Annotated in this window: 50 protein-coding genes (2 of these 50 only partly in view); 30 read left to right on the top strand and 20 right to left on the bottom strand. The window is 71.2% G+C overall.

Annotation, left to right across the window (positions count from 1 at the left end; translation table 11 throughout):
- Positions 1-1,209, bottom strand: partial view of a phosphoethanolamine transferase family protein gene (locus tag WAT24_RS10575; protein WP_336807830.1) — the 5' portion only. Its footprint begins 600 nt before the window's first position; the window shows 1,209 of its 1,809 coding nt (coding positions 1-1,209); its start codon is at positions 1,207-1,209; its stop codon lies beyond the left edge, outside the window.
- A 335-nt stretch (positions 1,210-1,544) separates the two neighbouring features.
- On the opposite strand from WAT24_RS10575, the gene WAT24_RS10570 reads away from it, so the two are divergent.
- From WAT24_RS10570 to WAT24_RS10550, 5 genes are all read left to right on the top strand, one after another.
- Positions 1,545-2,519 (top strand): GlxA family transcriptional regulator, encoded by a 975-nt coding sequence (locus WAT24_RS10570; protein WP_336807829.1) that lies wholly within the window; start codon positions 1,545-1,547, stop codon positions 2,517-2,519.
- 222 nt (positions 2,520-2,741) lie between these two features.
- Positions 2,742-3,383 carry an HD domain-containing protein gene (locus WAT24_RS10565; RefSeq protein ID WP_336807828.1) on the top strand — a complete coding sequence of 214 codons (642 nt, stop codon included), beginning with the start codon at positions 2,742-2,744 and terminating at the stop codon, positions 3,381-3,383.
- A 27-nt stretch (positions 3,384-3,410) separates the two neighbouring features.
- Positions 3,411-4,130: an SDR family oxidoreductase gene (locus WAT24_RS10560; protein WP_336807827.1), complete on the top strand. Its 720-nt coding sequence runs from the start codon at positions 3,411-3,413 to the stop codon at positions 4,128-4,130.
- A 199-nt stretch (positions 4,131-4,329) separates the two neighbouring features.
- Positions 4,330-5,265, top strand: a complete 936-nt coding sequence (locus WAT24_RS10555; RefSeq protein WP_336807826.1) for a GlxA family transcriptional regulator — start codon at positions 4,330-4,332, stop codon at positions 5,263-5,265.
- 392 nt (positions 5,266-5,657) lie between these two features.
- Positions 5,658-6,530, top strand: a complete 873-nt coding sequence (locus tag WAT24_RS10550; protein ID WP_336807825.1) for a VOC family protein — start codon at positions 5,658-5,660, stop codon at positions 6,528-6,530.
- Between the two features lie 86 nt (positions 6,531-6,616).
- Here the strand turns inward: WAT24_RS10550 and WAT24_RS10545 are convergent, their stop codons facing one another.
- Positions 6,617-7,372: a M90 family metallopeptidase gene (locus tag WAT24_RS10545; RefSeq protein ID WP_336807824.1), complete on the bottom strand. Its 756-nt coding sequence runs from the start codon at positions 7,370-7,372 to the stop codon at positions 6,617-6,619.
- 267 nt (positions 7,373-7,639) lie between these two features.
- Between WAT24_RS10545 and WAT24_RS10540 the strand changes: the two genes are divergently transcribed.
- The 3 genes from WAT24_RS10540 (at position 7,640) to WAT24_RS10530 (ending at position 10,238) form a co-directional block, all read left to right on the top strand.
- A complete protein-coding gene (locus WAT24_RS10540; protein WP_336807823.1) occupies positions 7,640-8,293 on the top strand; it encodes a glutathione S-transferase family protein in 654 nt (217 codons plus the stop codon).
- A 72-nt stretch (positions 8,294-8,365) separates the two neighbouring features.
- Positions 8,366-8,923, top strand: coding sequence for a DUF3228 family protein (locus tag WAT24_RS10535; protein WP_336807822.1), 558 nt, complete (start codon positions 8,366-8,368; stop codon positions 8,921-8,923).
- Positions 8,924-9,116: 193 nt separating this feature from the next.
- Entirely contained in the window at positions 9,117-10,238 is a 1,122-nt protein-coding gene (locus tag WAT24_RS10530; RefSeq protein ID WP_336807821.1) for an ABC transporter substrate-binding protein, read from the top strand.
- A gap of 45 nt (positions 10,239-10,283) precedes the next feature.
- On the opposite strand, the gene WAT24_RS10525 is transcribed toward WAT24_RS10530, so the two are convergent.
- Entirely contained in the window at positions 10,284-11,042 is a 759-nt protein-coding gene (locus WAT24_RS10525; protein ID WP_336807820.1) for an alpha/beta hydrolase, read from the bottom strand.
- Between the two features lie 200 nt (positions 11,043-11,242).
- Here WAT24_RS10525 and WAT24_RS10520 point away from each other — a divergent pair, with 200 nt between their 5' ends.
- Complete coding sequence (locus WAT24_RS10520; protein ID WP_336807819.1) at positions 11,243-11,797, top strand: YdeI/OmpD-associated family protein; 555 nt, start codon at positions 11,243-11,245, stop codon at positions 11,795-11,797.
- An 81-nt stretch (positions 11,798-11,878) separates the two neighbouring features.
- On the opposite strand, the gene WAT24_RS10515 is transcribed toward WAT24_RS10520, so the two are convergent.
- Positions 11,879-12,406: a lipocalin-like domain-containing protein gene (locus WAT24_RS10515; protein WP_336807818.1), complete on the bottom strand. Its 528-nt coding sequence runs from the start codon at positions 12,404-12,406 to the stop codon at positions 11,879-11,881.
- A gap of 104 nt (positions 12,407-12,510) precedes the next feature.
- Here WAT24_RS10515 and WAT24_RS10510 point away from each other — a divergent pair, with 104 nt between their 5' ends.
- A complete protein-coding gene (locus WAT24_RS10510; protein WP_336807817.1) occupies positions 12,511-13,389 on the top strand; it encodes a LysR substrate-binding domain-containing protein in 879 nt (292 codons plus the stop codon).
- Between the two features lie 72 nt (positions 13,390-13,461).
- Here the strand turns inward: WAT24_RS10510 and WAT24_RS10505 are convergent, their stop codons facing one another.
- Positions 13,462-14,304 carry a hypothetical protein gene (locus WAT24_RS10505; RefSeq protein ID WP_336807816.1) on the bottom strand — a complete coding sequence of 281 codons (843 nt, stop codon included), beginning with the start codon at positions 14,302-14,304 and terminating at the stop codon, positions 13,462-13,464.
- Positions 14,305-14,403: 99 nt separating this feature from the next.
- On the opposite strand from WAT24_RS10505, the gene WAT24_RS10500 reads away from it, so the two are divergent.
- The 6 genes from WAT24_RS10500 to WAT24_RS10475 all read left to right on the top strand — a co-directional run bounded on the left by WAT24_RS10500 (position 14,404) and on the right by WAT24_RS10475 (position 23,614).
- A complete protein-coding gene (locus tag WAT24_RS10500; protein ID WP_336807815.1) occupies positions 14,404-15,291 on the top strand; it encodes a LysR family transcriptional regulator in 888 nt (295 codons plus the stop codon).
- A gap of 356 nt (positions 15,292-15,647) precedes the next feature.
- On the top strand, positions 15,648-18,404 hold the full coding sequence (locus WAT24_RS10495; protein WP_336807814.1) for a Calx-beta domain-containing protein: 2,757 nt from the start codon (positions 15,648-15,650) through the stop codon (positions 18,402-18,404).
- Positions 18,405-18,563: 159 nt separating this feature from the next.
- Entirely contained in the window at positions 18,564-20,513 is a 1,950-nt protein-coding gene (locus WAT24_RS10490) for a M61 family metallopeptidase (protein ID WP_336807813.1), read from the top strand.
- Between the two features lie 236 nt (positions 20,514-20,749).
- The gene (locus WAT24_RS10485) at positions 20,750-21,199 is read left to right on the top strand and encodes a helix-turn-helix transcriptional regulator (protein ID WP_336807812.1); all 450 of its coding nucleotides are present in this window, start codon (positions 20,750-20,752) and stop codon (positions 21,197-21,199) included.
- A gap of 28 nt (positions 21,200-21,227) precedes the next feature.
- On the top strand, positions 21,228-21,638 hold the full coding sequence (locus WAT24_RS10480) for a VOC family protein (RefSeq protein WP_336807811.1): 411 nt from the start codon (positions 21,228-21,230) through the stop codon (positions 21,636-21,638).
- Between the two features lie 362 nt (positions 21,639-22,000).
- On the top strand, positions 22,001-23,614 hold the full coding sequence (locus tag WAT24_RS10475; RefSeq protein ID WP_336807810.1) for a S53 family peptidase: 1,614 nt from the start codon (positions 22,001-22,003) through the stop codon (positions 23,612-23,614).
- A gap of 65 nt (positions 23,615-23,679) precedes the next feature.
- Here WAT24_RS10475 and WAT24_RS10470 read toward each other — a convergent pair whose 3' ends face one another.
- Positions 23,680-24,231 carry a hypothetical protein gene (locus WAT24_RS10470; protein ID WP_336807809.1) on the bottom strand — a complete coding sequence of 184 codons (552 nt, stop codon included), beginning with the start codon at positions 24,229-24,231 and terminating at the stop codon, positions 23,680-23,682.
- Positions 24,232-24,467: 236 nt separating this feature from the next.
- Between WAT24_RS10470 and WAT24_RS10465 the strand changes: the two genes are divergently transcribed.
- Positions 24,468-26,813: a winged helix-turn-helix domain-containing protein gene (locus WAT24_RS10465; RefSeq protein ID WP_336807808.1), complete on the top strand. Its 2,346-nt coding sequence runs from the start codon at positions 24,468-24,470 to the stop codon at positions 26,811-26,813.
- A 66-nt stretch (positions 26,814-26,879) separates the two neighbouring features.
- Here WAT24_RS10465 and WAT24_RS10460 read toward each other — a convergent pair whose 3' ends face one another.
- The 3 genes from WAT24_RS10460 to WAT24_RS10450 form a co-directional block, all read right to left on the bottom strand.
- Complete coding sequence (locus WAT24_RS10460) at positions 26,880-28,532, bottom strand: S8 family peptidase (protein ID WP_336807807.1); 1,653 nt, start codon at positions 28,530-28,532, stop codon at positions 26,880-26,882.
- Between the two features lie 629 nt (positions 28,533-29,161).
- A complete protein-coding gene (locus WAT24_RS10455) occupies positions 29,162-29,728 on the bottom strand; it encodes a hypothetical protein (RefSeq protein ID WP_336807806.1) in 567 nt (188 codons plus the stop codon).
- 11 nt (positions 29,729-29,739) lie between these two features.
- Entirely contained in the window at positions 29,740-30,180 is a 441-nt protein-coding gene (locus WAT24_RS10450; protein ID WP_336807805.1) for a BON domain-containing protein, read from the bottom strand.
- Between the two features lie 449 nt (positions 30,181-30,629).
- Here WAT24_RS10450 and WAT24_RS10445 point away from each other — a divergent pair, with 449 nt between their 5' ends.
- The 3 genes from WAT24_RS10445 (at position 30,630) to WAT24_RS10435 (ending at position 32,881) form a co-directional block, all read left to right on the top strand.
- On the top strand, positions 30,630-30,983 hold the full coding sequence (locus tag WAT24_RS10445; protein WP_336807804.1) for a hypothetical protein: 354 nt from the start codon (positions 30,630-30,632) through the stop codon (positions 30,981-30,983).
- A gap of 160 nt (positions 30,984-31,143) precedes the next feature.
- On the top strand, positions 31,144-31,500 hold the full coding sequence (locus WAT24_RS10440; RefSeq protein WP_336807803.1) for a PadR family transcriptional regulator: 357 nt from the start codon (positions 31,144-31,146) through the stop codon (positions 31,498-31,500).
- A 13-nt stretch (positions 31,501-31,513) separates the two neighbouring features.
- Positions 31,514-32,881, top strand: coding sequence for a permease prefix domain 1-containing protein (locus WAT24_RS10435; RefSeq protein WP_336807802.1), 1,368 nt, complete (start codon positions 31,514-31,516; stop codon positions 32,879-32,881).
- A 392-nt stretch (positions 32,882-33,273) separates the two neighbouring features.
- On the opposite strand, the gene WAT24_RS10430 is transcribed toward WAT24_RS10435, so the two are convergent.
- The 3 genes from WAT24_RS10430 to WAT24_RS10420 all read right to left on the bottom strand — a co-directional run bounded on the left by WAT24_RS10430 (position 33,274) and on the right by WAT24_RS10420 (position 36,278).
- On the bottom strand, positions 33,274-35,049 hold the full coding sequence (locus WAT24_RS10430; protein ID WP_336807801.1) for a tetratricopeptide repeat-containing diguanylate cyclase: 1,776 nt from the start codon (positions 35,047-35,049) through the stop codon (positions 33,274-33,276).
- Between the two features lie 9 nt (positions 35,050-35,058).
- Entirely contained in the window at positions 35,059-35,346 is a 288-nt protein-coding gene (locus WAT24_RS10425; RefSeq protein ID WP_336807800.1) for a hypothetical protein, read from the bottom strand.
- A gap of 83 nt (positions 35,347-35,429) precedes the next feature.
- Positions 35,430-36,278, bottom strand: a complete 849-nt coding sequence (locus tag WAT24_RS10420) for an SAM-dependent methyltransferase (protein ID WP_336807799.1) — start codon at positions 36,276-36,278, stop codon at positions 35,430-35,432.
- 243 nt (positions 36,279-36,521) lie between these two features.
- Between WAT24_RS10420 and WAT24_RS10415 the strand changes: the two genes are divergently transcribed.
- Positions 36,522-38,378, top strand: a complete 1,857-nt coding sequence (locus WAT24_RS10415) for a hypothetical protein (protein WP_336807798.1) — start codon at positions 36,522-36,524, stop codon at positions 38,376-38,378.
- A gap of 56 nt (positions 38,379-38,434) precedes the next feature.
- Here WAT24_RS10415 and WAT24_RS10410 read toward each other — a convergent pair whose 3' ends face one another.
- On the bottom strand, positions 38,435-39,094 hold the full coding sequence (locus WAT24_RS10410; protein WP_336807796.1) for a response regulator transcription factor: 660 nt from the start codon (positions 39,092-39,094) through the stop codon (positions 38,435-38,437).
- A gap of 169 nt (positions 39,095-39,263) precedes the next feature.
- On the opposite strand from WAT24_RS10410, the gene WAT24_RS10405 reads away from it, so the two are divergent.
- The gene (locus tag WAT24_RS10405; RefSeq protein ID WP_336807795.1) at positions 39,264-40,067 is read left to right on the top strand and encodes a hypothetical protein; all 804 of its coding nucleotides are present in this window, start codon (positions 39,264-39,266) and stop codon (positions 40,065-40,067) included.
- Positions 40,068-40,402: 335 nt separating this feature from the next.
- The gene (locus WAT24_RS10400) at positions 40,403-40,678 is read left to right on the top strand and encodes a hypothetical protein (protein ID WP_336807794.1); all 276 of its coding nucleotides are present in this window, start codon (positions 40,403-40,405) and stop codon (positions 40,676-40,678) included.
- A 28-nt stretch (positions 40,679-40,706) separates the two neighbouring features.
- On the opposite strand, the gene WAT24_RS10395 is transcribed toward WAT24_RS10400, so the two are convergent.
- Positions 40,707-41,549: a class I SAM-dependent methyltransferase gene (locus tag WAT24_RS10395; RefSeq protein WP_336807793.1), complete on the bottom strand. Its 843-nt coding sequence runs from the start codon at positions 41,547-41,549 to the stop codon at positions 40,707-40,709.
- A gap of 238 nt (positions 41,550-41,787) precedes the next feature.
- Here WAT24_RS10395 and WAT24_RS10390 point away from each other — a divergent pair, with 238 nt between their 5' ends.
- Entirely contained in the window at positions 41,788-43,563 is a 1,776-nt protein-coding gene (locus tag WAT24_RS10390; protein ID WP_336807792.1) for a hypothetical protein, read from the top strand.
- A gap of 134 nt (positions 43,564-43,697) precedes the next feature.
- Here WAT24_RS10390 and WAT24_RS10385 read toward each other — a convergent pair whose 3' ends face one another.
- Positions 43,698-44,834: a hypothetical protein gene (locus tag WAT24_RS10385; protein ID WP_336807790.1), complete on the bottom strand. Its 1,137-nt coding sequence runs from the start codon at positions 44,832-44,834 to the stop codon at positions 43,698-43,700.
- Between the two features lie 189 nt (positions 44,835-45,023).
- On the opposite strand from WAT24_RS10385, the gene WAT24_RS10380 reads away from it, so the two are divergent.
- From WAT24_RS10380 to WAT24_RS10365, 4 genes are all read left to right on the top strand, one after another.
- Complete coding sequence (locus WAT24_RS10380) at positions 45,024-45,473, top strand: hypothetical protein (RefSeq protein WP_336807789.1); 450 nt, start codon at positions 45,024-45,026, stop codon at positions 45,471-45,473.
- Positions 45,474-45,639: 166 nt separating this feature from the next.
- Entirely contained in the window at positions 45,640-48,033 is a 2,394-nt protein-coding gene (gene bglX, locus WAT24_RS10375) for a beta-glucosidase BglX (protein WP_336807788.1), read from the top strand.
- Positions 48,034-48,204: 171 nt separating this feature from the next.
- The gene (locus WAT24_RS10370; RefSeq protein WP_336807787.1) at positions 48,205-49,680 is read left to right on the top strand and encodes an alpha/beta fold hydrolase; all 1,476 of its coding nucleotides are present in this window, start codon (positions 48,205-48,207) and stop codon (positions 49,678-49,680) included.
- A 64-nt stretch (positions 49,681-49,744) separates the two neighbouring features.
- Positions 49,745-50,962, top strand: a complete 1,218-nt coding sequence (locus WAT24_RS10365) for a CapA family protein (RefSeq protein WP_336807786.1) — start codon at positions 49,745-49,747, stop codon at positions 50,960-50,962.
- Between the two features lie 60 nt (positions 50,963-51,022).
- On the opposite strand, the gene WAT24_RS10360 is transcribed toward WAT24_RS10365, so the two are convergent.
- From WAT24_RS10360 to WAT24_RS10350, 3 genes are all read right to left on the bottom strand, one after another.
- The gene (locus WAT24_RS10360; RefSeq protein ID WP_336807785.1) at positions 51,023-51,493 is read right to left on the bottom strand and encodes a hypothetical protein; all 471 of its coding nucleotides are present in this window, start codon (positions 51,491-51,493) and stop codon (positions 51,023-51,025) included.
- 114 nt (positions 51,494-51,607) lie between these two features.
- Positions 51,608-52,123, bottom strand: coding sequence for a hypothetical protein (locus WAT24_RS10355; RefSeq protein ID WP_336807784.1), 516 nt, complete (start codon positions 52,121-52,123; stop codon positions 51,608-51,610).
- A gap of 231 nt (positions 52,124-52,354) precedes the next feature.
- Complete coding sequence (locus WAT24_RS10350) at positions 52,355-53,986, bottom strand: S8 family peptidase (RefSeq protein ID WP_336807782.1); 1,632 nt, start codon at positions 53,984-53,986, stop codon at positions 52,355-52,357.
- A 337-nt stretch (positions 53,987-54,323) separates the two neighbouring features.
- Here WAT24_RS10350 and WAT24_RS10345 point away from each other — a divergent pair, with 337 nt between their 5' ends.
- Positions 54,324-54,503 (top strand): hypothetical protein, encoded by a 180-nt coding sequence (locus tag WAT24_RS10345; RefSeq protein ID WP_336807781.1) that lies wholly within the window; start codon positions 54,324-54,326, stop codon positions 54,501-54,503.
- Between the two features lie 307 nt (positions 54,504-54,810).
- On the top strand, positions 54,811-55,281 hold the full coding sequence (locus WAT24_RS10340) for an SDR family NAD(P)-dependent oxidoreductase (RefSeq protein ID WP_336807780.1): 471 nt from the start codon (positions 54,811-54,813) through the stop codon (positions 55,279-55,281).
- Between the two features lie 45 nt (positions 55,282-55,326).
- Here the strand turns inward: WAT24_RS10340 and WAT24_RS10335 are convergent, their stop codons facing one another.
- Positions 55,327-56,040, bottom strand: coding sequence for a DUF899 family protein (locus WAT24_RS10335; protein WP_336807779.1), 714 nt, complete (start codon positions 56,038-56,040; stop codon positions 55,327-55,329).
- Positions 56,037-56,316: the end of a glutathione S-transferase family protein gene (locus tag WAT24_RS10330; protein WP_336807778.1), read on the bottom strand. It continues 404 nt past the right edge of the window; only the last 280 of its 684 coding nucleotides appear in the window; its start codon lies beyond the right edge, outside the window — the gene reads right to left on this strand; it ends in the stop codon at positions 56,037-56,039. The genes WAT24_RS10335 and WAT24_RS10330 overlap by 4 nt, the downstream gene beginning before the upstream one ends.

Genomic DNA, 56,316 nt, shown 5'->3' with positions numbered 1-56,316 from the left:
AAGGTCGCCGTGGGTCTCGCGCACGATCTCGGCGAGCCGCTCGGGCAGGCTGCTGTCGTACTTCTGCAGGGTCAGCCACTCCAGGTGCTGCGCTTCCTCGGCGTAGACCGTGATGGGCGAGTTCCAGTCGCCGCTCGGGCTCTGGTTCGAAAGCCACCAGGTGTCGAAGCCGGCTTCCCGCATGAGGCCGACGACGGACTGCTCCTCGAACGGCTGGAACAGGCCCAGCTGCGGCGGCCTGCGTGTGAGCAAGGCTGGCACGCCGCCGATCGACATCGGCCAGGGCGACACCATGTCGGTGACCGGGATCACGTGCCCGGTGTGCGACAGCTCAGGATTCGTGGGGCGGCCATAGCCGAACAGTTGCCAGTGGTCGCTCCGGCTGCTTTCGCCGATCACCAGCACGTAGATCTGCCGTCGGTCCGGGTGCACGGCACGGTAGGCGTGAAACCGGAAGCGCTGCGTCCTGGCGATCGCTGCCTGCGCGCGGACGCGGTCGCTCCACCAGACGCCTAGCGTGAGGGGAATGCCGAACGGGTAACTGTCCTGCGCGATCCGGAACGAGCGCGAGTCCACGTCGTCGCCGCCCGCGAGCCGGGCGGCGGGCGGCTCGCGGCTCGCCGCGACCTGCAAGCTGGCGAACGCGATCACCGGCACCGCCGCGAGCGCGATCAGCGTGGTATGGACGCGTCGGGAGCTCACCAGTTGCAGGCCGGCGCGCGCGCCGAGCCGGCCGGCGACGATGGCGAACGCGCCGGCGGCCAGGGACAGGGCAACCAGGACCCACAGCCAGGGGCCCAGGAAGTCGGCGGCCTCCGCAGGGTTGGTCGCCATGACCGTACCCACCACTGCTTCGGTGACGGGCGAGCGGTAGCGCAGGATGTAAAGCGCCACCGTCGGCACCAGCGCGGCAAAAGGCGCCATCAGCAGGCAGGCCAGCCGGGGGCGGCGCCCGAGCACGGCAAAGTAGGCCAGCAGCATGGCCGCCGGCGCGACGAGGCTGGCCGCGACCCACGAGGGCTTCTTGACGTGCGTGCTCGCGACCACGAGCGCCACGTTCGGAATCATCAGCAGCAGAGCGAGCACGGCGATCGAGGCGAGTGCGACCCGTCGCCTGGTCAGCCACGCGTGGTCCATCCCGATCATCGTCGTCACCGCATCGGAAGAAGGTCGACAAAAGCGGTCGAGGCAGCCGGCGGCACCGGGCAACCCGAGCGGACCGGGCGCCCTCCGAGCGGTTCGGTGGACGGACAACCTCGACACCGGAAGGCTGCAGACCGCAGGCCCCGGTCAGCGGTTACCAACGATGACCCTCGGGGCTGAGTTTTCGATTAGCGGTGGCCGTGTCGTGACTGCGGCGAAACGCGGTGAAGGCCCGGGTCACGAACAGCCCGTGCATGCGCGCGGCCGGTCAGCCTGTTCATGGCTCGCCGGGTCTTCAGCCTGCCTCCCACGCCGGCGCGCGAGTTCGCGTGGGCGTGCTGGAAAGCCTATCGCTCGCCCGCATATAGGCCGAGGCTACGGTGTAGACAAGGTGGTGTCCCTTGCCGGCGCGAACGGTCGCGATCGTCATTCACGAGGGCGTGCAGGCGCTGGACCTCGCGGGCCCGGTGGACGTGTTCGCCGAGGCGAACGCCTACCTGGCTGCCGATGATCGCTACGAGGTCCGGCTGGTCGCGGCGGACCGCCAGCCGCTGCGTGCGTCCAACGGCATGCAGATGCTGGCCGATCTGGCCTTCGAGGAAGCCGTCGGCGGTTACGACGTCGCGCTGGTTGCCGGCGGGCCGGCGCTGCCGGGGGCCGAGCCCGACCCGCGCCTGACCCGCTGGGTGCGGGCGATGCCGGAGTGCGCGGAGATCTATGGATCGATCTGCACGGGCGCCTTCCTGCTTGGCCACGCCGGCCTTCTCGATGGGCGGCGCGTCACCACGCACTGGCAGATCTCCGGAGCGCTCGCGACGCGGTTCCCTGCGGCCAGGGTCGAGTCGGATGCGATCTACATCCGCGATGGCCGCCTCGTGACCTCGGCCGGCGTCACCGCCGGGATCGACTTGGCGCTGGCTTTGGTGGGGGAGCGCCACGGCGCGGATGTGGCCTTGAAGGTCGCCAAGCGGCTGGTGGTCGTGGCCCAGCGCCAGGGCGGGCAGTCGCAGTTCAGCCCCTACCTTGCGGCGCCGGCGGACCGGGACTCGCCGATCGCGCGGATCCAGGCCCATGTCATGGCGAACGTCGCTGCGCGCCACACGCTGGCGTCGCTTGCCGCCGTGGTCGGGATGAGCGCGCGGAACCTCGCGCGGCACTTCGTGCGGGAGGCTGGCGTGACGCCGCATGAATTCGTCGAGCGCGTGCGCGTGGATGCGGCACGCATGCTGCTGGAGGGAAGCGACCGGCCGTTGAAGACGGTGGCCTACGACTGCGGGTTCGGTTCCGCGGACCGCATGCGGATCGTCTTCTCCGCTCGCCTCGGGGTCACCCCGGCGCAGTACCGGGCCAACTTCCGGCCGGCGGGTCCGCGCTAGCTCTTCGCTCGGAGACACGCGGTCGCGCTGTCCCGCACGGAGACACCGCCAGCGGCGTTGTCGTGAAACGACGTGCGCTTGTCCGGATCGGCGGTGACGTCCCCATTGGTCGCCCGCGGGTGCGCACCCACAATGACGCGCACCCGGCACGGTGCCCCGGGGCCTCGCAGCACGAGCGCGCGCGGCCACCTTCGTGCCCCCGCCCCTCGGAGGACCATTCCCATGCCCGAAGTCATCGCCGGTGTCCGCGTGCCCGACAGCGCGATCGCCCGCGCGGCGACCCAGCTCGTTCGCGATACGGAGGACGACCTTCTGTACAACCACAGCCGCCGGGTGTTCTTCTGGGGTGCGCTCGCCGGCGCCCGACGTGGCCTGAGCTTCGACGCCGAGCTGCTGTACCTCGGCGCCATGTTCCACGACATGGGCCTCACGCCTCGCCATGCGAGTCCCGACCTGCGGTTCGAGGTGGATGGCGCCAACGCCGCGCGCGACTTCATGAGCAGCCACGGCATGGCCGGGCGGGACATCGAGGACGTCTGGACCGCCATCGCGCTCCACACGACGCCCGGCATCCCCGAGCACATGCGGCCGACGATCGCGCTGGTGACGGCCGGCGTGGAGATGGACGTGCTGGGCATCGCCTACGACGACTTCACGCGGGAGCAGCGCGAGCACGTCTGCGCGCATCACCCGCGCGAGGCGAACTTCAAGGAGAACATCATCGACCACCTCGCCAACGGCCTCATCGGCAAGCCGCGGACGACGTTCGGCAACGTCAAGGCGGACGTGCTGGCGCTCAAGGACATCCATTACGTCCGCCGGAACTTCTGTTCGATGATCCTGGGCTCGGCCTGGCCGACCTGACCGCCGCTTTCACCGTAGGAGCCCATCATGGCCGTTCGCACCTTCCTCGTCACCGGCGCCAGCAAGGGCATCGGGCGTGCGCTTTCGCAGCGGCTCGCCGACGCCGGCCACCACGTCGTGGGCATCGCCCGCGAGCCGGACGCGAGCTTCCCCGGCACGCTGGTATCGATCGACATGGGCGACACCCGCGCCTTGGCGAGCGCGCTGGCGGACCTCGCCGGGCGCTATGCCTTCGACGGCGTGGTCAACAACCTGGGCCTGGCCCGGCTGCACCCGTTGGGGCAGATCGACCTCGGCGACGTCGACGCCATGATGCACGTCAACGTACACTCCACCATCCAGACCGTGCAGGCGCTCCTGCCCACCTTGAAGGCGAAAGGTTGGGGCAGGATCGTGAACGTGACCAGCCTGGTGACGGTGGGCATTCCCAACCGCAGCGGGTATGCGGCCGCCAAGGCCGCCGTGAACAGCCTCACGCGCACCTGGGCGATGGAGCTGGCGGAGACCGGCATCACGGTCAACGCGGTGGCGCCGGGCCCCGTCGAGACCGAGATGTTCCGCCGCAACACGCCGGCGGGAAGCGAGGCCGAGGGCCGGTTCCTGTCCATGATCCCGATGCGGCGCCTGGGCAAGCCTGAGGAAATCGCGGCGGCGATCGCCTTCCTGCTGTCCGACGAGGCCGGCTTCATCACGGGGCAGACCTTGTTCGTCGACGGCGGCGGGTCGATCGGCAGGACCGCGCCGTGATCGGCTGAGCGGGGCGGGCACGCACCGGGCCTTCCGTGCCCGCTACCGCCGGAGTCGACGGGGCAGGTCCGCTCGCCGCGGCTTGCGCGCCGGCGAATCCCCGCAAGCGCGTGCAAGTGCGTGTTGCCCACTTGCAGCTTGACGCGCGGCTAGTCGCTCCGCCACCTTCCCGGCCGGACCGACTCGGACGACCGGAGCCATGCGACGCAAGATCGCCATTGTCGTTTTTCCCGGCTTCCAGCTGCTGGATGCCGCAGGTCCGGTCGCCGTGTTCGAGACGGCCGAGCGCTTCCGGCCCGGCAGCTATGCGGTCAGCGTGCTCGCCCCGCGCGGCGGTGTCGTACGCAGCTCCGCGGGCGTGAGCCTGGCCGCGGAGCCGCTGGCGCAGGAGCGCTTCGACACCGTGATCGTCTCGGGCGGCACCCTGGCGCAGCTGGAGGAAAGCCAGCGCGACATCGTGGCCTGGCTCGGCGACGAGGCGTGGCGCCGCGCGGCGGGCGTCTGCTCCGGCGCGTTCTTCCTCGCCGAGGCCGGCCTGCTCGACGACCGCCTCGCCACCACGCACTGGGACGTGGCCGAGCGCTTCCGGCTGCGCTATCCCCGGGTGCGTCTCGATGCCGACCGCATGTTCGTCCGCGACGGCAAGCTGTGGACGTCGGCGGGCATCTCGGCGGGCATCGATCTGGCGCTGGCGCTGGTCGAGGACGACCTCGGCCCCGGTCTCGCACGACGCACGGCGCAGCAGCTGGTGGTGCACCAGCGGCGGCACGTCGGGCAGTCGCAGTACTCCGCCCTGGTCGAGCGGGGCGGCCGCACCGGTCGCTTCGTCGAACTCATCGGCTGGATGCGTGCGCGCCTGACCGAGCCAATGACGGTCGAACGCCTGGCCGAGCGTGCCGCGATGAGCCCGCGCAACTTCGCCCGCGCCTTCGTGACGGAGATCGGTGCCACGCCGGCCAAGGTCGTCGAAGGCCTGCGGCTGGAGGCGGCCCGCATCGCGGTGGAGACCAGCCATCGCGACCTGGACCACATCGCCGCCTCGACCGGGTTCGGCACCGCCAGCCGCATGCGCCGTGCCTTCGTGCGCGCCTTCGGCATGTCGCCGCAATCGTTGCGCCGCAGCGCGGGCGTCTGATCGCGCGTCGTGGCCGGCGGTGCCGGCCTTGCACGCGCATCGGCGTTGGCCGTTTTTGTCCGGAAATTGTCCTTGCCGGCGCGGCTCGAACCGCCGATAAAAGGCCGCTCGGGCGCCGTCGCCCGAGCGTCGGTCCGGACCGATTCCCCTGAGGCCGGAACAGGCGTCCACGGACCTGGGTGGCCAATCCCCGCAGGCCGCCGCTCGTCTCCCGGGGAACAACCGAAGCTTTCGCGCGAGGGTCCACATGCGCCTGATCCTGTCCGTTTCGCTGATGCTCCTGAGCCTGGGCACCGCCGGGGCCTCGACACCCACGCCCGCGCCAGCGGCATCCTCCACGCGGCTGGACCACATCCTGCTGTGGGGACGCAGCATCCCAGGCGACCGCGGTGATGGCGGTCAAGCTGGGCTTCCAGGTGCGCCCCGGACGCGACCCCGGCGGCGTCGAGAACCGATACGTCCGCTTCGCGGACAGCAGCTTCGTCGAGTTGCTCGGCATCACCCGGCCCGATCCGGCCTTCGACCCGGGCATGAAGGAAGACCGGCAGGCGCTCAAGGGCGGGCCGGGGTCGCGCACCTTCGGCTTCCGCGCCGCCGCGCTCGATGCGATCCATCGCAGGCTGGCGGGGCTCGGCTACGCGGTCACGCCGTTCTTCACCGGGCCGGATGGCGCCAGGCCCGGCTGGCGACTGTTCGCGTTCGATCGCGCGCCCTTGTCGAGCAACACCTTCTTCATCGACTACGCCGCCGACTATGCACCCGACCAGTTCGACCCGGCCAACGCCGGCGATCACCGGGTGACGCGCGAGCACCCCAACGGCGCGCGCGAGCTGTCGGCGATCTGGCTGCTGTCGGGCGACGCGGACGCCGACCGCCGCCAACTGGCGAAGATGGGTTTCGGCCACGCGGTGCCGGTCAGGCTGCCCCAGGTGGGTGCCGCAGGCTTCTGCGTACCGGTCGGCCCGACCGCGCTGCTGGCGCTGCAGCCCGCTGGCCAGGGCATCGCCGCCGACACCCTGGCCAGCGGCGGCCCGCGCGTGCTGGGCGTGAGCTTCGGCGTGAGCGACCTGGGCCGCGCGCAGCGCTGGGCCGAACGCGGCTACCAGCGCAAGCTGACCACCTATCGCGGCCTGTCCGGCGAATCCGTGCTCGCGCCCACGCAGGCCGACCTCGGGCTGTCGGTCGAATTCCATGCCACGTCGCCGGGCCGGCTGCCGTGTGCCGGCGCTTCGGAGAGCGCTGCGCTCACGCGAGCAGCGAATTGAGGAGCGTGCTTCGGCGCGGCTGCCGCCACCCGCAGCCGCGACAGGACCGCGCTCGCGGCGGCGCCACCGGCCTCGGGCGCCGAGCCTCAATACGGGTGCTGCCGGTAGAACTGTTCCAGCTGCCGATAGACCTCCGGCAGGTGCTCGCGCAGGGCGGCCGGTTGCTCGAAGAACTGCTCGCTGGCCACCGCGAAGAACTCGGCCTCGCTTTCCAGGCCGTACGGGTCGATCGGCAAGGGGAGGCCGTTGCGATGATCGTCGCGCAGGCGGTTCCAGGCGCGGGAGAAGACCTGCGTCCAGGCGCGGCGGTCCATGCGCCGCTGCAGGGGCGGGAAGCCGTTGGCCTCCCCATTGAGCATGTCGAGCTTGTGCGCCATCTCGTGGATGACCACGTTGTGGCCCGGTACCTTGCCGGCATCGAGCACGTCCGCCCACGACAGGATCACCGGCCCGCGCCCCCACGCCTCGCCGGCCATCGCGTTGCGGGTCTCGTGAACCACGCCGGCTTCATCGGTGTGCGTGCGGCGCGGGATGAACGCGTCCGGGTAGACGATCACGCTGTGCCAGCCGTCGTACCAGTCCAGGCCCAGCTTCAGGATGGGGACGCAGGCGTGGGTCGCGAGCAGGACGCGGTCGGCCTCGTCCAGCTCCAGCCCCTGCACCGGCTCCAGCGCCTTGTCTTCCAGGAACAGCGTGACCAGCACGCGCAGCGCGGCCTGGTCCGTAGCGCCCAGCCGGCGCGCCGGGGCGCACTGGCGTAGCGCGTGCTGCCAGAGCGGTTCGGCGATGGGGTGCCGGGCGACGACGCGGCGTACGCGCCAGTTTCGGATGGTGTCGAGCATGGCCCCTGCGGGAGGAAGTCGTGGCGTTCCATGGATCAGGGCGGTATGCGCCTTTCTCAAGCACAGGCGCCGGCGGGGAGGCGCCAGGTGGCGGCGCAGGTTCGCTCGGCGTTCTCCGGGCCGTGTCGATCCGCGCGGGGGCGGATCGTCGTAGGGATGGCATCCTGCGATCGGGAGCCCGCCCTGGCCTGATGGGGCGTTTCCAGCGCGGCGCTGTCCGGCCGCTTTCCGCCCTGTCATGCGATCTTTGCCACGAGGAGCCTCACCATGACTATCACCATCACCGCCTTCGAACGTTCGCCCGATGGCGGCCGCGGACTGTCGCGCGATACGCGCGTCCGCTGGGCGCTGGAAGAGGTGGGTCAGCCTTACGAGGTGCGCCTGGTCTCGTTCCAGGCGATGAAGGAACCTGCGCACCTGGCCATTCACCCGTTCGGCCAGATTCCCACCTACGAGGAAGGCGGGCTCGCCCTGTTCGAGACCGGTGCGATCGTCTTCCACATCGCCGAGCGCCATGCGGGCCTGTTGCCGTTCGACCCCGACGCGCGTGCGCGGGCGATCAGCTGGATGTTCGCTGCCGTCAATACGGTGGAGCCGCCGGTCCTCGAGCTGGTCACCGTGAAGATCCTGGAGGGCGACAAGCCATGGGCCCAGGAGCGCCTGCCGCTGGTGCTGGAGCGCATCCGCGTCCGGCTGCGCCAGCTTTCCGCCCGCCTGGGCGATGCCGAGTGGCTCGATGGCGCCTTCAGCGCCGGCGACCTGATGATGGTGTCGGTGCTGCTCCGGCTGAGGCCCTCGGGCCTGCTGGACGAATTTCCGGAACTGGCGGCCTACGTCGCACGTGGCGAAGCGCGGCCCGCCTACCAGCGCGCCTACGCCGCCCAGGCGGCGGTGGCTGCCGCCGTGAGAGAGGGCGGGTAGCGTCTTGGTTGCTTGGTCGGGGCCGCCCCGATCAGGCAATAATCATGCGCCCCGAGCCACGGCCAGCGCCGCATGTCCATCGCCCTCACCGACTTCGCCCTCCCGCGGCTGTTCCCGCGCGAGCCGCGCCGCAACACGATCCAGGACTGCACGCCCGAGGCGTTCGAGCGCCACCTCAACGAGGTCCCGCCGCTGAAGGTGCTCGACGGCTATGCGCCGTTCTGCAAGCTGCACGTGCATCGCAACTGGACGTCCACGCGCTGCCTGGCGGTGCCGATTACCGACGACAACCGGCACCTGCTGCGTTCGGACTACGAAGCGCGCACGCGCGACGAGCTGCCGGTGCTGGTGCGCTGGTTCGAGGGGTTGGAGCCGCCGGTGGCCGGTTACCTGATCCCGATCCTGTACAGCCGCGAGCAGCTGGCGAAGGAGGGTTCGCCCATCCAGGCCGACTGGGGCGTGGTGGGCTGCATGTACACCGCCGAGCCCGAGGAAACGCCGATGGCGCCGATCACCATGATGCGCAACGCGCTGGGCGTGGAAGAGGGTGGCTCGGGCGTGCCGCTGGACCGGGAGGCCTACCGCCGCAGCGTGGAATTCTGGCGCACGCACGCCAACTGGCGCGGGTGACGAGCCGGGGTGCCGGGGGTGATGACTCGTCGCGTGCGGTCGGTGGCGGTGGCACGGCCCGCAGCGCGGCGGCTTGCGGACGCTCGTCCCCGGAGGATCCTGCAAGATCGAGGCACGTCCTCGACGCCGCGTGCCGGGGCTCCTGGCGCGGCCACGGGCCGCCTGTTCCCGATGGTCATGCGCGAGACGATGCATGAAGCCGATAGCGCGGTCTGATGCGCCGGGGCCGTTCGCGGGCGCGCCTGTCCGGATCGGCGCGCTGGCCCCGCTCACCCGGCCGGGCTGGATCGACGCCGGACGGCATCTGCTCGCCGGGCTGCAGCTGGCGGCGAGCGACGTCAATGCCACGGGCGGAATCGCCGGACGGCCGCTCGAGCTGGTGGTCCGCGACACCCGGGGCGATCCGCAGCATGCCGCCGCAGCCGTCGAGGAGTTCGCGGGCCTGGGCGTGGCCGCGCTTGCCGGGGAGTACCACAGCGTCGTCGCCCGCGCCGCGGCAGCCAGGGCCGATGCCCTCGGCGTGCCGTTCCTCTGCGCCTCGGCGGTGCTCGATACGCTCACCGATCGACCGACGGACCGGGTTGCGCGCCTCGCGCCGCCACAGTCCCGCAGCTGGCCGATCTACGCCGATGTCCTTCTCCGCGCGGGCCACCGGCGCATCGCCGTGGCCACCGAACCGAGTGCGTACTGGAACGCCGGGGCGCACATCCTGCGCGAGCACCTCGCGCCACGCGGCGGCCAGGTGATCGAACTCGATGCGCGCGCGCTGGGTCCGGCGGCCGTGGGCGACGCCGTCGTCGACCACGGCGCGACCGCGCTCCTGCTGTTGGTCGGCTTTCCCGAGCCGGCCGTCTCGATCGTCAACGCCGTCCGCCGCGACCGGCGTCTCGCCCGGGTGTTGCTGGGCGCGCCGGCCGGGCAACCGGAATTCGCCACCTGGGCGGGGTCGCTGGGCGACCAGGGTGCCGCGGTTCCGTTCCTGCGCTACCTGCCGGCGCGCCTCTCGCCACTGGGGGCGCGCGTCGAAGCCGTCCTGCGCGAACGGCTGGCCGAGGCACCGTCCTTCGTCGCCTTCGAGGGCTACGACACCCTCCTGGTTCTTGCCGACGCGCTGCGCACGCACGGCACGGACCGGGCGGGCCTGGCCGGCGCATGGCCGCACATCGACGTCGAAGGCACGCGCGGGCGCATCCGCTTCGCCCGCGTGCCGGGCGTCGATGTCTGGCAATGGGCTACGGCGCCCATCCAGGTCGTCGATCGGGATCCGGCTCGCCCCGATCGCTTCCGGGTTCTTCATCCCGACGGGAAGGCCTGATCGCCACCAAGCACCGGCGACGGAGCATTCGGCTTGCGGACCGCGCTAGGGCGTTCCCGGCGGTAGCGCCCGGCGCAGGAAATCCGTGAAGCTGCGCAGGTTAGCGGCGTAACCCTGCGGGTCGCGCGCCTGCACCAGGGTCGATGCGCCGTGCACGCCGACCGCCTGGCGGTAGTGCGTGACGTTCGCGCCGTGGGCGTCGCGCAGCACCTCCTGCACCTTGTCCTCTTCCTCGGGTCGGGTGGTGATGTAGAAGGGCACCGTGATCTTCGCGGCGGCGCGCTTGACCAGGTCCTTGTCGTCGAAGTATTCGCCGGGGGAGAAGCTGGCGACGGCGGCGATCGCCTGCGGGTGCTTCGCGGCCAGCAGGATCGCCAGCGAGGCCGAGTACGAACTGCCGACCACGCCAATGCGGGCGTAGTGGTGTTTCCGGGCCCAGGCCAGCGCGCCTTCCAGGTCCGGCAGGGCGTCCAGGTAGTCGGCCGAGCCGCCGCGCCGGGCCACGGTCTCGTTGCGGCCGCCGAACAGGCCGTCGCCGGAACGCTGGTCGATGGCCAGCGTGTCGTAACCCATCTTGGTCAGCACCGGCACCAGCGGGTCGTATTCCTGCCGGCTCGCGCCGGCCTGGTGGAACAGCAGCAGGATGGTATCGGTGTGTCCTCCGGCGCGGCTCAGGGTACCGAAGACCGTGCCATCGTCGCTGGCCTGCAACGTGACGGGCTCGCCTGCGTACGCCGCATACGACAGCAGAAGCGACAGGACGACGATCCAACGTTGGGTCTGATGCACGAACCAGGAAGGCATGGGGGCGCTCCTCATGGGGCCATTGGGTCGGGTTCACTGGGTGGAAGCCGAAGTCTATCGCGGGCGACGGTGGCGGCAGGCCACCTGAAGGCGCGGGCCCGGGGCGCTGCCCCGAGCATGGCTCGTGCGCGCGTGCCGGGAGGGGCGGTGAACCGGGTCGTACGGCCGTGTACCCTTGCGCATCCCGCCGGCGAACAACGATGGCCAAGAAGAACAGCACATCCCGATTCGAGGCAAGGCTGCGGCGCCCGGTGGAACCGCGTGACGCGTCCTGGGCGTTCGTGGTCCTGCCCGCTGAAGCCAGCGCCCGGCTCCCGCGGCGCGGGAGGACCACCGTCGAGGGCACGCTCAACGGCCAGGCGTTCCGCGCCACGCTCGAACCGGATGGCCGGCTGAGCCACTGGCTGAAGGTGGATGAGGCCTTGCGTGAGGCTGCGGGTGTGGCGATCGGCGACGCGGTCGTGCTCGAGATCGCGCCGGTGGCGAAGGAGCCGGAGCCGGACCTGCCACCGGACCTGCGCGATGCGCTGGCCGATGCGCCGGAGGCGCGGGCGGCCTGGGACAGCACGACCACCCTGGCGCGCGTGGACTGGATCCACTGGATCACCTCGGCCAAGCAGCCGGCCACCCGGGCCAAGCGGATCGCCGATGCCTGCGACATGCTGGCTTCCGGCAAACGGCGGGTCTGCTGCTTCGATCCCTCCGGGTACTACAGCAAGGCGTTTGGCGCACCGGAAGCGGCGGACGCGCCCTAGCCGGATGGCGCCCGGAGGCGCGGTTTCGGCTGGTGCCTGGACCGGCCCCCGTGCCTGACGCATCCGGCGCCGTGGCGCCGGTCAACGCGCCGGTGCGACGCGCCGCCACACGGTGATCGGCACGTTGCCGTCCGGACGCGGCGGCACGCGATAGCTGAGCACGTCGCCCTGCCACTCGTAGCGCCGGCTCTGCTGCTGCCCCTCCCAGTTGGGGAAGGAGGCGCCCTCGATGTGGAAGACCAGCAGGTGCCTGGCCGGGTCGATCCGGATCGTGCCGAAGTGGGTGCTCGAGCCCATCGCGGCGGCGCGGTATTCCTCGGCGCTGCCTTTGGCCTTGTCGCCGCCGGCGAAGCGCGGGCGGTCGGTGCGGAAGATCTGCAGCGAGTACCGGCCCTGCCGGTCGATCATCAGCCGTCCCCTGGGTGCGGCGCCGTAGTCGCGCGTGCGCGAGCCGTCCGGGTGCTGCACGTCGGCCGCGACGAGGTTCCAGGTGCCGGCCAGGGGGAAATCGCCGGCGGCGGTCGCGGCGAGGGCGCCGCAGGTCCAGGCGAAGCCGGCGCACAGCCATGCCAGGGCGAAAAGACGGGAGCGCGCGGGTCGTGGGGGCATCGGAGCGTTCCTCGGGGATTGCATGGGGACGGTCGCATCCTAGGCCGACTGCCGTTGCGGAAAAATGGAATAATTCGGCGTCGATCGATCAGGAATGCTTCAGCATGCGATTGCCAAACCTGGACATGGACGCGCTGCGCACGCTGGTCGCGATCCTGCAGCTGGGCAGCCTGGCGCGGGCTGCGGAGCGGGTCGGGCGCTCGCAATCGGCGGTCAGCCAGCAGATGCGCAAGCTGGAGACGCAACTGGGCCAGCCGCTTTTCCGCAAGCAGGGACGGCGCGTGGTGCTGACCGAGGCAGGCGACCGGGTGCATGCCTATGCGCGACGCATCCTCGAACTCAACGACGAGGCGGTGCACAGCGTGCGCGGCGCCGCGGTCGACGGCACGGTCCGTTTCGGCCTGCCCGGTGACTTCGCCGAGTCCTGGCTGCCGGCGGCACTGGGGCAGTTCAAGAAGGCCTACCCGGCGGTGCGGGTGGACGTGGCGGTCGAGCGCAACGGGCTCCTGCTGGAACGGCTGGATCGCGGCGAGCTCGACCTGGTGCTGGCCATGGGACACGCCCGGCGCAGCGACGCCGAGCTGCTGGCCAGGCTGCCGATGACGTGGCTGGGGCCGGCGGGTACGGACGGTGGGCTGCGCCCCGGCGCCGTGCTCGATCTGGCGCTCTACCACCCGCCGTGTTTCTTCCGTCAGGCCGGCACCGAGGCGCTGGACAAGGCCGGCATCGTCTGGCGCCCGGCCTTCGTGACGGCCAGTCTGCAGAGCCTGTGGGCCGGCGTGGCCGCCGGGCTGGGCCTCACCCTGCGTACCAGCGCCGGCGTGCCCTCCCACCTGGTGCGCCTGGACGAACGGCACGGCCTGCCGCCGTTGCCGAGCGTCGAGGTGTGCCTGCACGCCGCGAGCGGCGGAGCCTCGCCTGCGCTCACGCATCTGCGTCGGGCAGTGACCGAGCAGGCGCTGGCGCACCTGGCGCCGGGGTAGGGTCGACGCGGGATGGGCTAGGCACCGTGGGTGCGTGCCGCCAGACGGTGTGAAGCGCCGAGGCGCTTCCGGTCAGGGGTTCTGCGTTCCCGCGGCCTGGATCCACAAACGCCCCTCGGCCAGATCCAGCGTCACGACCTTGCCGCGCAGGAAGGGCATGCCCAGGTTGCCGTCGATTGCCATGTCGGGGGTGAACGCGCGGCCGCGGGCGTGCAAGTCGGGAGCGACCGGGATATCCGCCGTTTGCGGGCCTTTTGCATCGGCGTCCAGGCCGAACAGCGACGCGTACGGCTGCGAGACCAGCAGAGTGCCGCCGTTGCCGGTGTCCAGCTCGAACCAGGTCATGCCATGGGAGGTCGACACGCCCACCGAGGCAGCCAGCGCATGGCCCTGCAGTTCGCGTGAGAGCAGGACCGGCAGCGGCGTCGCGTGGGAGACGCGCTCATGCAGGCTGGCCGGCGTCTCCACGATCAGCTGCCGGTGCACCAGATCGACGGTGATCGCCTTGCCGGCGAACAGGTCCAAGGCGATAGAGCCTGCCACAGGGGCCGCATCCTTGGCCATCAGCGGCGCGGGGTCGATCACGGCGGTAACCGGCGCCACGAACGTATGGCCGTCCAGAGCGATCCGCACGTTATCGCAGCGCGGTGCGTCCAGGCGCTTGCCGGTCATCTGGAACCCGGATAGCCGGCCCCAGGGCGTGCAGCCAATGGTCCTGGCAAAGTCCGGGGCCAGCAGGGTGATCCCTCCTGCGGTGTCGAACACGAACAGGCCCGTGTGTCCGTCGACGCTGGCGCGGAGCGCGACGGTCTTGCGGTAAGGCTCGAGCTTGAACACCGCTTCGGGCATGGCGCCATGCGCCAGCACGGCGGTGCTCAGCAGGCTGGCGGCAAGGGAGAGGAGGATGCGGGTCATGGGTGGCCTCGGATGGGGGGCGGCAGCACTTTATCCAGGGAATGCGCCTGCTTATGCTGTGGTTTCCGAATTCACTCTTTGGCGGCGCTGAAGGAGCCAGTGGACCGTTTCGCTGCCATGCATTCCTTCGTGCGAGTCGCCTCGCTGCGCAGCTTCGCGCGCGCCGCGGCCGAACTCGGCGTTTCACCGGCCACGGTGACGGCCCACGTGCAGCACCTGGAGCGTGGGCTCGGGGTGCGCCTGATCGAGCGCAATACCCGGTCGCTGCGCCTGACCGAGGAAGGCGCACTCTACTTCGACCACTGCTGCAGGACGCTGGAGGAGATGCGGCAGGTGGAAGGCCTGCTGATATCACGCGGGCCGGCGTTGCGAGGCGTGTTGCGTGCCGATGTGCCGGTGGTTCTGGGCCGGCGCCTGATCGCGCCGCACCTGCCTGCGTTCCTGGGGCGGCATCCGCAACTGGCGCTGCACCTGTCGATGGAGAACCGCAGTCAGGATCTCATCGGGCGCGGCTGGGACTGCGCGATCCGCATCGCGGCGCTCCCGGACTCCTCGCTGATCGCACGCCGCCTCGGGGCGGTGCGCTGGATAACCTGCGCCGCACCCGATTACCTGGCGCGCGCGGGCGAACCGGCCACCCCCGCGGACCTCGCCCGTCACAATTGCCTGGGCTTCATGCCGATCGGCGCGCGTGCGCCTGCGCCGTGGCGCTTCCAGTGCGACGGTCGGACGATCGAACTGGCGCCATCCGGCAACCTGGTGATGGATTCGCTCGATCCTCTGCTCGACGCGGCTGCGGCAGGCCTGGGCCTGGTCCAGGTCGACCACGCCGCCGCCCGCGCGTTCCTTGGTGACGGCCGCCTGCGCCGCGTGCTTGCAGGCTTTGCCGACGACGGTCCACCGATCATGCTCATCGCCGGTGGCACGCGACAGATGCCCCGCAAGGTGAGGGCCTTCGGCGATTTCGTTGAGAGCCTGATCGCCTGATACCGGCGCGGCCGGCACCGGTGGCCCGACCATGCTCATGGGCCGCGCTGCCCATGCGGAGGGCGGGGCAACGACGTGCAGTACGGTTTCAATGCGCAACGTCGTGTGCGGGTGCATATGGTGCCCCGTCAACGACTCAGTGGTGGGCATGTCGTTTCCTGGCGTATCTCCGCCATAGCCTGTTCCCGGGGTGGGGGCAGGGCGATCGATCGCTTCCCTACATCCGTTTCACGCCGGATGCCGTCTCTGCTCGGGGCGCACCCGCCACACGCGGCGCGTGCCGCTGGCATGCAACGGCGTTGTCACGCAGCATTGCTAGGTTCAGGGGGATGGAGTCACAACCAAGGGGAGTGGACATGTTCGGATCACATCGCGCCATGGGGATGGCGCTGTGTCTTTTTGCGGCCTCGCTGCCGGTGCTCGCCGCCGATCTCACGATCAGCAACTTCCGCGTGCGCGGGCCGGCGGGTGGCAACGACGAGTTCGTCGAGCTGCACAACGGCTCGGGTGCGCCGCTGGATGTGGGCGGCTATGCGCTGCTGGCCTCCAACGCGTCGGGCACCACCGGCACGCGGGCCGTCTTGCCGTCGGGTACCACGATCGCGCCCGGCTGCTACCTGCTGCTGACCAACACGGCCAGCGGCGGCTATTCGGGCAGCGTCGCCGGCGACCTCGGCTACAACACCGGCATCACCGATACCGGTGGCCTGGCGATCGCCGATGGCGCGGGCCGGCTGGTGGACCAGGTCGGCCTGAGCAGCGGCTCGGCCTACGGCGAGGGCACGCGCCTGGTGTCGCTGGGTTCGGGCAACCTCGACCAGTCCTACGCGCGCATCCGCGACGCCGCGGGCAACGTGCGGGACACCGGCGACAACGCTGCGGACTTCGTGTTGCAAGCGCCATCACAGCCGCGCAACCGCGCGAGCGCCTGTTCCGACGTGGGCCTGAGCGTGTCGGTGGACGATGCGGCGGTGGCGGAAGGCGACAGCGGCACCACGCCGCTGGTCTTCACGCTCACCCTGAGCAAGCCGGCACCCGTGCCGGTGCAGGTGCGCGTCACCACCGCCGACGGCGCCGCCACGGTGGCCGACGGGGACTACGACGCGCTGGACACGGTGGTGCGGTTCGGCGTCGGCGACACCTCGCAACAGGTCACGGTGACCGTGCACGGCGATACGACGGTCGAGCCGGACCAGGATTTCGCGGTACACCTGAGCGAGCCGTCCGCCGGCCTTGCCATCGCCAAGGGTGACGCGATCGGCGGCATCCTCAACGACGATGCGGCGCAGGCGGAGGTCTTCCAGATCCAGGGCAGCGGCGATGCCTCGACGTACGTGGGGCAGCCGGTGATCACCCGCGACAACATCGTCACCAGCGTCGGCCCGGCCGGCTTCACCATGCAGACGCCCGACAGCCGGGACGACCGCAACCGCCTGACCTCCAATGGCGTGTACGTGTTCACCGGTGGCGCCCCGCAGGTGAGCGTGGGTGATGCCGTCGACGTGCGCGGCACGGTGGTCGAGTACTACGGACTGACCGAGCTGACCGGCGCCCGCGTCACCGTGAAGAGCGTCGGCAACGGCCTGCCGGCGCCGGTGGTCTTCGGGCGCGATACGCCTTCCACCGACCCCGGGCACCTCTCGTGCGGCAGCACCAACTTCGAGTGCTTCGAGGGTATGCGCATCCGGGTGGACCGGGGCATCGTCGACCGCGGCAACCAGCGCTACGGCAAGGATCCATTTGCCGAGGTGTTCGTCAGCGCCGGCGGCACCCGCTCGCTGCGCTCGCCGGGCGTACCGTTCGGCACCGCGGCCCCGGACACCCACTCGGGCGTGTGGGACGGCAATCCGGAAGTGTTCGAGATGGACGCCGATGCGCTGGGCGCCGTGCCCGCCGGCACCGGCATCAACGGCGGTGCGCGCTTCGTGGCCGAAGGCGTGATGAGCTACGACTACGGCGATTACGTGTTCCAGCCGACCACGCTGCGCATCCTCGATCCGGCCACGCTGCCGCGCCCGGTCGACGACCCGGGCAACCCGCACGGCCTGCGCGTGGGCAACCTCAACATGTTGCGCCTGTGCGATACCGATGGCGGCAACAGCCAGTACGAGTGCGGCGACCACGGCACGCCCACGCAGGCACAGCTGAAGCTCAAGCTCGAGCGCCTGTCCGCCTACATCGGCGGCGTGCTGAAGCTGCCGGACGTGCTGGCCGCCGAGGAGGTGGAAAGCCAGGCGGTGCTGCAGCGGCTGGCCGACCAGCTCGCGCAGGACTATCACGTCACCTACAGCGCCCACCTGGTGGACGGTCACGACCCCAGCGGCATCGACGTGGGCTTCCTGGTGCGCGCCGATCGCGTGCGCGTGGAGGAGGTGACCCAGCTCGGCGGGGACACCACCTGGGTCGATCCGGCGACCGGCCAGTCCGGTTTCCTGCACGACCGCCCACCGCTGCTGCTGGAGGGCACCCTGCTGGACCGCAACGGCTTCTCCTTCCGGCTGCTGGCGGTGCACCCGAAGTCGCGCATCGGCGTGGACAGCGGCACCGATGCGCCGCGCAACCGGGCCAAGCGTTTCGAGCAGGCCAGGGACATCGCCCGCGACGTGCAGAACCTGCAGACCGATCCCAAGTCGGCCTACGAGCCGCTGGTGGTGCTGGGCGACTTCAACGCCTACCCGTTCACCGACGGCTGGGTCGACGTGGTCGGCGCCATCGCGGGCACCTACGACGACAGCGCCAACCTGCTGAACCTGGGCGGCAACATCGTCCGGCCCGCGTTGTGGAATGCGGTGCAGTCGGTGCCGCAGAACGACCGCTACTCGTTCCTGTTCACCGAGCAGCTGGGCGCGATCCAGGGCTACGCCCGGAACGGTTCCTACGACTCCGGCCGCGACGTGCCGGTCGCCCAGGTGCTCGACCAGGCCCTGCTCGATCGCCTGGCCCATCGCTGTTTCCGCCGCTTCCAGTACGGCCGAGGCAACCTCGACGCGCCGGACCAGACGCAGGACGACGCGGCCGGCTACGGCGACCTGCGCAAGGCGATCGGCGTGTCCGACCACGACGGCTTCGTGCTCGACCTGGCCTGCCCGGGGCTGTCGCACAGCCGGCAATGAGCCGCCTGGCGATGCCGTGACACGGAACGGCCCGCCGGCGACGGCGGGCCTTTGTCGTTGGCGGACGCGCGCTGGGCCCCACCGGTGCGGCGTGCCGGTGGATGCCCGCCGCGGGCCGGGGTGCTAAGTTTCCAGGCTTTCCACCTGCCGGAGTCCTCCATGTCCCGCGCCCCTCTCGCCGGTTCGCCGGCCATGCGTCGTCGGTTCTCCTCTCTGGCCCTGGCCGTGTCCATGGCCCTTGCCGCCGGTACGGTCGGCGCGCAGCCACCGGCAGGCGCCCGGGTGCCACCGCCACGGGACACGCCTTATCCGGGCACGGTCGTCTTGCGTGTGGACGCCAGCGACACGCGCCAGGGCATCTTCCGCGTCCACGAGACCCTGCCGGTCAAGGCCGGTCCCCTTACGCTGCTCTATCCCGAGTGGATCCCCGGCGACCACTCGCCGAGCGGTCCGGTGGCCATGCTGGCCGGTCTCGAGCTCCGCGCCAACGGCAAGCCGCTCGAGTGGACCCGCGACGAGTACGACGTGTACGCCTTCCATCTGGACGTGCCGGCGGGCGTTGCCACGATCGACGCGGACTTCCAGTACCTGTCCAGCCGCGACGGCGGGTACGAGATGACCGACCGCATGCTCGACCTGGAATGGAACAAGGTGGCGCTGTACCCGGCCGGGCATTTCTCGCGCGACATCACCTTCGCGCCGAGCGTGACGCTGCCGCGCGGGTGGCGGTTCGGCAGCGCCCTCAAGACGGCCTCGCGTTCGGGCGACACCACCACCTTCAAGCCGGTGCCGTTCAACACGCTGGTCGATTCGCCGATCTACGCGGGCCAGTACTTCAAGCGCGTGGACCTCACCCCGGCCGGCGAGGCGCCGGTGCACCTGGACATCGTCGCCGACGCGCCCAGGTACCTGGAGATGACGCCCGCGCAGGTGCAGGTGCATCGCGCGCTGGCGGCGCAGGCCGTGAAGCTGTTCGGCTCGCACCACTACGACCACTACGACTTCCTGTTCTCGCTGTCGGACCAGCTCGGCGGCAACGGCCTGGAGCACCACCAGTCCAGCGAGAACGGCCTGGGCGCCGACTACTTCACCGCCTGGAAGGACGCCGCACCTGGCCGCGACCTGCTGGCGCACGAGTACGCCCATTCCTGGAACGGCAAGTTCCGCCGGCCGGCCGACCTGTGGACGCCCAACTTCAACGTGCCGATGGGCGATTCGCTGCTGTGGGTGTACGAGGGCCAGACCCAGTACTGGGGCTTCGTGCTGACCGCGCGCGCCGGCATGTGGACGCCGCAGCAGTTCCGCGACGCACTCGCCATGGTCGCCGCCAACTACGACCGCAACCGCGCGGGTTTCCAGTGGCGCACGCTGGAGGACACCACCAACGATCCGACCGCGGCCCACCGCATGGGCCTGCCGTACCGCAGCTGGCAGATGAGCGAGGAGTACTACAGCGCGGGCCAGATGGTGTGGCTGGCCGTCGATGCGAAGCTGCGCGCGCTGACCCACGACCGCAAGTCGCTGGACGACTTCGCGCGCGCCTTCTTCGGCGTCGACGACGGCAGCTACGTGACCCGCACCTACACCTTCGACGACGTGGTGGCGGCGCTGAATGGCGTGGCCGCCTACGATTGGGCGGGCTTCCTGCGCGCGCGCGTCGACACGATCGACCCGCCGCTGCTCGACGGCCTGGAAGGCACCGGCTGGAAGCTCGTCTACACCGGCCAGCCGAGCGACTACGAGAAGCAGTACGACAGCCGCCCCGAGTCACCCCGGCACATCTTCAACTTCGCCTGGTCGATCGGCCTGACCGTGGACGAGCACGGCCAGATCAACGACGTGCGCTGGAACGGGCCGGCGTTCAAGGCGGGCGTCAGCACCGGCGCCACGATCGTGGCAGTGGACGGCGAGGACTATTCGAAAGAGGCGCTGAAGGATGCGATCGCCGCGGCCAGGGACGGCAAGGCGCCGATCCAGCTGCTGCTGAAGTTCCAGGGCGGCTACCGCACCGTGCCGGTGGACTACCACGGCGGCCTGCAATACCCGCACCTGGTACGCGTCGAGGGCACGCCCGATTACCTGAGCGAGATCATCGCGCCGCGCAGCTAGCGCGGAGACGGCGCGGGCTCGCGGGTGGACTGGCGCTGGGCGGCTTCGGGCCGCCCGGCTTTTCCCCGGCGCCCTCGCAGCGCTCTGGTCGATTACCGCAGTTCGGCCCGCGCGAGGGGATCGCCCTCGACCGGCTTCTGGACGGCGCGGTAGGCGCGGCGCGGCTTCGTCCCGGAACGTTGCGCCGCGAGTCGGAACGGCTTGAGCCCCCCGCGGCGCCATGGGACGATCGCGCCGTGACCCGCCGACCCATCCTCGCACGGCACCTGCGCGACCTGGCCCGGCTGCGCCGCGTGCGTGACCGGATCGACCGGGAGTACGCGAAGCCGCTCGACGTCGAGGCGCTTGCGCGCGGCGCGCACATGTCGGCAGGGCACCTGAGCCGCCAGTTCAAGCTCGCGTTCGGCGAGTCGCCCTACAGCTACCTGATGACGCGGCGCATCGAGCGCGCCATGGCGCTGCTGCGTCGCGGCGACCTCAGCGTCACCGAGGTGTGCTTCGCCGTGGGGTGCGCTTCGCTGGGCACCTTCAGCACCCGCTTCGGGGAGCTGGTCGGAGTGCCGCCCAGCGTGTACCGGCGCGAGGCGGCGTGGGCCGTCGCGGGAATGCCCTCCTGCGTGGCACGGCAGGTAACCAAACCGGTCAGGAATCGAGAAGCGCCGGCAGGCGAGCCGCACCTAGCATGACGGCTCCATCCCACCGAGCCCGAGCACCATGGACATCACCATCCACGCGAGCTTCCTCCCGCACAACGACCCGGACGCCTCCCTGGCCTTCTACCGCGACACGCTCGGTTTCGAGGTGCGCAACGACGTGGGCTACCACGGCATGCGCTGGATCACGGTCGGCCCGCCCGGCCAGCCCGGCACCTCCATCGTGCTGTTCCCGCCGGCCGCGAGCCCGGGCGTCACCGACGAGGAGAAGCGCACCATCGCCGAGATGATGGCCAAGGGCACCTACGCCATGATGCTTCTCGCCACGCCGGACCTCGACGCCGCGTTCGAGCGGATCCAGGCCAGCGGTGCCGAGATCGTGGAAGAGCCCACCCAGCAGCCGTACGGCGTGCGCGATTGCGCCGTGCGCGATCCGGCCGGCAACCTGCTGCGCGTGCAGGAGCGGGGCTGATCGGAATCCATGAACCGCCGGCATGCGAGCCGGTGGAAAGAAGATGACCACGAGGCGCAGGCCGGCCGATGGCACGGCCTGCGCAGTGGCGCGGGCGGATAGGCCGCAACCCGTGCGGCATTCGCTACCGGCTGTCGGCGCGGGCGTGCGCCCACCGCGTGGCCGGTCGCCACGGCTCTGCGACCGCTCCGCAAAAACTTCCGCTGTTCAAGAACTTACGTTGCGTCCGATGCGCGAGAGCGGGCCTCTTCCGTGCTAGCGTGGCCCGGTTGCGCCTGCCTGGAGGCAGGTGTGACTCGTGGGTGGCGGCGCATGCCGGGGAGCTCACGGCCATTCTTGAATCTAACGGGGAGAGATTTTTGATGCAGACGAAGATTTCGATGTTGTGCCTGGCCTTGGGGGCAGCGCTGGGCTCGATGGCCATGCCAGTGCAGGCGGCCGCCGGCGGCAACGCCTGGGTCGCCACCGCGACGCATGCGCACGCGCTGGCGGCGACGGCTTCCGCAAAGGACCTGGCCGAGCCCGGGATGCCGATCCATATCGATGTGGCGCTCAAGCTGCAGAACCGGGCGGTGCTCGATGCGTTCATCGCCGACGCGCACAACCCGCACAGTTCCACCTACGGGGCGACGCTGCTGCCGCAGGACGTGGCGGCGAACTTCGCGCCCAGCGACGCGCAGGTGCAGGCGGTGGTCGACTACCTGGCCAAGGCCGGCTTCACGCACATCACCGTGGCGCCGAACCGGCTGATGGTCTCCGCCGATGGCACCGCCGCCGGCGCGCAGACCGCCTTCGCCACCCGCCTGATCCATGCGCACGACAGTGAAGGCCATGCCGCCTACGCCAACATCGACGATGCCAAGGTGCCGGCCGCACTCGCCGGTACGGTGCTGTCGGTGCTCGGCCTGCAGACGGTCTCGCATGCGCACACCATGATCCGCACGGCCGGCAAGCCGGGCAGCGGCGGCGGTGGCGCCGGCACCATCACCGGCCACAACCCGACCACCTTCCCGACCATCTACAACGCCGGCGGCACGCCGACCGCATCGACCGTGACGGTGGGCATCATCAGCGACGGCGACATGACGCAGCCGCTCAACGACCTGGCGAGCTTCACCAGCAGGAACGGGCTGCCGGCGGTCAACACGCAGGTGGTGGTGGCCGGCCCCGCCGGTACCGACACCAGCGGCACGGCCGAGTGGGACCTGGACAGCCAGGACATCGTCGGCATGTCCGGCGGCGTGGGCAAGCTGATCTTCTACACCGCCACCTCGCTCAGCAACAGTGCGCTCACCACCGCCTACAACCGCGCGGTCAGCGACAACCAGGCGCGCGTCATCAACGTGTCCCTGGGCGAGTGCGAGACCTACGCCTACCAGGACGGCTCGATGGCGGCGGACGACCAGATCTTCGCGGTCGCGGTGGCGCAGGGGCAGACCTTCTCGGTGTCCACCGGCGACGACGGCTCCAACGAGTGCGGCGGCAGCCCGCGCGGAACGACACCGAGCTACCCGGCCAGCTCGCCCTACGTGGTGGCGGTCAGCGGCACCACGCTCGGTACCGGCAGCAACAACAGCTGGGCCAGCGAGACGCTGTGGAGCAAGGCAGGCGGCAGCCCGAGCACGGTCGAGCCCAAGCCGAGCTGGCAGACCCAGGGCGGCGGCAGCACCCGTGACGTCGCCGACGTGGCGTTCGATGCCGATCCGAACTCCGGTGCGGTGATCATCGTCAACGGCAGCAATGCCCAGTACGGCGGCACCAGCCTCTCGGCCCCGCTGTTCGCCGCGACCTGGGCGCGCATGCTGGCCGGGCATGCGTCGCTCGGCTTCGCCGGTCCGCACCTGTACCAGGTTCCGTCGAGCGTGTACCACGACGTGACCTCCGGCAGCAACGGCGGCGAATCCGCTGGGACCGGCTGGGACTATGCCAGCGGCTTCGGCAGCATCATCGTCGGCAACCTCAACGCGAGCCTGTAAGATGACTTCGCCCGGCGGCACCCGCCGCCGGGCGAACCCGGGCCGAAGCGCCTGCGCCGGGCGATTCACCAGCTGCGCTTGGCCACGCCCTCGAACACGTTGTTGTTCGGGTTGGTCTGGATCATGTAGATGGTGTTGCCCCACGGGCCGAGGTGGATGGCGAAGGCGGTGGCGTTCGTGTCCGCGAACTGCACGGTGCCGTTGCAGTCCGGCTGCACCGCATAGGTGCCGGCAGTGTTCGTTCCCTGGACGGTGATGCCCAGGTCGCCGAACGGGTTGGCCGCCGTGAAGGAGAGGGCCGTCACGCCGCCGGCTCCATCGAAGCGCAGGGTTTCGACGATCGCCTTGGGCACCCACGGTGTGCCGGGCGGTGTGAACGGCGGCCGCGTGAACCCGCTGGTCGCGAAGGTGTAACGACCCTTCAGCGTGGCGTTGCTGCAGGTGGCGGCGAGCGCCAGCCCGGGCAGGCACAATGCCAGCACCAGTGCGGCCGAGCCGGTCAGCAGGGCGCGGCTGCGCGCGTGCCGTGAAGCCGCGTTGCCGTTGCCGCCGGTGCCCATCGCCGCGTTCGCTGCCGGCCGCGGGGCGGCGGGGCGTGTTTTCAGTGCGCTTCTCATGTGCGTGCTCTCCTTCTCCAGACAAAGGGACGGGGCGGAGCCCCGGTATCGCCGCGGCGACCGTGCCCGGCGACGGGCCCGGCCGTGGATCGGACAGGCGTCCGCAGACCGGATCGCGCAGTCTTGGTCGCCGCCCGCGCGAAGGTCCTTCGGTTTTTCTGGAGCTTTTCTGGAGGAGGCTGCTGGCGATGCCGTGTCGAAAGGTCTAAGGTGCGGCGGCGATCGGGAGTTGGGCAATGGACAAGGTGGACACCACCGCATTGCTTGCGTCCGCCAGCCCGGCAGGCCGGGCCGACGCGCCGCGCGTACGCATCGGCGGCTGCCGCGTGGAAGCCGACCTCGACCGCGTCGTGCTGCCCGACCGCGAAGTCGCGCTCGAGCCCAAGGCGATGGCCGTGCTGATGTACCTGGCGCGCCATCCGGGACACGTGGTCAGCGCGAGCGAGCTGATCGAAGCGGTGTGGCAGGGGCGGCCGATGGGCGACAACCCGGTCTACCGCTGCATCGCCCAACTGCGCCGCGCGCTCGGCGACGACGCCCGCGCGCCGACCTACATCGCCACGGTGCCGACCAAGGGCTATCGCCTGATCGCGCAGGTCGAGCCGCTCGGTCCGCTGACGCCGCCAAACTCGTCCGACGGGCGGGAAGTGCACCGGGACGTCGTGGCGGACCGGCCGGGCGTGCGCAGGCACGGCCGCGCGTGGCGCCTGGCGCCGCTCCTGCTCGTGCTGCTGGCAGCCCTGGCCGTGCTGCTCGGGTGGCGCCGCAGTGCCGCACCGGTGCCGGTCGCCCGGCCACCGCCCACGCTTGCCGTCCTGCCGTTGCAACCGGCGGCCACCGACGAGGACGGCGTGCTGCTGGCGCAGGGCATGACCGACCTCCTTCGGCACCAGCTCTCCCGGCTGCCGGGTCTGGTCGTGGTCGCCGGCACCTCGACCGCCGGCATGGCCGATCCCGGCGTCGCCCCGCGTTCGGCAGGCGATCGCCTCCACGCGCGCTACCTGCTGCGTGGACAGGCGACGCGGGCGCCGGGACGGCTGCGGGTGGCGCTGCAGCTGGTCGATGCATCCTCCGGGCGGCGGCTTTGGACCGCCACGCTCGACCGGCCGGTGACCGAGCTGGCAGCCATCCGCAACACCGTGCTTCGGGACGTGGCCGGTGCGCTGCACCTGCGGCTGGACGCCAAGGCCAGGGACGCACCGGCCGATGGGTTGCGCCTGGATGCGTACGCGGTCTTCACGCGCGGCCGGCAGCGCCTCGCCAGGGGCGACGCCGCCAACGCCGCGGAAGCGGCCGAGCTGTTCCGCCGGGCGACCATCCTGGAGCCGGGGTTCGCCCGTGCCTATCTGGGGTTGGGCCAGGCCCTCCTGCGGCAGGCCGATGTGGCGATGACACCGCCGCCCGGAACGATGGCGGAGGCGCGCCAGGCGATCGACCGGGCGCTGGCGCTGGACCCCATGCTGGGCGAGGCATGGGCTGCGCGGGCACGCTTCGCGCGCGATCCGGCGGAGGCCGATGTGCTGTATCGCAAGGGCCTGGCGCTGGCGCCCAACGACGGTCCCGGGTATGCGCACTACGCCGGCTTCCTGTTCCGCCAGGCGCGCGTGGGCGAGGCGATCGAGACGATCGAACGCGCGCGGCGGATCGACCCGCTCGATCCCGAACTGTGCCTGACCCAGGCGTTCCTGGTCATGGTCGTGCGCAGCGACGTTGCCGAGCACGACCGGCTCGTGCGCCAGGCGCTGCGGATCCGTCCGCACTACCCGCCGGCGCTCTACCAGCTGGCCTACTCCAAGTGGGAATACAGCGGCGAGTTCGCCGAGGCCGCGCAACTGGTCGAGCAGGCGATCGCGGCCGAGCCGCGCTCGCTGGAGGCGAGGGCGCTGGCTCGCGACATCTACCTCGACCTCGGCGACCCGGCGGCGGCGCGATCCGTGCTCGGCCCCGATGCACCGCTGCAGGCGACGGTGGAACTCGCCCAGTACCGAGGCGACCGGCTGGGCGCGGCCGGTGCGCTGGGGGCCCTGCCGGCCGGGCAGTGGTCCGACCAGGGCCCGCAGGCCGCGAAGGCGCAGGCCGTGCGCGATGCGGCCGTGGTGACCGGGCGATGGCGGCCCACGCTGCGCCGCCTGCAGTCGGTGCAGGACGCACACCACAACCCGTTGCCGATGGCGTACCGCGGCTACGCACTGGTGTACGCCCATGCGCTGGTGCTCGACGGCCAAGCCGGGAAGGGGCGGCAGCTGGCCCGTTCCACCCTTGCGCTGCTGGATGCGCACGGCATCGGGCGCGCCCGCCACTGGTTCAGCCGCGAACGCGCCGCGGCGTTCGCCGTGCTGGGCGACGATGACCAGGTGCTGCAGGAACTGCGCTACAGCGTCGAGAACGGCCAGCTCTACCGCTGGTGGTACCTCGCCGGACACGACCCGCTCTACGCGCACCTGCGCACCGATCCGCGCTTCCAGGCGCTGGACCGGATGGCACGGGCGCATCGCGAGCGGCAGCGCGCGCTGCTGGAGGCGTGGCGTCGCGACAACGGCCTCCCGGGCGGCGGCATGGCCGGTGTCGAGCGCGGCCCCTGAGGTGCAAAAAAGGAGGCGGCTCCGCCGCCTCCTTCGTCTTCCACGGAGATGCTTTCCGGTCGCGCGTCAGCGGCCGCCGTGGCCGGTGCCCGACGCGGTGGTCGCGCTGGCCGTGCCAGCGCCGACCGCGGCCTGCACCGCGGCATGGGCATCCAGGATGCCTGCGCCGATCGAGGCGCGTCGCGACGGCTTCACGCTGGGCGCATAGGCAGTGCTCTGCAGGATGTTCAGCACCGCGCTGGGCGTCAGCAGGGACTGGCCGGAGGCCAGGCGTGCGCTCTGCATCAGCGCCACCGCGCCGGCGACGTGCGGCGTGGCCTGCGAGGTGCCCGCGTAGCCGCCGTAGGTGCTGTCGTTCGGCACCGGGGTGGTCTTGCCGCTGTTGAGTGCCTGCCAGATGAAGCCGTCGTTGGACTGCGTGCCGCTGCTGCCGTCGTTCTCGTAGACGCCGCCGCCGGGGGCCGCCAGCTCCACGGCCGAGCCGTAGTTGGAGTAGTAGGCGCGCCGGCTGGTGATGCCGGTGGCGGCCACGGTGATCACGCCGGGGCAGCTGGCCGGCGAGAAGCGGGACGCATCGGCGTTGGAGTTGCCGGCAGCGACCACCGCCACCGCGCCGAGGCTGTTCGCCTTGGCCACGGCCAGGCCTTCCGGATCGGTCGACGAGCAGGTGCCCGAGCCGCCGAGGCTCAGGTTGATGACCTGGGCCGGGTGGGTGTTGTCGGGCACGCCGTCCACATGGCCGCCGGCCGCCCACACGATGGCGTCGCTGATGTCGCTGTCGTAGCCGCCGCAATGGCCCAGCACGCGTACCGGGAGGATCTTCGCGTTGTAGGCGATGCCGGCCATGCCCTGGCCGTTGTTGGTGAGCTCCGCGCCCGCCGTGCTGGCGACGTGGGTGCCGTGCCAGGAGCTGTCCTCCGGCGGATTGCTCGCATTGGTGCATGCGGAGAGGTACGGCTCGGTGGTGGTCCAGTCGCCCAGGTCCCAGCCACCGGGCGCGCGGCCGTCGGTCGACCGACCCGAGACCAGCGAGTCGGTGATGAGGTCGTAGCCGGCGTCGGCCAGCGAGGTGTCCACGTCCACGTGGCTGGTGATGCCGGTATCCAGCACGGCGATCACGATGCCGGTGCCGTCAGCCAGGTCCCAGGCGCTGTTGACGTTGCTGCCGCCGTAGTCGGGGTGGCCGAACGCGGTGACCGAACCGTCGGGCGCCTTCAGGTCCCACTGGTAGTTGCCGTAGTAGGTGTCGCTCGGCACGAAGGTGGCCGGCTGCAGCGACCTGGGCGCGGCGATGTCGCGCACCGGGTGGCGCAGCACGTCGGGCGCGACGCTGGCCACGGCCGGGTCGGCGGCGATCTGCTTGATCAGCGCGACCGCCTCGGCCTTGTCGAGCTTGCGCGACGTGCGCACGAGGTCCGACCCGACGGCGAGCTTGCGCTGGTAGATGGCGCGGGGCGCGGCGCGGCCGGCGGCCGCCTGCGCCAGGCCGGCGCGGCTGATGGCGGCCTGGATGTTCTGCGCGGCCGCGGCGCGATCGGCGCGTTCGGTGCTCCCCTCGCGATAGGTGACGATGAAGCGGTCGTACTGCCCGCCGTCACTGAGCGAACTGATGTTGTAGCGGGTGCTGGTCGGCGGCGCGTCGGCGGCATGGGCCGAAACCGAGAGCGCAAGAGCGATGGAGGCGCCGAGCAGCGCCTTGAAGCCAAAACGATGGTGCATGCGTGATCCTCTGACGGTGGCAGCGCGTTCACGGCTGCCGCAGGTGGAGGGCAGGATGCGGATCTTCCGAAGATGGACTGCAATCCCCCGATGGCACCCGGCCCCGACGTCGCTGTCGGCCCCTACCGGGTGGTGGTTCGACCGTAGGCAGAATCGCGTTGCGGATCCGTGAATCCGCCCCGCAGAAAACGAGGCACGGATCACGATCCGACGCCTGGCCGGATGGACGTCCGAAGCCGAAGGGCTCTGGTTTCCTCACCGCGTGGTCAGCCGCATGGTCCGGCACCCGCCGACGCCCTCGGGATGCACGACGCGGCCGTGCCGGATTCCGGGCAGGCAGCCGCCGTCGGGACGACGAATGCGGGCCGGCGTGCAGCGGTTCGCGCGCATCCGCCGCTCGGCGCTCATCGCCGGGCGGCTGAGGCGATCCATCCGCGGTGCAACGGCTACGCGTGACCACCATGGACAGCAGCCCGAAGCTGCACTCGAGCCGCTACAGCAGGGGCGTTCTGCGACTGCTTGCGCACGGCGCGGCGAGCCTGGGCGGCAGACGGCCACCGGCAGGAGACGCGTGGCCCGGACACGTCGAAGGCCGGACAGGCCGGCCTTCGACGGAGGCACTACATGGCTCAGTAGCGCGGGCCGGTGTTGAGGTTGGTGCCGGTGCTGCCGCGGGTGGCGCCCAGGCCTGCGCCGGTGCCGGTCGAGATGTCCTCGGCGCCGTGGCGTTCGAAGATCGCGCGGGCGCGATCGCGCTCGGCCATGTCCTCGGTGTGCACGGTCACCAGCGCGCGTCCCTCGCGCACGCGCTCGTCGTAGTGCTTGGCCTCCACTTCCGGGATCCCCAGGCCGATCAGCGCGCCGACGATGCCGCCGGTGGCGCCGCCGATCGCTGCGCCGCCGAGCGCGGCCATGATCGGGCCGGCCGCGATGAATGGGCCGATGCCGGGGATGGCGAGCGTGCCGATACCCACCAGCCAGCCCAGGCCCGCGCCGACGCCCATGCCGGCGACGCCCCCGGTGGTGGCGCCTTCCGGTGCCTTGGTGTTCTGCTCGGTGGCGAATTCGCGCGTGCCGCGGCGATCCTGCATCAGCACGGAGATGTCGTTGCCGGAGAAGCCGGCGTCCTTCAGGTCGCTGACGATCTCTTCGGCGTTGTCCTGGCCGGCGACGGTACAGAAGACGGATGCGTACATGGGTGTTCTCCTCAATCGGTATCGGTGTCGATGTCGAGCTGGTTGTCGACGCGCGTCACGCCGCGGACGCCGGCGACATCCCGTTCGACGCGTGCCTTCTCCTGCGCATTGGCGACCGGTCCGCGCAAGGTCACCACACCGCCGTTGGCGACCACCTTCACGTTGTGCGCCTTCACCGAAAGACTGTCGTCGTGGACGATGGCCTGGCGCACCCGCGCCACCAGGTCGACTGCGGCGGAGCTGTTGGATTGCTTCATGGGCGTGACCGCGGCATCGCTGCGGTCGCGGCGATTCATGCGGGAGTTGTCCGCCTTGGGACTGGCGGTGGACTGCCCCGCGGTCGAAGCCGAGGCCTGCTGTGCGGGTGTGGCCGGTTGCCCGAAGGCGACGGTGCTTGCCACGAGGGCCGCGAATGCGCCCATGGCCAAAGGGGTGGGCAGTGCGAGCTTCATGCGTTTCTCCTGCGTGGGGCGATACGGCCGCGGCCGCTGTAGGCGGTCTCCGGCCGCGGCAGATCACGCTAGGAAACCGGTGGTTAAGCGAGGGTGTCCCTGCGGTGAGGCGGATTTGGGGACCGCCGTGAGGGGCTCCGCCGGCAGACGGGCTCACAACCGCCAGCCGGCTTCCGGGCATTTACCGTGCCGAGTGCACGCGGTTGCAAGCGTGTGCCGCTTTCACGCCAGGGGGATCCGATGAGACTGCGCGCACCTGCCAAGGCGCCCTTGCTGCGCTCTTCGTGGACATCTACGGCGAGCGGGTCGAGATCGGGAAGGACGGCCGCCGAACGCTGCTCTGCTTCTTTCGCCATGCGGCTTACGCATCCACGATCTGACCAACCGCTACCCGGCGCTTGGTGCGCTCGGCCTGGACATCGTCGCCGTGTTCACCTCCACCCGAAGCGGTGCAGCGTTTCGTCACGCACAAGCCGCGGCCCTTCGCCGTCGTGGCGGACCCGACCTCACATGCGCACGAGGTCTACGGCATCGAGCGGTCGCTGTGGCGCAAGCTCAAGGGCATCGTCACCCGTGTGCCGAGCATGGTCAGAGGGTTGCGTATCGTTGGCCTGGCGGGCCTGAACACGACCAACCTGATGCCGGCGGACTTCCTCATCGACGAGCAGGGCAACCTGGTCGAGGCCTACTGCGGCGGCGATGCCGGCGACCGGATCCCGTTCGAGCAGGTCGAACGTTTCCTCGCGCGGGGCCTGCACGTGCCGGCGAGCCGCTCCGCAACCACCGCACAAGCGCAGGTGTAGGAGCAAGCCGCGGGAGCCGTTCCACCGGGTGCATGCCGGTCTCCGGCAGGCCACGGGATGGAGCGGCCGCGTTCGGTCCGGACGCCGTTGGGCTTGCATACATGGAAGAACCATGTATGGTGGCGCCATGTAACGACGCAGCCGGACCCTGGGTGATGCCATGGAAATCAGCAAGGACCTGATGGCCGCTTCCTCGACGCCGATCGTGCTGGCGATCCTGGCCGAGGCGGACAGCTACGGCTACGCCATCCTGAAGCGGGTGCGGGAGCTGTCGCGAGGGCACATGGAGTGGACCGACGGCATGCTCTACCCGGTGCTGCACCGGCTCGAGCGGCTGGGCCACATCGAGGCGCGCTGGGAGGTCGCCGAGAGCGGCCGTCGTCGCCGGTACTACCGGATCACTCCGAGCGGGCGGGACCAGCTCACCCTCGAGCGGCGGCAGTGGGAGGCGGTGGACGCCACGCTGCGCGGCCTTTGGCACCTACTCGCCCGCGCCGCGCCGGCCCTGGCTCGCTGAGGAGGGCGCCGACATGTCGATTCCGGGCCAGGCGGTGTCGCTGGAACAGCAGATCGCGCAGTGGCGCAGTTACCTGGGGCGTCGCCAGGCGATTCATGCGGTCGACCTCGTCGAACTGGAGGATCATCTGCGCGAGCAGATCGCCGCACTGGGCGCGGCCGGCCTCGCCGACGACGAGGCCTTCCTGGTGGCGGTCAAGCGCATGGGCGATCTCGATGCGCTCTCGCGGGAGTTCGCGCGCGAGCACTCCGAGCGGTTGTGGAAGCAACTGGTGGTGCCGCGCAGCGAATCCGGCGGTTCAGCGATCCCGTGGCTCGACGCGATGGTCGCCTTCGGCCTGGCCGTGGCGGCTGCGGTGCTGGTCAAGCTGCCGGCGCTGTTCGGGCTGCGGCTGGACACCGACGCCGATGTCTATGCGCGCAACGCGAGCCTGTTCGTGCTGCCTCTGCTGACGGGCTATTTCGCCTGGAAGCGCCGGCTGTCGCCGGCCATCGTCCGCTGGTTGCCGCTGGGCTTCGTGGCGGCACTCCTTCTCGCCAACGCCTACCCCTTCGCAAAGGGCGGCGACACCGGGATCCTCGCGGCGCTGCACTTGCCGATCGCGCTCTGGCTGGTCGTGGGCATCGCCTACGCCGGCGGTCGCTGGAGCCAGGTGGCCGGGCGCATGGACTTCGTCCGGTTTTCGGGCGAGCTGTTCATCTACTACACGCTGATCGGCTTCGGCGGCGCGGTGCTGATGGCGTTCACGGCCATGGTCTTCGCGGCCATCGGGATCGAGGTCGAGCCCTTTTTCCAGTCATGGCTGCTGCCGTGCGGCGCCGCCGGTGCGGTGCTGGTCGCCTCGTGGCTGGTGGAGGCCAAGCAGAGCGTGATCGAGAACATGGCGCCGGTGCTGACGCAGCTGTTCACGCCACTGTTCGCGGCGGCGCTGATCGCGTTCCTGGGAGCCTGGCTGTGGACCGGCCGTGGCGTCGACATCGAGCGCAACGTGCTGATCGGCTTCGACCTGCTGCTGGTGGTGGTGGTCTGCCTGCTGCTCTACTCGATCTCGGCGCGGGACCGCCACGCGGCGCCGGGCTTTTTCGACGTCATGCGGATCGTACTGGTGGTGAGCGCCTTGCTGGCCGATGCGGTGGCGCTGTCGGCGATCGCCGCGCGGATCTCCGAATTCGGCTTCAGCCCCAACCGGGTGGCGGCGCTGGGCGAAAACGTGATCCTGCTGGTCAACCTGGCCGGGTCGGCCGTGCTCTACCTGCGTTTTCTGCGCGGCCGCGCCTTGTTCTCCGACCTGGAGCGGTGGCAGACGAACTACCTGCCGGTCTACGCAGGGTGGGGGGCGCTCGTCGCGGTCGTGTTTCCACCCGCCTTCGGCTACCTCTGACCGCGGTTGTCTCCGCGCATCGTCGTGCCGGCGTTCGCCGGCACACCGGACGGTCCCAACGGCGCGCTACTTTCGCGCGGCTGCCCGCTTCGCGTTGACCGGAGGGCGAGGCGGAGGCGCACCCGGGTGGCCTGCCTCGCGCACGGAGAAGGACGCCTTGGTGTAGCTGGGCGTGGGCTCCGTTCCGGTGGCGGCACGCGTGCCGCCATAGATGTTGTGGATGTCTGCCAGCGAAATGGGGCGTGTGGCATGGGTCATGGCGCTTCCTGGACGTTGGCGGAGAAGAGGGCCAGGTGCCAGCGAGCCCGTGCGACCGACAATGCGCCCCCGGCCGTTAGGAAAGAGTAAGCGCGCCTCGCCGGCGACCGCGAGCCTGGCCGGCAGCGTGGTACTCAGGCCTTGGCCAGGCGATCGGCCTCGATATCGGCCACCACGCGGTTGCGCCCGGCGCGCTTGGCGCGGTAGAGCGCGGCATCGGCTTCCGCGTGGAGCCGCTGCACGTCGTGGCCGCAGGTGTCGGTGCAGGCCAGTCCGAGGCTGGCAAAAACCGGCACCAGGCGCCCGTCCTGCGCCAGCGGGCTCCGTTCGAGCGCGGCGCGGATGCGATGGGCGATGGCCATGCCGCGGTCGCGCGGACAATCCTGCAGAAGGATGCCGAATTCCTCTCCGCCGAGGCGGCCGAACAGGTCCGCAGGGCGCAACTGCAACTGGCAGACGGCAACCGCATGCCTCAGTACGGCGTCGCCCACGGCATGACCGTGGGTGTCGTTGATCTGCTTGAAGTGGTCCAGGTCCAGCGCGATCAGGCAGGCGGGAGCGGCTTTTCTTTCCAGCAGCCGGAGCGTCCGGCCGGCCTGGCCGATGAAATGCTGGTGGTTGAAGATGCCGGTGAGGCCGTCCAGGCGCGACAGCTTCTTGAAGCGCAGTTGCGAGCGCTTGAGCCGGTACAGCCAGAACACGATGGAGACGAGCGTCACCAGCAACAGCAGGTTGTAGAGCCGGCCGGTTTCCACCGCCTTGCTGTCCAGGGCCTGGCGCAGCCGCAGGAGGTTGTTCTGCCTGCTCAGCGCTTCGGTCTCCAGCTCCCTGGACAGCACCTGCTGCTGTACGGTCTGGTAGGCCAGGGCACGGGCGCCGATATCGTCCAGGTAGCCCTTGTCCTGCGCGACGTAGCGTTCGTGGTAGTCGAGCGCCGCCTGCGTGTGGCCCCGCTTCTTTTCGATCCGGTAGAGCACCCCGTAGGCGTCGCGCAGCCATTCGCCGATGTCGTCCGGATGGCCCATGGCCACGGCGGCCAGGGCCGCCTTGCGGGCGTGGTCGTCGTCGCCCAGCGCCGCGTAGGCCTGCGCCAGCATCGTCCGCGAGGACAGCATGTGCTGGTAATAGCCGTTGGTGCGGATGCCGGGCGCGAGTCGGCGGAGCAGGTCCAGCGCTACACGGGGATGGCCCTCCTCCAGGTGCAGGCTGCCGACCACCAGCCACAAGGTCTCGGCGAAGACCGGCTGCCCGGCCGCCGTGCAGGTCGCGATCGCCCGCTGCAGCTCGGGACTGGCCGAGCTCAGGCGCTTGGCGTTGTAGAGCGCGGTCACTTCCATGGAAAGCGGGTTGCACAGGGTTTCGCCGGGCGGAAGGGTGTCCTGCATCATGCGCGCGTAGCGGATGGCCAGGTCGTTCTGCCCTGCGGAGGTGAGCGACTGCGACAGGTTGGCCAGCACGGTGAAGCGGGCCAGCCTGTCGTGGATCTTCGGCAGGTCCGCGACGAGCCGGCTGGCCAGCGTGAAGGCCTCCTCGTAGCGTCGGTTGAGCCCCAGGTTGTTCATCAGCAGGGCTGATGCCTTGGCCGTCAGGGTGGCATCCCCGGAGCGCTCGATGACCTCGCGCAGCCGCACTTCGGCCTCCGCGTAGTCGCCCTGGAAAGAGGTCTGCCATGCATCCAGGTAGCGCAGGTGCCATTGTTCGCCGGGCGTCAGGCGGGGTGCCTCGCGGTGGATCTGCGCCAGCATGCCGACGAAACGCGGGTGATCGCGCGTGCGCAGCTGTTCGGCCTGTTCCAGGAATGCCGCCGGATCCGCTATGGCCGCGGCGGACGGGCGGACCAGGACGAGCGGGCAAGCTGCCAGGCACGCCAGTGCGCGCCACAGCCACCACCGATGCACCGACCGCCGCACGCGAGCCACCTATCCGGGTTGCGAGGGCTGGCCGGGCTCGGGTGCTGGCGGGAGGTCGGCCTGGTCCTGTCCGCTCCCGTCGTCCTCGTAGCCGTGCGTCTGGGTGCTCTGGGGCGAATGCATCGGCTTGTGCCCGAGCTCTTCGCAAAGCGGGGCGTCGTCGCCCGAGGCCGCGGCGGCCTTGAGGGCCTCCGTCGCCTCCATGTGCCGCAGCAGTTCGACCAGCTCCCTGGGCGGGGCCCTGCGCAGCGAGGCGGTGCGACCGATCATCTCCAGCAGTTCGAGCGTGTCTGCCATGGGCTGCGTCGTGATCTTGGTGGACGCCGTCGGCCGCGTTCGGTACTGCCGGCGACGGGGTGGGAACGAGGGTCGGCCCGGCTCTACCGGGTCGGCACGGCATCCTCGAGTGGCTGTTCGCGATGCTCGCCAAGCGCCTGCAGCCGCTCCCGCATCGCCAGGTTGGGCTGCAACGGGATGGCCGGCGGCAGCACCACGGTTTCCTCCGCGGCGAGCGGGACGTGGGGCAGGTCGCGCAGGGCGAGCCGGCGGATCTGCGGCCGCTGGATGGGCAGGGTGGCGCAGCGGTAGACGATCAGCTCGTGCTCGAGCGGGTAATCGCGACTCAGCAGGTCGACCAGCACCTGCCGGTGCGTCGCGCCGGTGGCGAAGCGCTTGAGCGAGAGGTCGCCCACCAGCCCGACCTGCCACAGCACCAGGTAGCCCGCCGGGTCGATGCGCCGCTCGTAGAGAAGCAGCTGGCTGGCCTCGAAATGCTGGCAGCCGAAGCGTCCCGGGTCGATGCCGAGATCGGCGTAGAGGCAGTCCTCGGCGGAAATGCCCGGTTCCATGTGCGCCTCGTAGCCCTCCGCGCGGGCCACCCGGATCGCCTCGTGCGGCGACCAGGCGAAGACGCCGGGGTGCCCGTAGAACACGCCGCACACGGTCTTGCCGGCACGCACCTCGGCCATCATCACCTCGACCCACTGCCGGTACGTGCGCATCCGCGACTTGCCTTCGCGGTAGTAGGGCTGAAGGCTGCGCACGTCCGGATGCATGCGTTGCAGCCACATCTCCACGATGCCGTCGGACAGCGCCGCGAACACCACGTCGGCCTGTTCGATGTGGCTACGCGCCAGGGGGGCGAGGTGGGAGCCCAGGGTCATGCCCAGACCCACGCAAGCCAGGCGGCCGCGGCGACCGTTTTGTGAAGGTGCGGTTGACGTTTCCATCACGCGATACTAGCAACCGGGGCGTGCCGTCGGGCGACTCGCGCTCGACCGCAGGCGGCTACGGGGCCCGCGCGGGGCCTTTCCTTTTGTCCTGTAGCAATCCGTCGTGCACGCGCGTATCGTGCGCGCGCGCATGCTTGCGAGCATGCGCAGTTGCGTAGGCGCCTCACCGGCTCCTTGCCGTCGCGGCGTCTCACGGGGGGACGCGGTCACCTAACCGAACGGACGAGCAGGAGACCGGCCATGAAAACTCGATTGCTCATCGCCATCGCGGCGATGACGTTTGCGACGTGCGCGCTGGGGGCCACGCCGACCACCCTCAAGCTCCAGAAAGGTGCCACCACGGTGCCCGCGACCACGCCCGTGGGCGGTGCTCCCTTCGCCAGCCTGGAGCAGGATCCCGGCATGAGTGCGGGCGATGCCGACTCGGGCGAGGACGAGGAACTGGGCCAGGAGCCGGTGGTGAACCGCACCATCGCCCACGGGCATGCGGGCCTCAACCACATGGGGCACGGCTCGCGGGCGAAGTCCAATCCGCAGTTGGCCGGCGGCTTCGACGGTCTCGACTTCTACGACCAGCGCTACGCCAACGGCGGCAACCAGTTCTCGGTGGAGCCGCCCGACCAGGGCCTGTGCGCCGGCAACGGCTACGTGCTCGAAAGCGTCAACGACGTCCTGGCGATCTACGACCGCGCCGGCCACCAGCTGGTGGGTCCGGTCGACCTCAACACGTTCTACGGCTATCCCGCGGCGATCAATCGCACCACCGGCGCCTACGGACCGAGCATCACCGATCCGACCTGCTACTACGACGCCGATACGCGGCGCTGGTTCCACGTCGTGCTCACCCTGGACCGGGTCGGCACCACCTCGTCGCTGTCGGGCACCAACCACCTGGACATCGCGGTCAGCCAGACCGCCGACCCGACCGGCGCCTGGACCATCTATCACCTGCCGGTCCAGAACAACGGCACGCAGGGTACGCCGAATCACGGCTGCAACGGAGGGTTCTGCCTCGGCGACTATCCGCACATCGGCGCCGACGCCAACGCGATCTTCCTGACCACCAACGAGTTCGCGCTGTTCGGTTCCGGCTTCTACGGCGCGCAGATCTACGCCATCTCGAAGCGGGCCCTGGCCGCGGGCGCGGCCTCGCCCAACGTGGTGCTGTTCAACGCCGGCGATCCGAGCGTGCCGGCACCCGCGTTCACGGTGTGGCCGGCGATCTCCTCCGGCGGGCAGTACGCCGGCGCGCACGGCGGCACCGAATACCTGCTCAGCTCCGACGCGGTGTTCTACGACTCGGGCACCTCCGACACGATCTGGCTGTGGTCGGTTTCGCACACCAGTGCGATCGACACCGCGCCGATGAGCCTCACGCTGGACGTCTCGCCGGTGAACGTGCAGACCTATGCCGTGCCGAGCAGCCTGGCGCAGCAGAAGCCCGGCAGTACGCCCCTGCGCGACTGCTTCGCCACGCCCGGCTGTGCGCCGACCTATCTCGGCTATCCGAACATCGTCTATCCGGCGCCGCGCCCGATGGCGGTGAACGACTCGCGCATGCAGCAGGTCAGCTTCGCCAACGGCAAGGTGTGGGGCACGCTGGATACCGACGTGCTGCTGGGCGACGGCAGCCATGGTTCGGGCATCGCCTATTTCGTGATCGATCCGAAGTCGGCCGGCGTGTTCGCCAACGGCACGCTGTCGTTGCCCGATGCGAACCTCACCTACGGCGCCGCGGCCGTCACGCAGAGCGGGAGGGGCGTGATCGCCTTCACCGTGGTGGGGCCCAACGACCATCCGAGCGCGGGCTATGCCGGACTGGATGCGCTGCAGGGCGCCGGCGACGTCCACATCGCCAAGGCAGGCGCCGGTCCGTGGGACGGTTTCACCGGCATCCCCTACCTGGCCGGCAACCGGCCGCGCTGGGGTGACTACGGTGCGGCCGCGGCCGAGGGGAACACGATCTGGCTCGCCTCCGAGTACATCGCCCAGTCGTGCACGCTGGCCGAGTACCTGACCCCGCCGCTGTTCACCTGCGGCGGCACCCGCGGTGCCCTGGGCAACTGGGCGACGCGCATCTCGAAGATCCAAATGTAGGACCGACCTGGCGGGCGCGACGGGGACCCGTCGCGCCCGCCGTCTGCCTCCAGCCTTCAGGAGACGACGGCACTTCCGCTGGCCGTCTCCCGCAGCGCGCGCAGGACCAGTTGCTGGCGGCCGTTGACCCCGCATCGTTCGAAGATGTTGTGCAGGTGGGTCTTGACCGTGGTCGGGCTGATGCCCAGGCGGCGGCCGATTTCCTTGTTGCTGAGGCCCTGCGCCACCCATCGCACGATTTCGCGCTGACGCTGGGTGAGTTCGGCCATGCCCGGCGGTGCTGGCCGCTCGGCGTGCAGCAGATGCTTGAGCTCCGCCAGCGCGGTGGCCATCAGTACGCGGGGAATCCAGCACTCGCCCGCGTGGATGGCGAGGATCGCCTGGCGCCAGGTCGCCGGCTGCGCATCGCGCGGCAGGCAGCCGTGCACGCCCTGCTTTACCGCGGCGAGGACTTCCGGCTTGGTCAGGGTGTCGGCGTACAACAGGATCCGTGGCGGCACCGGCCGCGCCAGCAGGCGGCCCAGCAGGCCGCTGCAGGCATGGGCCCAGGCCGCTTCGAGCACCACCAGCGATGGCCGGTGGGCGGCGACCAGTTGGCGCAGCCGCTCGGGTGCGCCGGTGTCGCCGAGCACCTCGAGGTCGCTGTGGCGCTTGAGCTCACTGCCCAGCGAACGGCGGAAGGCAGGTTCCGGACTGCCCAGCACGATTCCGATCATGCCTCCCTCCTGCAGCGCCCGTTTTCTTGCGATTGTGTCGTACCTGCGTGAGGAAAGGGTATGCCCCCCGCGACGCCGGCGTACTCCGAGCGGAGTATTCAACCGGGCCATCCGCACGCAGCATCCTGCGCTCCCCCCCGCAGTGGCGGTCCCTCAGGGAGCTCAGGTCATGAAAATCAAACGCTTGCTCGGCACGTTCCTCTCCGCTCTCCTGCTGACGCTGATCGGAGCGGCACCGGCCTGGGCCGGTACCGTGGTCACCTATACCGGCCAAGGCTTCAACTTCGACGGCAACACGCACAACCTCAACGACGAGCGCTGCGGTCTGGAAGGGCAGAACATCGCCGACGACGGCGGCACCGGCCAGTTCGCCGACTGGCATGGCCCCGGCCAGCCCTACCAGACCGGCGACGGCTACCTCGTGTGGGTGCTGACCGCCAACGGCGCCACCTCCGCCACGCTCACCCTGCCGGACCGGACGGTGCAGATGATCCAGGTGGGCGGCACGTTCAAGTACGCCAGCAAGTACTACCGCTACAACAAGCTGGTCACCCTGCCGGTGACCGCCAACTACACCGGGACGGTCCGTGGCAACGTGCAGCTCGTGGTCAGCCACGGCTGCCAGCCGATGAAGACGCCGGGGGCGTGGTGCTCGCCGGGCTACTGGCGCAACGCCCAGCAGGGCGCGTGGGACCTGGTCGGCGTGGACAAGTACGCCCCGTTCAACACGACCGTGGTGCCGAGCTTCTACATCACGCCGTCGCCGGCAGACCCGACCCTGCTGCAGGTGCTCACCACCCCGGGCGGCAACACCTTCGGCTCCGCCGCGCCGCCGTACGGGCTGAACGCCTACAAGGCCACCGCCGCCTACCTGACGAGCAGGATCCCGCTGTACAAGTTCGATCCGAAGCTAGTGGGCAACGAGTGCGCCTGCCCGATCGACAACCACGGCAACTACAAGATCCCGCACTGAGCACCTCGTGCCGTGATGCCCATTCCCCCGGCCCGCCGCCGGGGGAATGTGTTTTTCGGTCCCGGGCGGACGGCCCCGGGCCATCGTCCAGGTGCCGGCGCGGGCTGTGCGCTTGCCCGCGATTGCGGGGTCGCGTGCGTCCGCCTGCATGGCGCCGGGTGGTGGTCGGCGATGGGCGCGGCGCCACCTCGCCGACGGACGAACCGGTCGGCCCGTGGCGCTTGCAGGGGCTGGGCGATGAGCTACGAGTTCCACCTTTACCGCGCCGCGGCTGGGCTGGACGGAGACATGCCTGGGAAGGGGGCCACCGCCAGCGGCTGGGTGATCCCGAGGCCGTGCGTGCACGCAACGCCGCCCGTTTCCCGGCCCTGGCATGGACACGCGGCTCCGGTGGCGAGTGGCGCGCCACCGGTCGGGACGAAGACCAGGCGCCGCGCGAGGTATCCGTTCCCTCGGAGCAGCGCGAGGTCCTGCACGTCGCCGCCTATGCCGGGCCGCGCGAGCTACGGGCGTTGATGGATGCGATCCAGGCGAACTACTGCCATGCGGCCGCGGCGATGGCGCCGCGCGACGTGAACTGCGGCGACGACTGGCATCTGCCGGAGGCGTGATCCCGCCGGGCCCGGCGTTCGCGGGTCCTCAGCGCCGGGTCGCCAGCACGCCGTCCAGCGCCAGCTCGGTCCGGAAACCGGCCTTCTCCAGCCGGCGGGCCACTTCCCGCGGAACGTCGCGGCCGCTGGTCAGCCGGTTCGGGCTGCCGGTGTAGTGGAACAGGCGGCCGCCGCGGCGCAGGACGCGTGCCAGTTCGTCGTAGAAGGCCTGCGAGTAGAGCTCGCCCGCGATGCCGAACCGCGGTGGGTCGTGCAGCAGTGCATCCACCGAGCCGTCGGCCACCTGCGCGATCGCCTGCGCCACGTCGGCGTGGGCGAGCTCGAGGCGGCCGCCGCTTGCGGGTGCCTGCGGATCGGGCGACCAGGGGTTGAGCGTGCGCAGCCACAGTACGTCGGCATTCTTCTCGAACGAGCGGATGCGCGCCGCTCCCGCTTCCAGCGCGCACGCGGCGAAGTAGCCCAGGCCGCCGCAGGTATCCAGCAGCGTCTTGCCGCGCGGTTCGATCAGCGCCACCTTGCGCCGCGCATCCTCGTAGGGCGAGACCTTGGCCGTCGGCAGCATCTTGATGCCGTCGATCTCGAAGGTGGGCGGGCCCCATGCGGTCGGCACCAGCTTGATCAGCGCGCCCGAGAAGCGGGCCACCGCGGCGAATGCCTCGCCGTCCCAGAAATAGACGGTGCGGTCCTTCAGCGCCGACGGATACGGATAGCGCCGCCCGGCCCACAGCCAGGCGTCGGCCTGCAAACCGGCCTCGCCGACCGCGCGGCCCAGGTCGAGCGAGCCGCGCCACGTCGTGGCGCCCGCATCGCGCGCGGCGAGCAGCGCCTCGGCGGGGGGGCGCGTGAGCAGAGGCCCGGAGTAGTGGGGCACGCGATCGGACTCCTGACCCGGCGGCAGCCGGTCGAAACGGACAGGGCCGGCATCCTAACCCACGGGGGCATGGCACCCGGGGCGTCGCCTGCGGAAACCCCCCGGACACGGGCCGTGCACATCCGGGATAGAAGATGGGGCGACCCGGCTGCCGTTGCTCCCCCAGGCCCATGAGCTTTCCCCCGACGCCCTTGCCTGCGTGTGGCTGCCCGGCGAGCAGCCGCGGACCGGGTGGGGCATGAGCGCAATGCTGCCGACGCGTTTTCCCATGCGCCGCTCGGCCTGGGGGCTGGCCGGCGCGGTCGCGGCGCTGCACCTGGTGTTCGCCCGCGCCAGCGTGACCGTGCCGTACGTGTTCGGCGACGAGGCCGGGTACCTGACCAAGGCGGCGGCGCTCGCCGGCCTGGCGACCGATGCGTACTCCTCCTACTACCCCGGCTATGCGTTGTGGTTGGCGCCGCTGTATGCGCTCGAGCCGCACACGCTGGCGATCTATCCCTGGGTGCAATGGATCAACGCCGTGCTTGCCGGCGCCGGCGCCTGGTTGCTGCTCGCCCTCGCCGACGCGTTCGCGCCCGACCGGCCCGCGCACGTGCGATGGCTGGCCGCCGCCGCGCTGGGCTGCTACGCGCCGGCGCTGGCCTATTCGGCCTTCGCCCTGTCCGAGAACCTGTTCATCCCGTGGGTGCTGTTGCTGGCCTGGCTGCTGTTGCGGGCGGTGGAGCAGCCGACGCGGCGCAGGGCGCTCGCACTCGCGCTGGCGGCCGCCGGGTTGATGCTGATCCATCCCAAGGGTGTGCCGGCCGTGGTGGCGCTCGGTCTGGGCTGGCTCGCCGGCGTGCGGTCCCGGGGCCGCGTCGAGTGGCTGCGCGTGTCGGCCTGGGTCGGGGGGGCCGTGCTGCTGTTCCTCGCCACGCATCGGGTGGCGGAGGTGTTCTTCCGCCACCGCATGGGCTACTACAGCGACGGCGTCAGCGGGCACTACCCGGGGGCACGCGAGGTGCTGGCGCAGCTCACCGCTGCGCTCTCGCCGGGGCCGTTGCAGGCCATGGCCCTGCAGGCGGCGGGACAACTGCTTTATCTGGGCGTGGCCAGTTGCGGCCTGGTGCTGGTCGGCCTCGTCCGGGCCGAATCTGCGGCCTCCTCGGGCGCGCGTGCCTGCGACGTGTTCGGGCGCACCGCGCTCGTTCTCACCGTGGTGATGACCGCCTTCTTCATGCGCGACGGCGGGCGGGTGGATGCGTTGTTCTACGGCCGCTACGACGAGGGCGTGGTGGCCCTGGTGATGTTGCCGGTGCTGCTGCGCCCGCCGCCCGGCCGTGCCTGGTGGCTGTGCGCGGGCCTCGTCGCGGCGCTCGGTGGACTGTTGGTGATGGCGTACGGCTCGCGGCTCGAGGGCGAGGTGGTGCAGCTGAACGTGTTCGGCGCACAGCTGTGGCGCTTCCTGGGCGGCGTCGGTGCCCGTCACCTGCAGATCGCTGTGCTGGCCGGAGCGGGGGCCGCCAGCGTCGCGCTGCTGGGGCTGTTGCGTCGCTGGCGCGGGCTGCCGGCGCTGGTCGGCGTACTGTTCCTGGTCGGCGCCTGGCAGGGCAGCATCGCCTACCTGTCTCCGGAGAGCCGGACCAACGCCGGCCGGCACCGCATCGCCGACCGTATCCATCGCGACTTCGCGCAGGTGCCCTGCGTGGACTACGACGCGCGCGCATGGGAGTACTGGCAGCGCTTCAACGACCAGGTGCTGCTGTTGCCCGCGCGCATGCACGAGGCGGCGGTGAGTCCGCTCGCGCCCGGGCAGCCGGACGACGGTCGCACGCATGCGCGGTGCAGCGACCTGGTGATCAGCGCCACGCCCGACCTGCAGCGCTGGTATCCGGGCGCCCGCCTGCTGCAGCGCGAGAGCGGATCGCAGGAGCGTCTCTGGTGGATTCCGCGCCAGGCACGGGGGCGGCACGATGCGGTGGCGCCCGGCCGGCCGGGCGACCACGGGCGTGGCCGTGGGGCGAGCGGCGAGTGATCGCATCGCCCGCGGGGGCGGGAGGGTGATCGAGACGGCACCCACCGGCGGGCCTTGCGCGGCGCCCTGGATGGGCGGCGGCGCGAAGGCTCCCGGGTCGTCAGGAGCGGCCTACGTGCCTCGGGGCGCTCGGGTCACGGGCTGGCCAGCAGGCTGCTGGCGAGCATCACCTCGCTGATGTCCCGACGCGCTGTCCACGTGGCGGCGGCGCGATTCGCCGGCTTCAGCCAGAAGGCCTGGATCGCGCTGCGCAGCGGCGCCCGGGCGCGCAGCCGGTCGACCCGCTGCCGCGTGCGCGGGGCATCGGCGAGCGGTCCCGCCGCTCCGCGCTGGGCCAGCCGTTGTACGGCGCCCAGGCCGATCGCCAGGCCCAGCTCGCGGAAGCCCAGCAGTGTCTCGGCCGATGCCTGCAGTGGCACTTGGCCATAGGCCAGGCTGGTCTCGGCACTCTCCAGCACGCGGTCGAGCGGGCGAACGGTGCCCTCGTCGGCAGGCAGCAGGCGTTCCAATCGAGCCGCATCCATCAGCAGGCCGCCCAGGCCGAGCGGGTCGGCGGTGACAAGGGGGCAGCGCTCCAGCATCGCGGCGTAGTCTTTCGCGGCCCGCTCCAGGCCGGCGGCGAAAGACTCGCCCAGTGCCTGTCCGGTCGCGCGCAGGGTCAGCGCGGTGACTCGTCCGTCGAGCGGGTCGTGCTGGCCCATGGTGGCGACCAATGGCCGCGACAGGTCGGTGCTCATCTGCCAGTACATGCGCAGGTCGCCGCCCCGCGCCGCATGCGTGAACGCACGATGGGCGGTCTCGGCCAGCTCGCATGCCCAGCGGTGGAGGTGGGGGACGCCCCGGCGGCACGCCAGCGTGTCGAGCGCCTGCATCCAGCGCGTCAGGTAGTGGAAGTACTGGCCGTCGCGGTTCCACCCCAGCCGGTCGTCGAAGGCCTCGTCCGCGCGGCGCTCGGGCAGCGGCTTGCCGATGCGCAGGCCGGCGCGGGTGGGGTGTTGTTCGTCCGCCTGGCCGTGCGCGCCACGCAGCCAGCCGCGGCGCCGGTCGTCCTCGCGGAAGTGCCCCAGCACCTCGTGCACCTGCGCGACCGTGCGTCCGGCCAGGGTTTCGAACGGCGACCCGGCGCCGAGTTCGGCCAGCGTCTGGAAATTGCAGGCCGCAAACGCGTCGGTCCACAGGTAGCGCACGGGTACCGTGCCCGGCACCAGGCCGGTGCGCACGGCGAACTGCATCATCAGCTCCGCCGCAGTGGCGGTATCCGCGTGGGACATGCGCGTGCGATAGCCGAACCTGCCCCAAGGCCGCGTGAACCCGCCGCTGCAAATCCCAACGGGACCGATATGCCCGGGTCCGCCTTCACCCGCGGCGGGCGGGGAGGTCACGGGGTTCCTACCCTGCGCCGCGCAGCCTCGTGTCAGGCCCGCGTACCAGCGGCCATTCCAACGAGATGAGGTGACACCATGAAACGATCCTGCAGCACGGTAGTGGCCGGCGCGCTTGCCTTCGTGCTGGCGTGCGGTGGTGCGCTGGCCCAGAGCAGTGGCGGAAACGGCGGCACTGCGGGTGGCAGCCAGGCGGGCGGCAGCGGAACCAACGCCGGTACGGCTGGCCACCGCGGCATGAATGGAGCCAATGCCAGCGGCAATATGGGCACCATGGGCAACGGGGCCGGTGGCACCGGGCCCGGCGGCGGCAACGGCGCCAACGACTGCGCCAACCAGGCCGGCGTGGCCACCGCCAACCGGGTGAATCCGGAAAACGCCCCGCCCGGCACGCCGGTCCGCGGCGCCGCCAACCACGGTTCGACCGACTGGAGTTCGACCAACTGCGTACGGCCGCCCAAGGGCAACGGCCAGCAGCCGATGGCCCCCAACCCCGACCGGAACGGGGGGGGGCTGATCCCCCGGTGACCGGCGCCTGGCGCACGGCACGCTTCGAGTCCGCCTGCGGGGTTCCCGACCAGGCGGCGACAGTGGGGCGCCCTTCGAGGGCGCCCTTTTTTGCTTTTTGCGGGCCGGCGGTGTAAACGTTTTCGCTCCTTTCGCCACGGCGGGCGATGGCCCGCGTCGAGTCGCCATGAAACGAGCCGCCCCGCCTCCCTTGCTTCACGCCGTGCTGCTGACCGGCGCCCTTGCCTGCGCCAGCATCGCCTGGGCCGCGCCCGCACCGGCCGATGCGGCAGCGGGCGGACCGGGGGCCGTGGCGCCGTCGAACGCCCAGCTCGCCTCGCCGCAGATCGAGCGCCGGGTCGAAGCCCTGCTCGCGCAGATGACGCTCGCCGAAAAGATCGGGCAGCTGGTGCAGTACAACGATCAGGGCTTCAGCGCGCCGACCACCGCCGACGGCGACAAGGCGCTGGCCGCCAATCCGGAAACCAAGACCCGCGTGGATGCCATGCAACTGGCGCGGGAAGGGCGGCTGGGCTCGATGCTCAACGTGGTCGGCGCGGAGAAGACGCGTGCCTTCCAGGAGGCGGCCCTGCACAGCCGCCTGCACATCCCGATCCTGTTCGGCGCGGACGTGATCCATGGCTATCGCACGATCTACCCGGTGCCGCTGGGTCTGGCCGCCTCATGGGACCCGAAGCTGGTCGAGGACGTCTCGCACATGGCCGCCACCGAGGCCACTACCGCGGGCGTGAAGTGGTTCTACTCGCCGATGGTGGACATCTCGCGCGACGCGCGCTGGGGCCGCTCCACCGAGGGCGCGGGCGAGGACCCGTACCTGGGCTCGGCGATGGCGCGTGCCTACGTGCGCGGTTACCAGGGCGACGACCTGTCCAGGCCCGACAGCGTGGCCGCCTCGGTCAAGCACTTCGCCGCCTACGGCGCGGCCGAGGCCGGGCGCGAGTACAACACCACGGACATGTCCGACATCCGCCTGCGCCAGGTCTACCTGCCGCCCTACAAGGCGGCGGTCGAGGCGGGCGCCGCCACCGTGATGAGCTCGTTCAACGCGCTCAACGGCGTCCCGGCCACCGCCAACCCCTATTTGATGGACGAGATCCTGCGCAAGGAATGGGGCTTCGACGGCTTCGTGGTGAGTGACTACACCGCGGTGATGGAGCTGACCAACCACGGCATCGCGCGCGACGCCGCCACCGCCACCAAGAAGGCGCTGGAGGCGGGCGTCGAGGTGGACATGATGTCCCACTTCTACGACACGCAGATCCCGAAGCTGCTGGCCGAGCACCAGCTGTCGATGGCGACGGTGGACGAGGCGGTGCGCCGCGTGCTGCGGGTGAAGTTCGCGCTCGGCCTGTTCGAGCACCCGTATCCGCAGGCGCCCGAGGTGACCCGCGCGGTGCCGGCGCACCGGCCGCTGGCGCGCCGCGCGGCCGAGGAATCCTTCGTGCTGCTGCGCAACGCCACGGTGGGGAGTGCGCCGGTGCTGCCGCTGGGCGAGGGCGTCAAGCGCGTCGCACTGGTCGGCCCGCTGGCCGATGCCGCCAGCGAGATGCAGGGCTCCTGGGGCGGCGCGACGCGCGTGCCCGACGTGGTCACGCTGCGCGACGCGCTGCAGCGGCGCCTCGCCGCGCGCGGTGGCTCGCTGCTGTACGCCAAGGGCACCGACATCCTGGGCGATTCGCAGGCGGGCTTCGCCGAGGCCCGGCGTGCGGCCGAGCAGGCCGACGTGGTGGTGATGGCGCTCGGCGAGTCCAGCGAGATGAGTGGCGAGGCCGGCTCGCGCGCCCATCTCGACCTGCCGGGCAACCAGCAGCAACTGCTGGAGGCGATGGTGGCCACCGGCAAGCCGGTGGTGCTGCTGGTGTTCTCCGGCCGCCCGCTGGTGCTGGACTGGGCCGCGCAGCACGTGCCGGCGATCATGGCGGTGTGGTTCCCGGGCACCGAGGCGGGCAACGCGCTGGCCAACGTGCTGTTCGGCGACGTGGCGCCCAGCGGCAAGCTGCCGATGAGCTTCCCCCGCGCGGTGGGCCAGGAGCCGCTGTACTACGACCAGTTCCCGACCGGCCGCCCGCCGGGCGCGGCCGACCTGTCCAGGCCGCCGGCCGGCGACACGCGCTTCATCTCGCGCTACATCGACGTGCCGAACGACGCGCTGTTCCCCTTCGGCCACGGCTTGAGCTACACCACCTTCGCCTACTCGGACGTGCGCGTCTCGCGCCGCACGCTGCCGCTGGCCGAGGCCAACCGGCCCGATGCGAAGTCGCTGGTCACGGTGACCGCCACGCTGACCAATACCGGCAAGCGCGAGGCCACCGAGGTCGCCCAGCTGTACGTGCGCAACCTCGGCGCCAGCGTCGAGCAGCCGGTGCGCGGCCTGAAGGGCTTCCAGCGCGTCACGCTCCGGCCGGGCGAGTCGCGGCAGGTGCGCTTCGAGCTGGGCTTCCCGGAGCTCTCCTTCTACGACGTGCACAGCCGCCAGGTGGTGGAACCCACGCACTACACCGTGTGGGTGGGCGGCAGCTCGCAGGCCACCGAGCAGGCGGAGTTCGACGTGACGCCGTAGCCGGTCTCGCGTGGGCGACGGGGACGGGGACTCGCCTCCGTCCCCTTTTTTGCCTGCGGGCCTACTGGGGCGGGGCTGGAATAAGCGTTCGGCTCTCCTGCTGCATCCAAGGCGGACATGGCAGCGGGCGTGGCCGGTGCCGACGGTGCGCGACAGGCGGAGGAGGGTGCCATGAGCCGAGGGGTATGGATCATCCTGCTGGGATGTCTGCTGCAACAGGCGCCGGCCTGTGCGCGGGATGCCGTGGCGCAAGGCCGTTTCGCCCGGGCGCCTTGCCCGAAGAGCATCCTGCCGGGCGAGGGTGTGGTCTGCGGCGTGCTGACCGTGCCGGAAAACCGCCATCGCGCGCACAGCCGCACGATCCGGCTGCCGGTCGTGGTGTTCCACAGCCGGGCGGACACGCCCGCGCCCGATCCGGTGGTGTTCCTGCCTGGCGGTCCGGGCGGCAGCGCGCTCGTGCATCCCCTGCCGGCACGCGACAATCCTTTCCTCGCCGAGCGCGACTACGTGCTGCTGGAACCGCGTGGTGCCCGCCTGGCGCAGCCCGCGCTCGAGTGCCCGCGGATCAACGCGCTGCTGGGGATCGTCGCTGCCGGCCACCTGTCCGGCGAGGCGGGGCAGGCGGCGCTGGCCCGGGCTGCCGCCGCCTGTCGCGCGGCGCTGGTGGCGAAAGGCGTCGACCTGGACGGCTACACCAGCGCCGAGACGGCGCAGGACCTCGAGGACCTGCGCAAGGCACTGGGCTACGCGCGCTGGAACCTGTTCGGCCACTCCTACGGCACGCGGCTGGCGCTGACCGTGCTGCGTGACCACCCGCAAGGCGTGCGCAGCGTGATCCTCGATTCGGTGCTGCCGCCCGAGGTCGGCTTCGACGAGCACGCCTCGGCCAACCTCCGGCGCGCGCTCGATGCCGTGTTCGACGGCTGCGCGGTCGACCCCGCGTGCGCGCGGGCGCACCCGCAGCCGGCCGCGGAGTTCGCCCGTCTGGTGGCGCAGGCCGACCGCTCGCCGCTGCCCCTGCCCAGCGTGCGCGGCTCGGACGGCAGGGCGGTGACGGTACGCGGCGCCCAGGTCGTCGCCGCGCTGTACGAGGCGTTGCACGACCCGGCCGCGATCGGCCACATCCCCGCCGTGATCGGCGACAGCCTCGCCGGACGGACCGCGGCGCTGGCCCGGCTGGTGGCGGCGGGCCAGGGCGCCTCGTCGTTCGCCTGGGGCCTGCGCCTGTCGGTGTGGTGCGGCGAGGAGATGCCCTTCGAGGACCGTGTGCGCGTCGAAGCCCAGCTCGCCCCCGCCTGGGGCCTCGGTGGCGTCGACGAGCGTACCGCCTCGCCCGGGACGTGCCGCGCGTGGGGCGTCGCGCCCGCGGCAGCTCGTGAGAACGCACCCGTGACGAGCGACGTGCCGGTGCTCGCGCTGGCCGGGGAGTTCGACCCCGACACGCCGCCGGCGTGGGCGCGGCAGCTGGTCGCCAACATGCCGCACGCACGGGTGGTCGTCTTCCCCGGGCAGAGCCACGGTGCCGGCTTCAACCGCTGCGGCGCCGCCCTGGAAACGGCCTTCCTGCACGATCCGGGCGGGCCGCTGCCGTTGGACTGCGTGCTGACCATGCGCGGCGCGGACTTCGGCGCCAGCGGCAGGCCGTAGCGCCGGCGCTCCGGTCCGTCCGTGTTCAAGCCGACGTAACGCCGCGCGGCCTACGCTGCGGGCCATGCATGGGCGGCGTGCCTTCCTCCGGCGCTGGAGCCGCATCGCGCTGGGTGCGGCGGCGGGGGCGCTCGTGCATCGCGTGCCGGCGGGCCCGGAGGGGGCGGGCGGATCCGCGCCTTCCCCGGTGACGCTGTTCCTCTGCGGGGATGTGATGACCGGACGCGGCATCGACCAGATCCTCGCCCATCCGTCCGATCCGGTTCTGCACGAACCATACATGCACGACGCCCGCGGCTACGTCGCGTTGGCGGAAAACGCCGCCGGAGCGGTTCCACGCAAGGTGGATCCCGGCTACGTCTGGGGCGACGCGCTGGCGCAGTGGCGGGCGCGCCGGCCGCAGGCGCGCATCGTCAACCTGGAGACGAGCGTCACGCGGCACGACCATCCCTGGCCCAAGGGCATCAACTACCGCATGCACCCGGCCAACATCGACGTGCTCGCCGCGGCGCACATCGACTGCTGCGTGCTCGCCAACAACCACGTGCTGGACTGGGGACGCGAAGGCCTGGCGCAGACGCTCGCCGTGCTGCGTGCGGCGCACGTCGCGGTCGCCGGCGCGGGCGAGCGGCTGGCCATGGCGCAGGCGCCGGCCGTACTGCCGCTGGCCGGCGCGGGGCGGTTGCTGGTGTTCGCGGCGGCCACCGCGGACGCGGGCGTGCCGGCGGACTGGGCCGCGGAGGCAACGCGAGCGGGCGTCTGGCGCCTGCCGGACCTGTCGGCGGGGACGGCCGCGCACATCGCCGCCGAGGTCGCCCGGCACAGGCGTGCCGGTGATCGGGTGGTGTTCTCCCTGCACTGGGGCGGCAACTGGGGCTACGAGGTGGCGCCCGCGCAGCGCGCGTTCGCGCACGCCCTGATCGACGAAGCCGGCGTGGACCTGCTCTACGGCCATTCCTCGCACCATCCCAAGGCGATCGAGGTGCACCACGGGCACCTGGTCCTGTACGGCTGCGGCGACTTCCTCAACGACTACGAGGGCATCGGCGGCCACCAGGCCTACCGCGGCGAACTGGGCCTCATGTACTTCCCGCAACTGGAGGCCACGCGCGGGCGCCTGTGCGAACTCACCCTGGTGCCGACCCGCGTGCGTCGCTTCCGCATCGAGCGGGCGCCACCGGAGGACCGGCGCTGGCTGTTCGCCGTGATGCGTCGCGAATGCGCCCGCATGGGCTGCGACGTGGAGGAAAAGCCCGACGGCAGCTGGGCGCTGGTGTGGTGACCAAGCCGCGGGCGTGCCTGGCGGGTGCCCGTGACCGGAACATCCGCCAGGCATGTGTCGTCAGTGCACGAAACGGATCGCGTTCGCCGGGATCGGCGCCGAGCGCATCGCGTTGAGGGTCGCGACCAGCTCGAGGTAGCTGCGGGCCAGTTGTGCGTAGAGCGCCGCGTAGGCCTGCCGGCTGGCGTCGGCCACGCCCTGGTAGGCGCTGCGGCCGAGGTCGATGAAGTACTCCACGCTGACCCGCCGCCGCTCGGCCAGGCCGGGGAACAGGCCGGCCACCAGCAGGCAGCGGTCGCCCACGTCGCGCAGGGCGTCGGCGCGTGCGCTGCCCATGCGGGCCTGCGCCTCCATCCACTCCACCCCCTGCACGTGCGAAAGCAGCAGCGTGTCGCCCTGGTAGCGCAACAGCACGAACACCAGGTAGCTCTCGCGCGACTCGTCGAGCGGATGGCCCGTGCGTCCCGCCGCTTCCTTCACCAGCGCCTGCCAGACCTCGGCCGGCGTGCCTTTCTTGAACGCTTCGATCATGCATCTGCCCTCGCTTCACCAGGCGGTTCCGAGCCTAGCGCGATGCGAAGCGGACTGCTCGGCAGCCGGGGCGGGCGAGTGCTGACATGCGCCGACCACGCATGCCACGCAGACTCACGTTCCCGCCAGATGCAGCGTCTCCGCCTCGTGCGCGTGCAGGGGCAGGTGCGTGGCGCCGGTGGCGGCGATCGCGGGGCCGGCCAGCGCGAGCAGGTCCCTGTTCGCGTCGATCACCACCAGGATGCGGCCCGCGTCGATTTCGCGCTTGAAGCGCCGGTGCACCACGTCCGGCACGTCGGTGCCCACCAGTGCGCCGGTCCAGCCGCCCACCGCCGCCCCGGCCAGCGCGATGGCGGCGGCGCCCGCCAGCGTGACGCCCAGCGGCGGCACGGCGATCGCGAGCAGGCCGAGCAGCACGCCGGTGGCGCCGCCGCACAGCAAGCCGCGTGCGGCGGCCGGGTAGAAGTCGGTGCGGCCGACCATCAGGTGGTCGGGAATCTGCTCCAGTTCGATGTCCTCGCGGGCGATCAGCGAGATGTCGTTGTCGGGTACGCCGGCACGGCGGGCGGCGTCCATGGCCACGCGCGCGGCGGAAAGGTCGGGGGTGCTGAAGACACAGCGGGTTTTCATGGGGGCCTCCGTCGGTGTGCTGTCCGCGCGCGGCGGGTCGGAGGCCAGCGACGCGCCGTGGGCGGGCAACGACCATTGTCGTCCGCCGGGGTGACGGTGCCGTTGGTGCGGTGTTATCGCCACGCGCCGGCGGCGATCCCGTCCGCTGCGCCTCGGCGACGATCGACGTCGCGCCAAGAACAAGAAAAAGAGGCGGGCCGCCGCCCGCCTCCCGTCGCACGGTCCCGCCGGCTAGTGGCCGTGCGGGGTGAAGTTGACGGCGCCCTCCACCGCGGCGGCCGCATCGAGTATGCCCGCGCCGATCGAGTACTTGCCCTTGGGCGGGATCATCGGGCGGTAGGCGGTTTCCTGCAGCACGGCGAGCACCTGCCTGGGCTTCAGCGGCGGCAGGCACAGCGCCTTGCGTGCGCTCTGCATGAGCGCCACCGTGCCGGTCACGTGCGGTGCGGCCTGCGAGGTGCCGGCGTAGCCGGCGTAGGTGGTGCCTTCGGGCACCGGCGTGGTGGTGCCGTTGTTCAGCGCCTGCCACACGAAGCCGTCGTAGGACAGCACGCCGGTGTCCGGATCGTCGTCCTGGTAGACGCCGCCGCCGGGCGCGGCGATCTCCACCGCGTGGCCGTAGTTTGAGTAGTAGGCGCGACGGCTGGTGATGCCGGTGGAGGCCACGGTGATGACGCCGGGGCAGCCCGCCGGGGTGTACTTCGCCGCATCGTCGGCGTTGTTGCCGGCGGACACCACCACCACGGCACCGAGCTGATTGGCCTTGGCCACGGCCCTGGCGGTCACGTCGTTGGGATGGCAGCGGCCGGCGCCGCCCAGGCTCAGGTTGATCACCTGCGCCGGGTGCTTGTTGCGCGGCACGCCCTCGACCTTGCCCCCTGCCGCCCAGACGATCGCGTCGGCGATGTCGCTGGTGTAGCCGCCGCAATGGCCGAGCACGCGCACCGGCAGCACCCTGGCGTGGAAGGCGATGCCCGCCATGCCCATCGCGTTGTCGGTGATCTCGGCGCCGGCGGTGCTGGCCACGTGGGTGCCGTGCCAGGAGCTGTCCTCCGGCGGATGGCTCTCGTCGGTGCACGCGGACAGCCACGGCTCGGTGGTGGTCCAGTCGCCCAGGTCCCAGCCGCCGGGCACGCGGTCGTCGGTCGGCCGGCCGGAGACGAAGGCGTCGCTGATGAAGTCGTAGCCGGCGTCGGCGAGCTTGGTGTTCACGTCGACGTGGCGGGTGATGCCGGTGTCGAGCACGGCGATCACCACGCCGGTGCCGTCGGCGAGGTCCCAGGCGTCGTTGACCCGCGTGCCGCCGTGGTTGGCGTCGCCGAAGAAGGTGATGCTGCCATCGGGCGCCTTCAGGTTCCACTGGTAGGCGGGGTAGTAGGTGTCGCTGGGCGTGAAGGTCTGCGGCTGCAGGCCGTCCGGCGCGCGCAGGTCGCGCACCCGCTGCAGCATCACGTCCGGCGCGACGTACTGCACCGCCGGGTCGGCGGCGATCTGGCGGATCAGGCTGGCCGCCTCGGCCCGATCGAGCTTGCGCGAGGTGCGGATCAGGTCCGCGCCGGTGGCGAGCTTGCGCTGGTAGCTCGCGCGTACGGCGGTACGGCCGGCGGCGAGGCTGGCACGATCGAGTCCCGCGCGGTCGATCGCGGCGCCGAGGTTCTGCAGCAGGGCGGCGCGGTCGGCGCGCTCGGTACTGCCGTCGCGATAGGTGACGATGAAGCGGTCATAGTGGCCGTTCGGCGCCAGGCTGCCGAGGTCGAAACGGGCGTCGTCCGGAGCGGACGGCGTGGCCGCGTGGGCGGACAGGGACAGCGCGAGCGCAATGGAGGCGCCCAGCAGCGCCTTGATCGCGAGACGGTGGGTCATGCGGTGGTCCTCCGGGTGGTGCGCCGGCTCTCCGGCGCGTCAGGCAGCGAGAGAAACCGGGCGTAGCCGTCCGGTGGCAGGGACGTTCCGCGCGCGCCATGCCTTCAGCCATCCTCGACGGCCAGGCCCGCGCGGCATCCCATCGTGACACTAGGGACGCCATCGTGGGGCAGGCGTGAACGCGTTCGCGCGCACCTCGGCAGGACGGTTGCACGGCAGGCCGCAGGCCGCGTCGACATCGCCTCACGTGTCGCTGCGGCGGTGCTAACGCCGTCTTGCCTAGCCTCGGGGACGACGCGGAAGCACCGCGCCCGATCGTTCCACACAGGAGAGCCGCATGCGCCCCGATCAGCAGAAACTCAACGCGCAACACAAGTCCGGCATGAAGGACGAGCCCAAGGACATCGAGAACCGCCGCCAGCCGCAGGCGGCCTCCAAGCAGGGGTATCACGAGCCCGCCAGCGGGCAGGGCATCGTCCGCCGGCGCGACGGCGAGCATGACGGGCGGCGCGGCTAGCGTCCGATGGTTCCAGCCCCGATGGTGGAACCCGAGCGAGGCCACCGACGATGAGACTCCGGAACCGCATCGCCTGGTGACCGGTTCAGCGGCATCGGCAAGGCGATCGCCGTGACCTTCGCGCGCGAAGGCGCCGACGTGCTGGTGCACTACCACGCCGATGCCGCAGGCGCGCAGGACACCGCGGCGCAGGTGCGCGCGGCCGGTCGCCGTGCCGGGTGCTGCAGGCGGATTTCGCCGACCCGCGCGACGCCAGCCGCTTCTTCGCACAGGCGATGGAACGCATGGGCGGCCTGCACGTGCTGGCGTGGGCGCACCGCACAGCGACCCGCTCGACACCACGCTGGAGGAAGTCCAGCGCACCCTCGGCGTGGACCTGCTGGCGCCGTGGCTGCTGTGCCAGGCGGCCGCGCGGGCCGGCGCCATCGTCAACATCACCTCGGTGCACGAGGAAATCTCCCTGCCGGGCAGCGCCGCCTACGACGCGGCCAAGGCGGCGCTGCGTTCGCTGACGCGCACGCTGGCGCTGGAGCTGGCGGGCCGCGGCGTGCGCTTGAACACTGTCGCGCCCGGACTGATCGAGACGCCGCTGACCGCGAACAGGATCCACGACCCGCAGCGCGCCGGGCACGACCGCCGGCAGATCCCGATGCATCGCCCGGGACGGCCGCAGGAGCTGGTCAACGCCGCGCTGTTCCTGGCCTCGGACGAGGCCAGCCAGTCACCGGCAGCAGCTGCTTCGTCGATGGCCCTGATGCGCAACCTCGGCGGCGCCTGAGTGGCGCCGCACCGTTGCCTGCGCCCTTCGCCCGGAGGGCGGCGCTCAGGCGTAATCCAGGCTCGGGTACCAGTCCGTGCCGCGCCCCTCCGGCGTGCAGTCGAGCACGGTCCACAGCGGCATCAGGTCCGGCGCGCCGCGCGGGTCCTGCCCGGGGTCGGCGGTCTCGAAGCCCATCTCGCCGCTCCAGAAGTGGCGGATCACGCCGTCGCGCCGGGTGAACACGTTGAAGGCCGCCTGGTCGCCGTCGCCGCCCTGCGCGTCCACCGCGAAGTAGTCGCGGCTGTAGGCGCCGTCCAGGTCCGAATAGAGTCTCAGGTGGCGCCAGCCGCGCTCGCGCGCGAACGCGGTCAGCCGGTCGATCGGCGAGCGCGCCACCACCGCCAGCGCCACGCGCTGCCCGATGTCGCGCGCCTCGCCGTCCCAGGCGCTGAGCAGCGAGGTGCACATCGGGCAGGGGCGCGCGCGTTGCGGGCCGAACATCCAGCTGTAGACCACCAGGGTCTGCTTGTCGCCGAACAGCCCGGCGAAGTCGACCGGTCCCTGCGTGCCCTCGAAGCGATAATCGCCGGTCACCGCACCGCCCGGGGGCAGCGCGCGGCGCATCTCGGCGACGCGCTCGATGTGGCGGCGCAGTTCGATCTCCTCGGCCAGCAGCGCCTGCCGCGCGCGGCGGTAGGCGTCGCTCTCATTGGGAAAACGCAGGCGGTTGCGCGCAGCCAGTTCGGCGGCGGGAACGAGTGCGGCGGGGTCGGTCATGGGCTTGGCTCCAGGCGGTGGCTCGGTCGCGGTCGGGCGCGCCGAGCGGGAAGTCGAGGCGAAGGGGCGCGCCTCGTCCACGACGCGGGCGGAGGAAGGGCGCGCCAGCAGGCGGGCGCGGTAGGCGCGCAGGTGGACGAAGCGCGGGTCGATCGGGTGGGTCCAGTCGGCGTCGAACAGGAACGGCGCGGCGGCGCAGTCGGCCAGGCTGAAGCTCCCGCCGGCGGCCGGTCGCGCCCGGTCATGCGGCGATCCAGCCACGCATCGGCCGTTTCC

The organism is Fulvimonas yonginensis (assembly GCF_037137055.1).
Classification (GTDB): Bacteria; Pseudomonadota; Gammaproteobacteria; order Xanthomonadales; family Rhodanobacteraceae; genus Frateuria_A; species Frateuria_A yonginensis.
This window is presented reverse-complemented; position numbering and strand designations above follow the sequence as displayed.

Bases quoted from the DNA above. Each gene is read 5' to 3' on its own strand.
- WAT24_RS10565 (WP_336807828.1), top strand. From the start codon at position 2,742: ATGCCCGAAGTCATCGCCGGTGTCCGCGTGCCCGACAGCGCGATCGCC.
- WAT24_RS10560 (WP_336807827.1), top strand. From the start codon at position 3,411: ATGGCCGTTCGCACCTTCCTCGTCACCGGCGCCAGCAAGGGCATCGGG.
- WAT24_RS10555 (WP_336807826.1), top strand. From the start codon at position 4,330: ATGCGACGCAAGATCGCCATTGTCGTTTTTCCCGGCTTCCAGCTGCTG.
- WAT24_RS10550 (WP_336807825.1), top strand. From the start codon at position 5,658: ATGGCGGTCAAGCTGGGCTTCCAGGTGCGCCCCGGACGCGACCCCGGC.
- WAT24_RS10545 (WP_336807824.1), bottom strand. From the start codon at position 7,372: ATGCTCGACACCATCCGAAACTGGCGCGTACGCCGCGTCGTCGCCCGG.
- WAT24_RS10540 (WP_336807823.1), top strand. From the start codon at position 7,640: ATGACTATCACCATCACCGCCTTCGAACGTTCGCCCGATGGCGGCCGC.
- WAT24_RS10535 (WP_336807822.1), top strand. From the start codon at position 8,366: ATGTCCATCGCCCTCACCGACTTCGCCCTCCCGCGGCTGTTCCCGCGC.
- WAT24_RS10530 (WP_336807821.1), top strand. From the start codon at position 9,117: ATGAAGCCGATAGCGCGGTCTGATGCGCCGGGGCCGTTCGCGGGCGCG.
- WAT24_RS10525 (WP_336807820.1), bottom strand. From the start codon at position 11,042: ATGCCTTCCTGGTTCGTGCATCAGACCCAACGTTGGATCGTCGTCCTG.
- WAT24_RS10520 (WP_336807819.1), top strand. From the start codon at position 11,243: ATGGCCAAGAAGAACAGCACATCCCGATTCGAGGCAAGGCTGCGGCGC.
- WAT24_RS10515 (WP_336807818.1), bottom strand. From the start codon at position 12,406: ATGCCCCCACGACCCGCGCGCTCCCGTCTTTTCGCCCTGGCATGGCTG.
- WAT24_RS10510 (WP_336807817.1), top strand. From the start codon at position 12,511: ATGCGATTGCCAAACCTGGACATGGACGCGCTGCGCACGCTGGTCGCG.
- WAT24_RS10505 (WP_336807816.1), bottom strand. From the start codon at position 14,304: ATGACCCGCATCCTCCTCTCCCTTGCCGCCAGCCTGCTGAGCACCGCC.
- WAT24_RS10495 (WP_336807814.1), top strand. From the start codon at position 15,648: ATGTTCGGATCACATCGCGCCATGGGGATGGCGCTGTGTCTTTTTGCG.
- WAT24_RS10490 (WP_336807813.1), top strand. From the start codon at position 18,564: ATGTCCCGCGCCCCTCTCGCCGGTTCGCCGGCCATGCGTCGTCGGTTC.
- WAT24_RS10480 (WP_336807811.1), top strand. From the start codon at position 21,228: ATGGACATCACCATCCACGCGAGCTTCCTCCCGCACAACGACCCGGAC.
- WAT24_RS10475 (WP_336807810.1), top strand. From the start codon at position 22,001: ATGCAGACGAAGATTTCGATGTTGTGCCTGGCCTTGGGGGCAGCGCTG.
- WAT24_RS10470 (WP_336807809.1), bottom strand. From the start codon at position 24,231: ATGAGAAGCGCACTGAAAACACGCCCCGCCGCCCCGCGGCCGGCAGCG.
- WAT24_RS10465 (WP_336807808.1), top strand. From the start codon at position 24,468: ATGGACAAGGTGGACACCACCGCATTGCTTGCGTCCGCCAGCCCGGCA.
- WAT24_RS10460 (WP_336807807.1), bottom strand. From the start codon at position 28,532: ATGCACCATCGTTTTGGCTTCAAGGCGCTGCTCGGCGCCTCCATCGCT.
- WAT24_RS10455 (WP_336807806.1), bottom strand. From the start codon at position 29,728: ATGTACGCATCCGTCTTCTGTACCGTCGCCGGCCAGGACAACGCCGAA.
- WAT24_RS10450 (WP_336807805.1), bottom strand. From the start codon at position 30,180: ATGAAGCTCGCACTGCCCACCCCTTTGGCCATGGGCGCATTCGCGGCC.
- WAT24_RS10440 (WP_336807803.1), top strand. From the start codon at position 31,144: ATGGAAATCAGCAAGGACCTGATGGCCGCTTCCTCGACGCCGATCGTG.
- WAT24_RS10435 (WP_336807802.1), top strand. From the start codon at position 31,514: ATGTCGATTCCGGGCCAGGCGGTGTCGCTGGAACAGCAGATCGCGCAG.
- WAT24_RS10425 (WP_336807800.1), bottom strand. From the start codon at position 35,346: ATGGCAGACACGCTCGAACTGCTGGAGATGATCGGTCGCACCGCCTCG.
- WAT24_RS10420 (WP_336807799.1), bottom strand. From the start codon at position 36,278: ATGGAAACGTCAACCGCACCTTCACAAAACGGTCGCCGCGGCCGCCTG.
- WAT24_RS10415 (WP_336807798.1), top strand. From the start codon at position 36,522: ATGAAAACTCGATTGCTCATCGCCATCGCGGCGATGACGTTTGCGACG.
- WAT24_RS10410 (WP_336807796.1), bottom strand. From the start codon at position 39,094: ATGATCGGAATCGTGCTGGGCAGTCCGGAACCTGCCTTCCGCCGTTCG.
- WAT24_RS10405 (WP_336807795.1), top strand. From the start codon at position 39,264: ATGAAAATCAAACGCTTGCTCGGCACGTTCCTCTCCGCTCTCCTGCTG.
- WAT24_RS10390 (WP_336807792.1), top strand. From the start codon at position 41,788: ATGAGCGCAATGCTGCCGACGCGTTTTCCCATGCGCCGCTCGGCCTGG.
- WAT24_RS10385 (WP_336807790.1), bottom strand. From the start codon at position 44,834: ATGTCCCACGCGGATACCGCCACTGCGGCGGAGCTGATGATGCAGTTC.
- WAT24_RS10380 (WP_336807789.1), top strand. From the start codon at position 45,024: ATGAAACGATCCTGCAGCACGGTAGTGGCCGGCGCGCTTGCCTTCGTG.
- bglX (WP_336807788.1), top strand. From the start codon at position 45,640: ATGAAACGAGCCGCCCCGCCTCCCTTGCTTCACGCCGTGCTGCTGACC.
- WAT24_RS10370 (WP_336807787.1), top strand. From the start codon at position 48,205: ATGAGCCGAGGGGTATGGATCATCCTGCTGGGATGTCTGCTGCAACAG.
- WAT24_RS10365 (WP_336807786.1), top strand. From the start codon at position 49,745: ATGCATGGGCGGCGTGCCTTCCTCCGGCGCTGGAGCCGCATCGCGCTG.
- WAT24_RS10360 (WP_336807785.1), bottom strand. From the start codon at position 51,493: ATGATCGAAGCGTTCAAGAAAGGCACGCCGGCCGAGGTCTGGCAGGCG.
- WAT24_RS10355 (WP_336807784.1), bottom strand. From the start codon at position 52,123: ATGAAAACCCGCTGTGTCTTCAGCACCCCCGACCTTTCCGCCGCGCGC.
- WAT24_RS10350 (WP_336807782.1), bottom strand. From the start codon at position 53,986: ATGACCCACCGTCTCGCGATCAAGGCGCTGCTGGGCGCCTCCATTGCG.
- WAT24_RS10345 (WP_336807781.1), top strand. From the start codon at position 54,324: ATGCGCCCCGATCAGCAGAAACTCAACGCGCAACACAAGTCCGGCATG.
- WAT24_RS10335 (WP_336807779.1), bottom strand. From the start codon at position 56,040: ATGACCGACCCCGCCGCACTCGTTCCCGCCGCCGAACTGGCTGCGCGC.